The sequence below is a fragment of the Vibrio sp. 10N.222.54.A3 genome (assembly GCF_041474095.1).
Classification (GTDB): Bacteria; Pseudomonadota; Gammaproteobacteria; order Enterobacterales; family Vibrionaceae; genus Vibrio; species Vibrio crassostreae_C.
Genome location: NZ_JBFRTN010000047.1, coordinates 1 through 57,671, shown reverse-complemented (window position 1 = coordinate 57,671; position 57,671 = coordinate 1). Strand labels below are relative to the sequence as shown.

The following is a 57,671-nucleotide window of genomic DNA, read 5'->3' as shown; positions in this document are numbered from 1 at the left end:
TGTCCGTTCTGAGATTCTCTTTGTTTATCTTCGATAACCTTGGCGGTTACACGTGCCATTTCTTGCGGGTCTTTTGCTGGAATAAAGGCTGACATCCCACCCATTGCTAATGCGCCACGAGCGTGACAAGTGCGCACCAACAGTTGGCTATAGGCGTTGAGGAATTCTTGATCCATGCCGATCCCGTGGCGGTCTGGCAAGATGCGGTCTTTATGGTTTTTCAGCGTTTTGATGTAGCTGAAGATGTAATCCCAACGGCCACAGTTCATCGCTACGATATGATCACGCATGGCGTATAAGATCTCTTCCATTTGGAATACGGCTGGCAGAGTTTCAATCAACACGGTCGCACGAATGGTGCCTTTGGGTACGTGGAAATAGTTTTCGGTGAAGCTGAAAATATCGTCCCACCAATGTGCTTCTTCCATGCTCTCAAGCTTGGGAATGTAGTAGTAAACGCCTAAGCCTTGCTGCGCACGTGATTGATAGTTGTGGAAAAAGTACAGCGCAAAGTCCATCAAACAACCAGCGATAGGTTGATTGTTGAATTGAATCGATTGTTCAGGTAGATGGATTCCACGAGGGCGAGCGATTAACAACGCAGGGTCGCTGTTTAGCTGGTAGTTCTTTTTTTTCTTCTCATCGAAATAGCTGATGGTGCCTAAATTGGCATCTCTTAAGTTAATTTGCCCTTCGACCATGTTGGCCCAAGTTGGGGAAGACGCATCCTCAAAGCAGCACATGAAGACTTTCGCACCCGAGTTTAATGCGTTGATTACCATCTTTCTCTCGATAGGACCTGTGATCTCTACGCGACGATCTAGTAGCTCTGGTGGCGGTGTTGCGACTTTCCACTCTTTATTCTGACGAATAGAGATGGTGTCCTTTCTGAAATTGGGTAACTCACCGTTATCGTATTGTGCTTGTTTAATATCGCGATCATTTAGCAGGGCATGACGGCGATCTCCAAACTTGTTAACGATAGCTTCTAAGAATTTCAATGCATCTTTAGACAAGATCTTTTTGTACTCGGGGTTGTCCATATTCCCAAGTACCTGCATACACAGCGTTTCTTCTCTTTCTTTCACGTCATTCATCATTGCCTGTCTCCTTTACACAATACGATGTCATTTTGTATACAAAATGTTCTTTTTAACGATATTTATATTGTAGAAATTGTATACAAGCAAATGGTATTTAACATTTATTTATCATTTGATCTTTTTGTGATTTATTTTTACGTAAAGATATTTTATGTAAAGCAATGAATTGTAAGCTTTTCAGGCTTAATTGCTGTTCAATAGGATAGGTTGATGTAACAAAATTGTTTCAAATTGGACTTGATAAATGCTGAGGATGATTCATAGTACACAAAAGTTAGTTTTATTGTATACAATATGAAATGGAGGTTCGAATGGCAATTATGAAAGCGATTGAAGCAGCGGTAGAGGTGCTTAAATGTGAAGGAGTAGACATCGCATTTGGTGTTCCCGGCGCAGCGATAAATCCAATGTACGCAGCGATGAAAAAGCTCGGAGGAATCGACCACGTCTTAGCTCGACATGTAGAGGGTGCATCGCATATGGCCGAAGGGTACACGCGTACCAATCAAGACAATATCGGTGTGTGTATTGGTACCTCTGGCCCTGCGGGAACGGACATGATCACGGGGCTTTATTCGGCGTCTGCAGATTCAATCCCAATCCTATGTATTACAGGTCAGGCTCCGCGTGCTCGCCTTCACAAAGAAGACTTCCAAGCGGTTGATATTGAATCTATCGCTAAACCAGTCACTAAGTGGGCGACTACGGTTCTTGAACCGGCTCAAGTGCCACGCGCGTTCCAAAAAGCCTTTCATTTAATGCGTTCGAGCCGTCCGGGTCCAATCCTGATTGATCTACCGATTGATGTTCAGCTGGCTGAAATTGAGTTTGATATCGATACCTATGAACCGCTAGAACCTTATAAGCCACAAGCGACACGCGCGCAGGTTGAGAAAGCATTAACCATGATGTCTCAATCTGAAAAACCGCTGATTGTATCTGGTGGTGGCGTGATTAACGCTGGCGCGTCTGAATTGTTGCAGCAGTTTGCCGAGATCACTGGTGTTCCTGTGATTCCAACCTTAATGGGTTGGGGCTCGATTCCGGATGATCATGAGTTAATGGCGGGTATGGTAGGGCTACAAACTTCTCACCGTTATGGCAATGAAACCATGCTTAATTCTGATTTTGTGTTTGGTGTTGGTAACCGCTGGGCTAACCGTCATACCGGTTCTGTGGATGTTTACACCGAAGGCCGAAAGTTCGTACATGTAGACATTGAACCAACCCAAATAGGCCGTGTGTTCTGTCCTGATTTAGGCATTGTCTCTGATGCGAAAGCAGCATTAGAGCTAATGGTTGAAGTGGCGCAAGAGTGGCGTGATGCTGGCAAGCTGCCGAACCGAAATGCTTGGGCAAGTGAGTGTCAGGAACGCAAGTCGACCATGCTGCGTAAAACCAATTTCGATGAAGCGCCAATGAAACCGATGCGTGTTTATGAAGAGATGAACAAGGCATTTGGTCGTGACACTTGTTATGTGAGCACCATTGGTTTGTCGCAAATTGCTGCCGCTCAGTTCCTGCATGTTTATAAGCCGCGTAACTGGATCAACTGTGGTCAAGCTGGCCCATTGGGTTGGACAACACCAGCCGCATTGGGTGTACGAGCAGCCGATCCAAATCGCGATATTGTCGCTATCTCTGGTGACTATGATTTCCAATTCATGATTGAAGAACTGGCCGTCGGCGCGCAATTCAATCTGCCATACATTCATGTGTTGGTGAACAACTCGTATCTAGGTTTGATTCGCCAAGCACAGCGCCAATTTGATATCGACTATTGTGTACAACTGGCGTTCGATAACCAGAATGCACCAGAGCTTGAAGGCTACGGTGTTGACCATGTTGCCGTTGTTGAAGGCCTAGGTTGTAAGGCAATTCGAGTTCGTGAACCAGAGCAAATTGCCGCTGCGTTTGAGCAAGCCAAAGAGCTGATGAACAAGCACAAGGTGCCAGTGGTCGTTGAGCTGATTCTTGAGCGAGTAACCAACATTGCGATGGGCGTAGAGATCAATGCCATCAACGAATTTGAGCCACTTGCCGAAAGCCGCGGCGATGCCCCAACAGCGTTAGCGTACAAGTAATCATTAAGTCATGTGTATACGTAGAGCTGAGGTTTAGCTCTACGGAAAGTCTCCAAGAAATCGGAGCCTTACTAAGCAACCGTAGCTCCATCAAATAACCGTTGCTTCACTAAACAGTCATAGTTTCACCAAATAAAGAATAAGGACAGAGTCATGGCAAAATTTGCAGCAAACTTGTCAATGTTATTCACGGAAGTTGATTTTATGGATCGCTTTGAAGCTGCCGCAGAAGCGGGCTTTCAAGGTGTGGAATACCTTTTCCCTTACGCCTTTGATGCTAAGGAAATCAAAGCAAAGCTCGACGCTAATAACCTAGAGCAAGTGCTATTTAACTTGCCTGCGGGTGATTGGGATTCTGGCGATCGTGGTATCGCGGTAGACCCAGCGCGAGTTGAAGAGTTTCAAGCGGGTGTACCTAAAGCCATCGCTTACGCAAAAGCGCTCGGTTGTACCCAAGTGAATTGCTTGGCTGGGATTGTTCCGCAAGGTGTGACCCAACAAGACGCGCAATCGGCGTTTGTGATTAACCTGCATTACGCGGCGAACGCACTCGCAGCAGAAGGCATCAGCTTAGTGATAGAAGCAATCAATACTCGCGATATTCCGGGCTTCTTCTTGAACACGACTGAGCAAGCCAAAGCGATCCTCAAAGAGGTAGGGAGCGATAACCTTTCTATCCAATACGATATTTATCACATGCAAATTATGGAAGGCGATCTTACGCCGACCATGCAGCAAAACATTGGCCAAATCGCACACGTTCAACTGGCTGACAACCCAGGTCGACACGAACCGGGGACCGGAGAAATCAATTACCCATTCGTGCTCAATTATCTTGATGAGCTTGGTTATCAAGGCTGGGTTGGCTGCGAATACAAGCCGAAAACAACAACGACAGAAGGCCTTGGTTGGCTACACCAGTACCGTTAATTGCGTCTGGTAACCCTCAAACGTTAAGGAGAACAACATGTCTAAAATTGCATTTATCGGAACTGGCATCATGGGGAAACCTATGGCGAGTAACCTTCAAAAAGCAGGTCACGATTTGATTCTGTCGGATCACTTTAATGCAGCACCTGCCGATCTTGTGGCAGCAGGAGCAACGGTTTGCCATTCACCCGCAGAAGCGGCAGAGGCGGCGGATGTCATTATCTTAATGGTGCCGAATACACCACAAGTTGAAGATGTCCTGTTTGGTGACAACGGCGTCGAGCAAGGCCTCACAGCAGGTGGCGCAACGGGTAAGCTAGTTATCGATATGAGTTCAATCTCGCCAATCGCGACCAAAGCCATTGCCGCTCGGATCAACGAAGGCGGTGCTTCATACCTTGATGCTCCGGTATCAGGTGGCGAAGTAGGCGCTATCAATGCAGCGCTGACTATCATGGTTGGTGGTGAGCAAGACGCCTTTGACAAAGCACGTCCGCTATTTGAAATCATGGGTAAGAATATTACGCTGGTGGGCGACAACGGTGCGGGTCAAACCTGTAAGGTCGCAAACCAAATCATTGTGGCGTTGAATATCGAAGCCGTGTCTGAGGCACTGGTGTTTGCATCAAAAGCTGGCGCTGATCCAGCACGCGTACGTCAGGCGCTATTAGGTGGCTTTGCTAACTCTAAGATATTGGAAGTACACGGCGAGCGCATGGTTGAAGGCACATTTGACCCTGGCTTTAGAATCTCGCTTCACCAGAAAGACCTGAACTTAGCGCTAACGGGCGCTCAAGAATTGGGTGTCGCACTGCCGAATACAGCTAACGCTCAAGAGCTGTTTGGCGAGTGCGCCGAAATGGGCGGTGAAGGTTGGGACCACTCTGCGCTTATCCAAGCGATTGAGAAACGTTCTGACCACTCGATTCGCTAATTAATTAAGGCTGCTATCGATTCGTAGCCCAACAGTTTGTTTATAAATCGCGTAGTTTCGTCTCCTTTTATACGCGTTCCTGATACAGGGCAGAGGTTGAAGTTGTTCCTTTCCAACTTGATCTTAGCAGGCACCCTTTGGCCTTGTATCGGGGTTCTTTTTTTCTCCGTCAACTAAGGAGTGGCTGATGGACATTGATGCTAAGCAGTTTCTACAAACCCTTTTCTCAAGTGCTGTAAATCAGGCGCTACCTAAAAATCACATCGAACCTTTTCTTCCTCAAGACATTTTTTATCGCTCTGCTAATCAAGCTGGGCGTACTGTGGTGATAGGAGCAGGAAAAGCGGCCGCATCAATGGCAGCAGAGCTTGAAGCGGTTTGGCAGGTAAAGAAACAACAAGACCTTGCACTGCGTGACCTTGAAGGCTTGGTGGTGACTCGTTATGAGCACACCGCCCCTTGCGAACACATTGAGGTGATTGAAGCAGCGCACCCCGTGCCAGATGCGATGGGCTTAGAAGTGAGCCAACGTATGCTGCAATTGGTGAGTAGCTTGAGCGCAGATGACACGGTTATTTGCCTACTGTCGGGTGGCGGTTCCGCTTTGCTAAGTCTGCCCGGTGGCGACATCAGCCTAGCAGAGAAGCAACAAATCAATAAGGCGCTGCTTAAATCAGGCGCCGCCATTGATGAGATGAACTGTGTGCGCAAGCATTTATCGTCAATCAAAGGTGGGCGACTAGCAAAAGCGGCTTATCCAGCAAGAGTTATATCTTTGGCGATTTCAGATGTGCCGGGCGATGACATCAGTGTGATTGCATCAGGTCCGACTGTACCCGATACCACTACGCGTTTTGATGCGATGGCAATTTTAGAACGTTATCAAATAGAAACACCACGCTCGGCATTTGAATGGCTAAATAATCCAGAGTCAGAGACGGTTAAACCAGATGACGTATGTTGGAAGAACGCGGAGCACCATATTATCGCGACACCAATGTCGGCATTGGAATCCGCTGCTGCAGAAGCTGAAGGCTTGGGTATTCCCGCTTATGTGTTGAGTGATTGCATAGAGGGAGAAGCGCGAGATGTCGCGAAGGTGCATGCTGCGCTAGCCAAACAAGTGGCTAATAACAAGCACCCATTTGAGACGCCTTGCGTGATACTTTCCGGCGGGGAAACCACGGTAACCGTTAAAGGGAATGGTCGCGGTGGGCGTAACTGTGAGTTCTTGTTGAGCTTGTATAACGAGCTTAAAGGCCAAGATAACATATTTGCATTGGCTGCTGATACCGACGGGATTGATGGTGTTGAAGACAATGCGGGAGCATGGATCGCGCCTCAAACATGGCAACTAGGTTCGAGCCTGTCGCTTAAAGCGCAAGACTATCTCGATGCGAACAACAGCTACGACTTTTTCAAGCAAGTCGATGTACTTCTTACCACGGGACCAACGCTGACCAATGTGAATGACTTCCGCGCAATATTGATTCTTTAACTTGAACAGTTCAAAAACACGGTATGGAATGGTCGCTTCTTAACAAATAGAGCGGCCATTTTATTGTTATCAATGCGGTGACCTTGAGTTCTGAGATTATCTTCTGGACTAATGAAGCACGTTGATTACTATGATTTTAGTAACGAGCTGTAAAGGATGCAATATGTCTAGGATCAGACAAAAGAATCAAGATTTAATCATCGAAGTCGCGTGTGAACAATTCGCTACTCATGGTTATGCCGCAACAAAAATGGCAGATATCGCAAAATCGGCCGACATTCCCAAACCCAACGTGTTCTATTACTTCAGTTCTAAAGATAAGCTCTATAATGCCGTTTTAGAAACCGTTACTCAGCCATTACTGGAAGCGTCTCGTCCGATTGAAGAGCTCAGCGATCCTGTTGAAGCCTTGTCCCAATATATTCAAACCAAACTGATCATTTCTCGCGACCACCCACATGCCTCTAAGGTATTTGCCAATGAAGTGATGTCTGGCGCTAAGGTGCTGCCGAAAGAGATTGGCGATGAGCTGTATAAGCAATCCCAGATGATCCTCGATAAGTTCTCAACATGGTCGGCGCAGGGCCTAATGGACGATGTTCCCGCTCATCACCTGATGTTTACCATCTGGGCGGCAACTCAAACCTACGCCGATTTTGGCTGGCAGATTTGCAGCGTGATGCAGAAGGACCAACTCGATGATAAAGACTATGCCGATGCCGCTCAGTTCATCACACAGTTAGTGATTCAAGGCTGTGGTGTGAAAGGGAGCACTTGAAAGCTGGAGAGTCTTGCTTTAAGCTTGCTCTTCAGGAAATTGAAATGCCTTATCGTAGAATAAGGCATTTTTTACGCTTGTATTTTAGCTGTATGAGGCTTAGCCAACTAACAAGAAGAAGAGAGCTGTTGCGACAATACCTATCAATGCGTAGGGGAATTGAGTGGTTGCGTGTTGCATTGAGGTACACCCGGAACCTTGAGCTGACAATACCGTTGAGTCACTAAAGAAACATGAGTGACTGCCCGCTGCTGATGCCGAAAGCAGAGCCGCAATAGTTAAATGTAGAGGTACGCCAAGTTGTTCGCCTAGAGGCAATACGATTGGCATAGCAACTGCAAAAGTTCCCCAAGAAGATGCGGTAGCAAACACCAATGCACCGGTGATCATAAAGATAATTGCTGGGAAGTAAGACGCCGATAGATAAGGGCTTACTGTCTCGATGACATATTGTGTCACTCCTAGAGAATCATTCACAGACTTCAGCATGAATCCACCAATCACCGTTGCCAATGGCAGCAGCATAACTTTGATTCCGTCGTAGACAGCTTCAAACATATCATTCATTGAGATTAGACGTTGAACACCATAGAAGCAGATAGTAAAGATAATTGCGACAAATACGCCTGCTAATAGATCAATACCGAAGTACCAGCTTGCACCAACTAACACCACCATAGGCAATAGGAAGTTGATTAATCCCATCGTTGGGTTGGTGTGCGCTGTAATATCTGCGCCAAAGTCGATGTCTGTTGCACCGTCAGGACGTACTTGACCTTTCTTCGCTCGTTCCTCAGCCTGCTTCATTGAGCCTAAATCCGGCATCTTTTCTAACGCAACGAGAAGGACGATTATCAGCGTAACCCAGCCATAAGCCATGTATGGAATCGCTTCAATATATGCTTTGATACCCTCACCAGCTTCAGCCACTCCATTCGCTTCAAGCAGTGAGCTAAAGAAAATAGCCCATGTTGATATTGGCACCAGAATACAAATCGGCGCAGCGGTGGAATCGACTAGATAAGATAGTTTTTCACGGGAGATGTTGTATCCGTCAGTAATCTTCTTCATCGATGATGAGATAGCGATCGCGTTCAGATAGTCATCAATAAAGATCATGATGCCGAGGAAAAAGGTCATCAGCATAGATTGTTTACGGCTCTTAACCTTTGTGACCAACATATCTGAAAAGCTTAAAATACTGCCGCCTTTTTCGAGAATTGCGATTAATCCCCCCATCAGTCCGCAAACTAGAACGATCCATGCAATGGTTTCGTTCATCATTACATCCATCGATATGCCGACAATTTGCTCAACGGCTTGCGCAGGATTGAGTAGTAGTACACCAGCGATGGTACCACTAAAAAGCGCCTCTACGGTGCGGTGTGTAGTTAGGGCGAATACCAAAACAAGTGCGGTAGGGAGAAGGCTCATCCATCCATAGGCCTCTCCTTCTTGGTGGTTCAATCCAATTGATGTGAAGAAAATGAAAGTCGCGACAACCAATAGAGATACCATGATGTGTTGACTGTTGATCTTCAGCGGCGCGTCCAACGCCTTAGTTTGCGTAGTCATACGTGTAGTTCCTTTGTTTATGCTGAGTGCAACATCCAGTCGATTTCTAATGGAGTGATGGCGCGTTCAAACTCCGCCAGTTCACTTCGTTTACAAGCTAAATATAGATCGACAAACTCTTTAGAGATGTACGGGGTCAGCTCACTGCGTTCTAGCTGATCGAGAGCTTCAGACATACGCAGAGGTAAGTCTATTGCATCATCACTGAGGGAGTTAGGACATTGGTCTTTGGTATAGTTTTCACTCGCTAATACTGCGGATAGTACTACTGCAGCGAGAATGTAAGGGTTAACGTCAGCTCCCGCAATGCGGTGTTCAATTCGGCGATTGTTGCTGTCGCTGATAGGAACACGCAGTGCGACACCACGATGGTTCTCGCCCCAGTCTGCTTTCGTTGGCACGTAAGCTCCTGGAACAAAGCGGCGGTAAGAGTTAACGTTAGGGCAAATCAAGGCCATGGAATCGGATGTTTGAGCAAGCATCGCGGCCATGGTTTGATAAAAGAGATTACTGGGTTCACCATCTTGTTGGCTGAAGTGATTATTGTCGTTGGAATCCACCAAGCTAAGGTGGATGTGCATACCGTTACCAGCTTGCTCACTAAATGGCTTAGCCATGAAGGTAGCATCGAAATCATGTTGATTAGCAATTTGACGAATTAGGCGTTTGACGATGATGATTTCATCACACACTCGTAGTACATCTTTAGAGTGGTTGAAGTTAATCTCGAATTGTCCTGGGGCGGATTCAGATAGTGCCCCCGAAGTATTTAACCCTTGTTCTTGAGCGACTTTGTTAAGATCGGCCAAAAAGTCTGCGTAATCATCCAAACCATCTAAGTCATAGACTTCGGTATCTTTTTCTCGTGATTTTTTGTTTGGGTTGATGGCTGTTTGTAGTGCTCCCATCTCACCCCGCTTCCTGTCTATTAAGTAAAACTCTAGCTCTAAGGCAACACATGGATGTTGATCTTTGGTGTGTAATTTTTCGAGAATTTCACTGACGATATTACGAATAAAGAGCGGGTTTGGGGTGTGGGCTGACTCATCCATCATACTCAACATTATTTGGCCCACTTGCTCTTTAGCGGTAGGCATCAATGTATCCGCAATTGGGAAACACATGTTGTCTGGTTCTCCCAATTCTTCACCTAACCCTGCTGTTTCAACCACATTACCTTTGGTATCTAAAGTAATTGTCGAGAGGGGAAGAGCTACTCCTTTATGCAGCTTGTGTAGTGCACTTACTGGGATGCGCTTGCCTCTTGGTGTGGCATTGATGTCGGTAAAAATCAGATCAACAAACTCGATGTTGGGCCATTTTTGTCGAAAATTTTTAACTTCCTGTAGATACGATTCCATTGTGTTCTCCAACTAGCCTCTATATTTGGTAAATTAAAAGTAATAAAAAAGAAACAAGTCAATTGTACTAATTAGACTAAAGTCTAGTTTTAAAGGTTATTTCCTTTTAATACATAAGCTTGCGTTGATTGCTTTGAAATTTACAATTTTATTGAAAGATGTTTCTGTTAACTATTTTGTAACAGTTGATTGTGTTTTGCTCAATATAATGTCCAAAATTAGTCGTTTTTTTGACCAAAAAGGTGGGTTTGGTCACGCTTTGGTCATAATATCGAACATCGGTGTTGATAATTTTGTACATGATTTGTAGTGTAAGTGTTAAATAAATCGAGCACGGAAGTAACATGTCTAGAACAAGCAAACCCATTATTGGAATTGTTAGTTGCGCTAAAGAATTGGGTGGCTATCAAATACAGGCAGTGAATAATTTTTACCTCACGGCTGTGAAAGACTTTGGTGGATTGCCACTGATATTGGCTCCGGATATGGCAAGTGAAGACGTTGAGCGTCTTCTTAACATCTGCGACGGTTTTTTATTTCCGGGGAGTCACTCAAATGTGGCACCACATCATTACAACGGCACTCATGAAGAGTCTAAGAAAGATGAAGCTCGAGATGAGCTTTCCTTTACTTTGATTCGTCAAGCGATAGACAAAGACATTCCGTGTTTTGGTGTTTGCCGTGGATTTCAAGAGATGAATGTTGCTCTGGGAGGCTCACTGAACCCAGCAGTTCATGATTCAGGTTTCAACGACCATAGAGAGAGTGAGGTCGAAGACTTTGAGGAAAAGTACGCTCCATCACACGCGGTGTTGGTGCAAAAACAAAGTTTGTTTGAGAAATGGCTGACTGAAAATCATTGGGAAAACACTATCTTTTTTGAGGTTAATACTCTTCATAACCAAGGGGTTGACCAATTAGCTCCCCAACTGACTGTGGAAGCTAAAGCACCGGATGGTTTAGTGGAAGCGTTTAGTCTTCCAGGGCAAAAATTCTTTGTTGGCGTGCAGTGGCACCCAGAATGGAAAGCAAAAACGAATCATTTCTCTCAAATTTTGTTTAAAGAATTTATGATGGCGGCCTCTCTATAAGTTAGGAGCCACCTACATGGACAACCAAGAGATTGGTAAAAATATTGTTCGATTAAGAAAAGAACATGGATTGTCACAACGAGAATTAGCCGAACGAGCAGGTATTACACATAGCGCGATCTCTTCGATTGAGAATGCGAAGGTAAGCCCTTCAGTAAGTTCGTTGCAAAAAATAGTGAATGTTTTTTCTTTATCTCTTTCGGAGTTTTTCACACTTGAACAACCCAAAAGCGATGAAGTGAAGGTTGTCGTTGCACCTGAAGAGTTGGTTGAAATGGGCAGTGAGTCGGTTTCAATGAAATTGGTAACCAACGGCAGCAAAGAACAGGTAATTGGATTTTTGATTGAAGAGTATGCCCCCCACGGCACAACGGGTGCGGCGGAAATTAAACATGAAGGCGAAGAGATCGGCACTATTTTAGAGGGCGAAATCACTCTGGAATACAAAGAGCAATCTTTTGTCCTTAAACAAGGTGAATCGTACATTATTGATACGACGCAGCCGCACAAGTTCACAAATCACACAGACAAGGCTTGTCGAATGATAAGCGCGCATACGCCAACCACATTCTAAGTGGGCCTTGCCTTGTTGTGATAACAAGGAGAGCGTATGAAAACCCAAGAACAATGGATTGAACTGAGAAACAATCTAAACATCGAAAATCGTGCCTTTATTAATGGCGAATATAGCGCAGCTATCAGTGGAGAAACTCTAGATGTTGTTAACCCGGCTACCGACGAGACACTGACCCAGATAGCTCGTTGCCAAGAAGAAGATGTTGAGCTTGCGGTAACATGTGCTCGTCAAGCTTTCCTTTCTGGTGAATGGAGCAACAGCGCTCCGTCATATCGCAAAGCGGTACTCAGCCAATTTGCAACGCTGATTGACCAACATCGTGAAGAACTTGCGTTGCTGGAAACCCTAGATACGGGTAAGCCAATCAGCCATAGCTTTTCAACCGATATCCCTGGTGCTGCAAGTGCACTGCGTTGGTATGCAGAAGCCATCGATAAAGTGTATGGGGAAGTCGCGCCAACGGAACAAGATGTACACGCCTTTGTTTCTCATCAAGCTATCGGTGTTGTTGCAGCGGTAGTTCCATGGAACTTTCCATTATGGTTAGCTTGCTGGAAACTTGGCCCTGCATTAGCAGCAGGTAATAGCGTTATTCTTAAACCCTCTGAAAAATCTTCTCTCACTGCTATTTATATTGGTCAACTCGCCAATCAAGCAGGCTTACCACGTGGCGTTTTTCAAGTCGTTACAGGCTTTGGCCATGAAGCCGGTGATGCTTTAGCGAAACACCATGACGTCGACTGTATTGCATTTACGGGTTCCACTCGTATTGCTGGTCAATTAATGGTTCGTTCTGGTGAAACCAATCTTAAGCGTGTGTTTGCTGAGGCTGGTGGTAAGAATGCCAATATCGTATTTGAAGACTGCGAAGACCTCGATCGTGCAGCCGCAGAAACCGCTGGTGGTTGCTTCTATAACCAAGGCGAAGTCTGTGTCGCTGCAACTCGTTTATTAGTGCACGAAAGCATCAAAGATCGCTTTGTTGATAAAGTCATTTCTGCGGCTCAATCCTTTATGCCGAAAGACCCAATGGACACCTCATCTTCGATGGGAGCGCTCATCGATCAAGGTCACAAATCAAAAGTGCTTGAATATATAGAGCTTGGCCAAGCGGAAGGTGCAGTTCTTCGTTGCGGGGGTGATGTTGAAGGCAAAGGTGCATTTGTTGAGCCGACCATTCTTGATAACGTTGACAATAAAATGCGTGTCGCCCAGGAAGAGATCTTTGGTCCTGTACTTTGTGTTATCTCATTTAAAGATGAAGCTGAAGCCGTCGCAATCGCCAATGACTCAAAATACGGTTTAGGTGCGGCGCTTTGGAGCAATAACATTAACCGCGTACACCGTGTAGCTAAACAGCTTCAGGCAGGTTCTGTTTGGGTGAACAACTACAACGAAGGTGATATGACCGTCCCTTTTGGTGGGTTCAAAATGAGTGGTAACGGCCGTGATAAATCACTGCACGCCATCGAAAAATTCACAGAAACCAAAACCACTTGGATTCGCCTTCACCCTTAGCCTGCTGATGATTAATAAAGGAATATCACTATGAATAAGCATACGGATTCGTTTTACGCCCACTCTATCCCGAACATGCCAGAGTTCCCACAACTGCAAGACAACATTGAGTGTGATGTGTGTGTGGTTGGGGCTGGGTTTTCAGGTTTATCTTCGGCTCTTCATTTAGCCGAGAAAGGTTTTAAGGTAGTGGTACTAGAGAGTGCCAAAGTTGGTTTTGGAGCAACTGGTCGTAATGGTGGACAGATCGTCAATAGCTACAGCCGAGATGTTGATGTAATAGAAAGCCGTTACGACCAACCCCAGGCTAAAGCCCTGTGTGACATGATTTTCGAAGGCGGAGATGTCATTCGTGGCCTAATCGAAAAATACGATATTGAGTGTGACCACAAACGCGGTGGCCTATTTACCGCGCTAAACAAAAAGCAGTTAATAGGTTTAGAGCATCATAAGAAAAACTGGGAGCGATATGGTAATGACCAGCTCACCATGTTGGATGCTAGCCAAGTAGAAGAGGCGGTTGGTACTCAAGCTTACACCGGTGGCTTGCTTGATATGCGAGGTGGGCACATTCATCCGCTTAAACTCGCATTGGGGGAAGCCGCAGCATTTGTTTCTCTTGGTGGCCAAATTTTTGAACAATCAGCGGTAACGTCCATTGAAAAAGGTGCGAATCCTGTTGCAAGAACAGCGAGCGGTAGCGTGAAGAGTAAATACTTGGTGTTAGCTGGCAACGCCTACTTAGGTGGGTTGGCTCCGAATATCAGTAACAAAGCCATCCCATGTGGAACTCAAGTCGTGGCGACAGAGCCGCTTACCGATGAGCAACTAAAACAGGTTTTACCAAGTGACTACTGCGTTGAAGACTGTAATTACTTACTGGACTATTTCCGATTGAGTGCCGACAAACGCTTGTTGTTTGGGGGCGGGGTGGTTTATGGCGCTCGTGACCCTCAAGACATTGAGTCTCTGATTCGTCCTAAGTTAGAAGGTATTTTCCCTCAACTTAAAGGTATCAAGATTGATTACACATGGACTGGTAACTTCTTACTTACCTACTCACGTATGCCGCAGTTCGGCGCATTCGACGACAATATTTATTATTTGCAAGGCTACAGTGGTCATGGAGTTACCTGTACTCACTTGGCTGGCAAGTTATTGGCAGAAGCCTTAACAGGGCATGCCGAACGATTTGATGCCTTCGCACAACTCAAGCACTACGCCTTCCCTGGTGGACGTCACTTCCAAATACCATTCACAGCAGTTGGCGCAGCGTATTACAACCTAAGAGATAAACTGGCTATCTAACCGGACGATAAGGAACATCCAATGAGTAGAGTAGTAAAATTCGCGGCCCTGCAACTGACCAAAAGCTGGGATCTGGAAGATAACCTAAATAAAGCTAAGCAAGCGATTCGTGAAGCTGCGAGTAACGGTGCCAATGTGGTTTTGCCGCAGGAATTGTTCGCTGCTCCTTATTTTTGTAAGAAGCAAGAAGCTAAGTATTTTGAGTTGGCTGAGGAAGTAGACAATTGTCTGTTGATAACAGAGATGAGTGCATTGGCAAAAGAACTCGGGGTCGTGATTCCAGTTAGTTATTTTGAAAAAGCGGGCAATACCTTCTTTAACTCATTAGTGATGATTGATGCCGATGGCACTGTGCTAGATAACTACCGCAAATCACACATCCCGGATGGTCCGGGTTATAGCGAAAAATACTATTTTAGTCCTGGAGATACTGGTTTCAAAGTATGGCAAACCCAGTTTGGTAAGTTCGGCGCTGGTATTTGCTGGGATCAATGGTTTCCCGAGCTTGCTCGTAGCTTAGCGTTACATGGTGCAGAAGCCATTTTTTACCCAACCGCTATTGGCAGCGAACCACAAGATCCAACTTTAGATTCTCGTGATCACTGGCAACGCACTATGCAAGGCCATTCCGCTGCAAACTTGGTTCCTGTGATTGCGTCTAATCGCGTAGGCACAGAATGTGATGATGGCATTGAAACCACATTCTACGGTTCTTCTTTTATTACCGATCATACTGGTGGCAAGTTGGCAGAAGCGCCACGTGATGAGGAAGCTATCATTTACGCGGAGATTGATTTAGCCGCAACGGCTCAAGCGCGTCACTCGTGGGGGCTGTTCCGTGACCGCCGCCCAGATCTATATGGCTCTGTGGGCAAACTAGCAGTTTAAAGGGGCAGACTATGCAGTTATCGACAACACCACTGCAAGATGGGTTCTACTTTCCAGCTGAGTTTCATCCTATTGAAGAAGTTTGGTTGGCTTGGCCAGAAAGACGAGACAATTGGCGTGATAACGCCCTTCCTGCCCAGCAAACATTCGCTAGCATTGCGAATGCAATAGCAGAAGTGACTAAGGTTTGTGTCGCCGTGAGTGCGAAGCAATTTGATAAGGCGAGAACATTGCTTAATTCAGATATTCGGCTTGTTGAAATCCCATTCAATGATGCGTGGATGCGTGATATTGGGCCCACAGTGTTGGTGAATCAAGACGGCGAGCGTCGTGGAATCAACTGGCAGTTTAACGCTTGGGGTGGTGACTATAATGGCCTCTATGAAAACTGGCAGCAGGACGACCTAGTGGCTAGCTCAGTATGTGACATTATCGGAATTGATCACTACAACGCCCCATTCGTTTTAGAGGGGGGCTCAATTCATACTGATGGCGAAGGTACGCTCTATACAACAGAAGAGTGTTTGCTTAGTCCGGGACGCAACCCTGAGTTGAATCAACAACAGATAGAAACACATCTCAAAGAATATCTAGGTATTGAAAAGGTCATTTGGCTGCCTAAAGGACTATTCGATGATGAAACTGACGGACATGTTGATAATTTGATGCATGTAATTGCCCCGGGGAAAGTGGTATTGAGTTGGACAGATGATCCATCAGACCCACAATTCGCATTATCTCGTCAGGCGGAACAAGTGTTAAAAGATCAATCTGATGCTAAAGGTCGAGAGATTGAAATCATCCGTTTACCGTTGCCAGGGCCTTTGCACTATAGCGAAGCAGAAGCAAGCGGAATTGATAAAAGTGATGGAATGACACGTGATGCAGGGGAAAGGTTAAGTGCTTCTTATGCCAACTTTCTTATCGCGAATGGTTATGTGTTTTTGCCATTGCTCGATGATAGAACTGACGAGCAGGCAATAAAAATATTGCGGCAAGCGATGCCTGAACATCAAGTCGTTGGTATACCAACGCGTGAGGTTTTGCTGGGTGGAGGTAACATCCACTGCATTACTCAGCAGATCCCTGCTTAGGAAAACCATTATTAAAACAATGAACTATTGGTTTTCTGCTTGGTAGGGTAACTATCAGTAGACGCCAAGGTAAAGCTGTCAAAAGGAATCCCCATGCAACAAATTACAAATCAATCATTGCTGTCGTTTATGGTGCTAAATCAAGACCAAGGTATTGCTGTAAGTAACCCCGCGACGGGTGAAATACTTGGTTATGCACCAGTGTCGTCTGAACATGACATTTTAGATGGGGTCGAGCGTGCAAGCTTCGCGCAAAAAGAGTGGGCTTTGCTGCCAGCCAAAACCCGTTCTGGTTTACTACAAAAATGGTATCAGTTGTTACTTGATAACAAGGAAGATCTCGGTCGCCTGATGACGTTAGAGCAAGGCAAGCCATGGGCAGAAGCACAAGGTGAGGTGTTGTACGGCGCAAGCTTTATCGAGTGGTTTGCTGAAGAAGCGAAGCGTACCTATGGTGAGACAATTCCAGCGCCAAGTAGCGACAAACGCCTTGTAACTATGAAACAACCTATTGGAGTAGCTTGTGCGATTACTCCGTGGAATTTTCCTATTGCAATGATAACTCGTAAGGCAGGTCCAGCACTTGCGGCTGGCTGTAGTTTTATTGTGAAGCCGTCTGAATCCACACCTTTATCTGCTTTTGCTGTAGCTGAGCTAGCATATCAAGCGGGCATTCCTCGTGATGTACTGCAAGTGGTATTGGGCGCGAATTCTCGTCAAGTTGGCGGTATTTTTACCTCACATCCTCTGATTCGTAAGCTCTCTTTCACGGGCTCTACGCAAGTTGGAAGAGTGCTGATGCAGCAAAGTGCAAACGACATCAAGCGAACGTCAATGGAGCTCGGTGGAAATGCACCATTTATCGTATTTGATGATGCAGATATTGATGCGGCTGTGCTTGGTGCAATGGCGTCTAAGTTTCGTAATGCCGGTCAAACTTGCGTCTGCGCTAACCGTTTTTATGTACATAACAAGGTGTACGATGAGTTTGTTGAAAAATTCGATGCAGCAGTGCAGCAGCTTAAAGTAGGCAATGGTCTAGAAGAGGGTGTAAATGTTGGTCCGGTAATCAGCGAATCAGCAAAACAAGGTATTCAGTCCCTCATTGACGGCGCAATCGAACAGGGCGCGAAACCAGTTACTGAGCCGAAAACTCTTGATGGTCTATTCATGCAACCTGTCGTTCTCAAAAACGTTACGCATGATATGGATATTATCTCGCAAGAGATCTTTGGCCCCGTCGCTCCTGTGATCAAATTTGATGATGACCAACAGCTTATCGAAATGGCTAACGACACTATCTATGGCTTAGCGTCTTACTTCTATAGCCAAAATATCCACCGTGTATGGAAGATAGCAGAAGCACTGGAGTACGGCATGGTAGGAATTAACGAAGGCATGATCTCTACCGAGGTAGCCCCTTTCGGTGGAGTTAAGCAGTCCGGTATCGGGCGTGAAGGGGCAAAACAAGGTATCGATGAATACATGAGCATCAAATATCTCTGCTTTGGCGGCAACTAATCAAAGGACATGACAATGACAAATCAACAACTACATCAAAGAAGAAGCGAAGTTATCGCTCAAGGCATGGGCGCACTGTACCCACTTTATGTCGAAAAAGCAGAGAATGCTCACGTGTGGGATGTGGATGGAAATAAATATATCGACTTTGCTGCTGGTATCGCGGTAACGAATACAGGGCATGCAAATAAGCGTATCAACGAAGCGGTAAAGGCTCAACTGGATAACTTTTCACACACTTGTGCTATGGTGACGCCTTATGCCTCCTTTGTTGAACTGGCAGAAAAGCTCACAGAACTCGCCCCCGGTGACAGTGATAAAAAAGCGATTTTCCTGACAACAGGAGCTGAAGCGGTTGAGAATGCTGTGAAAGTAGCGAGAGCTCATACTGGCCGCAGTGGTGTGATTGCTTTTAAAGGTGGCTTCCACGGCCGTACTAATATGACCATGGGGCTAACTGGTAAAGTCGCGCCTTACAAAGCGGGCTTTGGCCCATTTCCAAATGAAATATTTCATGCACCTTACCCAAATGCTTTTCATGGCGTAAGCACAGAACAAAGCCTGCAAGCGCTCGATGATTTGTTTGCGTGTGATATTGAGCCATCACGCGTGGCGGCGATAATCTTTGAGCCTGTGCAAGGTGAAGGCGGTTTCTATCAAGCCCCCGCGGAGTTTGCTCAAGGCCTGCGTGAGTTGTGTGACAAATACGGCATTATGCTTATCGCGGATGAAATTCAAACGGGCTTTGCGCGCACGGGTAAAATGTTTGCCACTGAATATCTGGGCATTGAACCCGACATGATAACAATGGCAAAAGGTATTGCGGGTGGTTTCCCTATCTCAGCAGTAGTGGGAAAAGCCGGTGTTATGGATTCGGCACTACCAGGTGGCTTAGGTGGTACTTACGCTGGCTCTCCGTTGGGGTGTGTGGCTGGTTTAGAAGTCCTAAAAATTATCGAAGAAGAGCAATTGTGTGCTAAAGCAATGGGCATTGGTGAGGTTGTGAATGCCCGTATGAGCAAGCTACAGGAATCGGTTCCAGCTATTGGTGAAATACGTACCACTGGAGCGATGATGGCTATTGAGTTTACTGATCCAGAGTCAGGCAAGCCATTGCAGGACTTAACTAAAGCTGTGATAGCGAAAGCACAAGAAAATGGTCTTATTCTGCTTTCGTGTGGTGTAAAAGCGAATGTAATTCGTCTGCTTCCACCATTAACTATTGAATCTGAAGTACTCAGCGAAGGCTTAGATAAGCTTGAGAAAATTATTCTGGAAGTTGTTTAGGATTTGAGTTAAGACATTGTATTTTAATATAAAGGTCATTGTAGATATTCTTTTCGTGCTTATAATGTCCCTTCCTGAAATGTATTTACACATTGAGGACGGGGCTGTGAATGAATAAGTAAGGCCGACATCACGTCGGCCTTTTTTCGCTTTTCTAGTTAGAGAGTATTTAATTATTCATCGCCAGTTTACCTAGCTTCATTGCGGCAGCGTGGTGGCGGTGCATCAGTCGCTCCATGTCTACTCCAATTACTGCTCCATCGTTAACTCGCCATTTTCCGGCTACCATCACTTTATCCGCTTGTTGAGCTCCACAAAGTAGTAGTGCAGCCAGTGGATCGTGGCTGCCAGAGAAACGAATATCATCGAGTTTGAACATCGCGATGTCGGCTTGTTTTCCGACTTCTAGTGTACCGATATCCGTTCTACCCATTGCGCGTGCAGAGCCTGATGTTGCCCAGCGCAGTGCGTCGAAGTGTGAAACGTTGGCAGAGCCATACTGCAGGCGCTGTAGATACATCGCCATGCGCACTTCGGCAATCATGTTCGAACCGTCATTCGAGGCGGAACCATCAACACCTAGCCCGACTTTTACGCCAGCGGCTTCAAGATCGTTGTTCTTACAAATACCGGAAGCCAACATCATGTTGGACGTCGGGCAATGACTGATGCCAATGCCTGCTTTACCCAAGCGCTTGATCTCTTCTGGATTGAAGTGAATACCATGAGCAAGCCAAGTTCGTTCGTTTAGCCAACCCACATCTTCTAAGTAATCGACAGGGCGTAGGCCGAACTTCTCGATACAGAAGTCCTCTTCATCGAGCGTTTCGCATAGGTGAGTGTGCATCATCACGTTCTCACGCTCACTGATCTTGGCGGTCTCTTTCATTAGATCCGTGGTGACTGAGAACGGCGAACAAGGCGCGAGTGCGATTTGAATCATCGCCCCTTCATCGCGCTGGTGGTAATCGCGAATCAAGCGTTGGCTGTCATCAATGATGGTCTGTTCGGTTTGAATGGTGTGTCGTGGAGGTAGCCCACCTTCATCTTCCCCAAGGCTCATGGAACCGCGCGTGAATATCGCCCTTACACCCAGTTTCTCTGCGGCCTCGACTTGTAAATCGATGGCGTGCTCTAGCCCGTTTGGCAGCAAGTAATGATGGTCTGACGCTGTGGTACAGCCCGACATCATCAACTCAACCAGAGCTAACTCTGTGGCAAGGCTCATCATCTCCGAATCGAGGTTGGCCCAAACTGGATAGAGGCTTTGTAGCCAATGGAAGAGTTCTTTATTCAGTGCGCCGGGGTAGGTACGCGTTAGGGTTTGATAGAAGTGGTGGTGCGTATTGATAAGCCCAGGAGTCACAACATGACGAGAGGCGTCGACGCTGTAATCTACGGGTAAGGTTGGTTCTTTGTGTTTACCAACCAATTCAATGATCTTATTACCTTTAATGACAATACCGCCTTCTGCATCAGCCAGTGAGCCAGTGTAGATTGCGAGAGGATTCTTAATCCAGATGGTTTCCATTCATAGTAGTCCTTAGCCATCTCAGCCTTTTCAGGGAAGAGGGTCTTTATTGGTATTTGCTGTTGAAAGATAAATTCGAATCAGGGCGTTAAAACGTTCAATGCTCTAATCAGCCCTGATTCTGTGAAAATCGGCTTACGTTAGTCAGTGAACCAGTTAGTTCGTTTTTGGCTCAGGGTTTTCTGATGCCGCTTGAACATCTGCTTCTGTGCTTGCTTGCTGAATCTCTAATTGGTCGTTTGACTGTAACTCTTCTTCAGCTTGTTCTTTCATTTCTAGCTCAACTTGCGCTTGGCTTTCGGCCAGCGCTTCTTGCTTTTCTGCTCGTGAAGATTTCGGCAACACAAGGTTTAGAAGAACCGTCATGATGGTGCCTGTTGTAATGCCAGAGTGAAGAAAGTTCGCAAGGTCATGGGGCAAGTGTTGCAGCAACCTTGGTTCGAAAGTGACGGCTAAGCCAGACGCTAAACCAACACAGATTACCAAGGCATTTCGCTTGGTGTCTGCGGCCTTGATCAACATGCGGATACCCGCGTAGGCAATCATTCCGAACATCACAAAACCCACACCACCTAGAACAGGTTTCGGAATCGTGACGGCAATAGCGGCTAATTTCGGGAATAAACCACCTAAAATTAGTAAACCACCGGTTGCAGCCACTACATAGCGACTTGCTACCCCTGTGATGCCTACAATACCAACGTTCTGACTGAATGACGCCAATGGCATTGCCGTTAAAATTGAAGATAAGGTACTGCCAAGGCCATCGCCTAGCAGTCCACGTTTTAGATCTTTACCGCTGACTTGGGTTTGGCAGTTATTACCCAGAGCCATGAAGTCACCTGTTGCTTCGGCGATAACCACGATGTACACCAAGCTCATGCTGATGATGGCACTCGCAGAAAAGGTAAAGCCATATTTGAAGGGCTCAGGTCCGCCAACCCAAGCGGCAGAGCTGATTTGCTCAAGGTCGACCATGCCGAGTGATAGCGCCACAATGTAACCGCCCGCTAAACCAATCACGATGGCCGAAGCGGCAAACGCGCCTTTACAGTAAACCGATACGCCAACCACAATCCCCAAAGAGATCAGTGCTAGAAACAGCTTTGGCAGCGTGGCGAATTGTTCTGTGTTGGCAGGAGAGTCTCCGACCCAGTTCATGGCAACCGGTAAAATGGTTAAGCCGATTAAGGTAACCACTACACCACTTACCACGGTTGGGAACAGTTTCCGAACCTTGTCCATATAGAAGCTGGCACCAATCACCACGAACGAGCCGATAAGCGCTGAGCCCATGATCGCGGCGACACCGCCTTCATTGCCGATTGAAATGGCGACGCCCAAAAAGGCAAAGCTCGAACCCATCACAACGGGCAGCCGAATACCAACAGGGCCAAAACCGAGACATTGAGCGACGGTCACAATACCTGACGCCAGCAGCGCAGCATTGATCAGCGAAACGATCTCGGTGTTAGGCAAGCCAATTGACGCGCCGACAATAAGGTGAACAGCGACGATGCCACCAATCGAGGCGAGCATGTGCTGTAATGCGAGTAGGAAGGTTAAGCCGTGAGGCGGTCTTTCATTTAGGGTGTACAGAAGTTTCATTTGATATTCCTCTGCCTGTGTTTCCGTTTACAGGCGATTGGCGGTCAAATAATGACTTCTACAAACTGCGTAGGGTCATAAAAAAGGTGCACTAACCGAGCGGATATTTGTGTGTTCCGCTGATTAGCACAATTAGCTTTTTCTTAAAAATGTTGTTCTAGCATGTGACTTGATAGCTCGGCCTGCGAACAAGCCAAGCGATAGTTACGTTGGGTGATTAACCGATGAACACGAGCTTCGCGACAAAAATAGCCGCTAAGAAGTACATCGAAATCGAGACGTCTTTTGTTTTGCCTGTCGCCAGTTTCAGCACTGTGTAGGTAATGAAACCCAGTGCGATACCATTCGCGATAGAGAAGGTCAGAGGCATCATTAACGCTGTAATGGCTGCGGGAGCACCGTTGGTGAAGTCTTTCCAATCAACGTGCTGCATGCTGCTCATCATCACGAACGCTACGTAAATTAACGCGCCAGAGGTTGCGTAAGCGGGGATCATGCCAGCAAGTGGAGATAGGAAAATTGCCGCTAAGAACAACACACCAACCACAATCGCAGATAGGCCTGTTCGTGCGCCTGCTGCAACGCCCGCTGCACTTTCTACGTAACTGGTTACTGGCGGACAACCCACACACGCACCTGCCACACTTGAGATACTGTCGGCTTTAAGCGCTTTGCTTAGGCCTTCAATTTTTCCTGTTTCAGGGTTAGTTAGGTTTGCACGCTCAGCCACGCCCATCAAAGTACCCGCGGTATCGAACATGTTTACAAAAAGGAAAGCCAAGATAACGCTGATCATTGAAACATCGAGAGCGCCCATAATGTCCATTTTTAGGAACGTAGGCGCTAAGCTTGGTGGCGCCGCGAAGAAGCCGTTGTAATGCACTAAGCCAAGCATCATACCGACGAGCGTTACACTCAAAATACCGATTAACACCGCACCAAATACTTTACGCTCACTAAGAACAGCGATGATAAGGAAAGCGATAGCGGCCAGTAGCGCTTCAGGTTTAGTGAAGTCACCTAGTGACACCAGTGTTGCTGGGTTTTCGACGACGATGCCTGCTGTTTTAAGACCAATTAGACCTAAGAACAAACCAACGCCCGCAGTCATGGAGTAACGTAAACTCACAGGGATACTTTCAATGATCCATTGGCGGACTTTGTAGAAGCTCATCCCGACAAACAAGATACCTGAGATAAACACCGCACCCAGTGCCACTTCCCAGCTGTAGCCCATTTCGCTTACTACCGTGAATGAGAAAAAGGCATTCAAGCCCATGCCCGGCGCAAGGCCGACAGGCCAGTTCGCAAATAACCCCATTAACAAACAACCGATAGCTGCACCAATACAGGTTGCGACGAATACCGCACCTGAATCCATGCCAGAAGCGGCCATTATTTGTGGGTTAACGAAGATAATGTAAGCCATGGTAGCGAAGGTAGTGACACCACCGACCAACTCATTTTTTACGCTGCTTCCGTGGGCCTTAATTTTAAAGAGTTTCTCTAAAAATCCGTTATTCGCATCTTGGTTGAGTATTTCTGTTTTACTCTCACTCATGTCAGCAAGTCCTTTTATGTTGTGATCCATTTATTGAATACAGCGAGATTTCAATATTAAGTTTTAAGGTTTTTTCCTAGCCGCTATTTCTTTAGTTATCTGTTGTTTAGTCATCAACTTCTAACTAATAACGTTGTTAGTATTTTTATATGAGCGTGTTTAGTGAGTGCACACCTTTTGGGGTGTACACGTGAATTTGTTTATGATTTGGTGATTGAGCCTAGTTCGAAGTTCTAGGTCACGAGACTAACTGCCCCGATAGGTTGAGAAACTGTAAGGCGAGACAAGAAGAGGAACGTGATAATGCGCTTCTGGATCATCTAAGCCGAAACGAATAACCACATCGTCTAGGAAAGGCACACCATCCAATTCCACACCTTTGCTTTTGTAGTAATCCGCAACGTAGAACACCAATTGATATTTCCCCGGTCGGAAATCATTCCCTGCCAGAATCGGCGCATCGGTTCGGCCATCGGAGTTCGTGATTACCGTCGCCAGCTTTTCTGTTGAGTCTTCATTGACCTTATAAAGCTCTACCTTGATCTCTGCACCCGGTAAGCCGTGAGTCGTGTCTAATACGTGTGTTGTTAGTCTTCCCATAGTCCTTTAATAGCGCTTTTGGCGCTCCTCTGTTCCGTGGTTTATCTGTCTGCTTCGACCTTGCAAAGAATGCAACTGGTCACTTTGTTATCACTAACTATGTACGAACTGTACACAATTAGTAAAGCTAATTGTTGGGAAAATGTTAACCATTGTGTCGTTTTTTCTGAATTTATAGATCTTGACTATCGTTTTTTGGTGAGCTTGCTTTTTTGTTAACTTATTGTTTTTAAATGAATGATGTGCGTAAATTTAACTTGAGTAACAAAATCTTTACATTGAGATAAATAATTGTATACAATAAATGTACAGGGGTAAGGTTGCTTTGTTTATCGAGAATCCATTTGGTGACTCAGTTAAAGAGCGGCTAAGCCAACCACTTATGTTAGGAGTACTTGGATGAATAAGGATTATTCAAGAAATTTGATCGGTTACGGAGCTAATCCTCCAAACCCTCAATGGCCAGGTAATGCGCGCGTCGCGGTTTCTTTTGTATTGAACTATGAAGAGGGCGGTGAGCGTTGTTTGTTACATGGAGACGACGAGTCTGAAGCCTTTCTCTCAGAGATCCCGTCAGCACAACCGATCAAAGGCGAACGTCACATCAGCATGGAATCCATCTATGAATATGGTAGCCGAGCGGGTGTGTGGCGTGTTCTTCGCTTGTTCGATGAATATGAAATTCCACTGACTGTATTTGCGGTCGCGATGGCCATTGAGCGTCATCCAGACGTAGCTAAAGCCATGGTAGAAGCAGGTCACGAAATCTGTAGCCACGGTTATCGCTGGATAGACTATCAATACATTGATGAGTCAGAAGAGCGTGATCATATGACCAAGGCGATTGAGATTATCCAACAAGTGACGGGTCAACGACCACAAGGTTGGTATACCGGTCGAACGGGGCCAAATACGCGTCGCTTGGTAGCAGAAGAGGGCGGTTTTCTTTACGACTCCGATGCCTATGATGATGACCTACCTTATTGGCACACCGAAACCGGTCATCCACAATTGGTGATCCCTTACACACTCGATGTAAACGATATGCGCTTTTCAACAGCGCAAGGCTTCAACTCTGGTGAGCAGTTCTTCCAGTATTTAAAAGACACTTTTGACACCCTTTATATGGAAGGCGAAACCGCACCGAAAATGATGTCGGTAGGACTGCATTGTCGTCTTATTGGTCGTCCCGGTCGTATTGCTGCATTAAGACGTTTCTTAGATTACGTAAAACAGCATGACAGCGTGTGGCTATGTCGTCGAATCGATATCGCCAACCACTGGCACCAACATCACCCATACAACGAACAACAAAATTAGAACGAACAGCAAGGAGGCTTAACGTGACTGAATTTCGATCTTGCCAACCAACAACCATGAACCGCGATACCTTTGTCGCGCACTTTGCTGATGTGTACGAACACAGCCCATGGGTTGCTGAAGCGGTTTATGACCAAGGTTTGAATGCCGAAGATGATCATATCGAGAATCTTCATCTAAAAATGGCATCAACCTTGTTAAATGCCGACCAAGGCAAACAGTTGGCTTTGATCAATGCTCACCCAGATTTAGCGGGCAGAGCAGCAGTAAACGGCGAACTCACCGAGTCGTCGACCAAAGAACAAGCGGGGGCGGGCATCGACCAGTGCAGCGCCGAAGAATTTGAAAAATTCACTTCTTACAACAACAGCTACAAAAGTCGCTTCAATTTCCCTTTTATCATGGCGGTGAAGGGAGCCAATCGTTACCAAATTCTTGAGTCGTTCGAGATGCGATTAGGAAATGATAGTGAAACTGAGTTTGCTACGGCGATTCAAGAGATCAACAAGATCGCGATGTTTCGTCTCTGGGATATGTAAGTTAACGGAGTTAACAGCTATCTCAGCCCAGTCTTAGTGCGTTAAAGGTTTGATTTGTAAAAACCTAAGCCACTAAGTTCTCATTTTATTATTACTTGATTAATTTCATAGGATTACACGGACATGACCCATAAATTTGAACAGTACATAAACCTTGCAGACGAAAAACTCGGCGCAGAAGCTATCTTCGCAACCGACGATTTTTTCGCAGATAAAAGCCGTCTACTCAGCCACGCAGCGCCAGAGTGGAAAGACGACTTATATGACGACAACGGCAAGTGGATGGACGGCTGGGAAAGCAGACGCAAACGCGGCGAAGGTTACGACTACTGTGTCGTTCGCCTTGGCCTAGCTGGCACCATTGCTGGCGTTGATATTGATACCTCATTCTTCACAGGTAACTTCCCACCTTCGGCATCAATCGACGCGTGTTATTCACCACAAGGTGAGCCAACAGATTCAACAGAGTGGCAAGAAATTCTGCCTTCAATGGCACTACAGGGTGATCATCATCATCTTGAAGACATCGAAAGTGACCAAGTATTTACGCACCTACGTTTGAACATCTACCCAGACGGCGGTGTCGCACGTCTACGTGTTTATGGCCGACCAAGCGTGGATTGGGACGCAATAGATTCTCAGCAACAAGTTGACCTAGCAGCCGTTGAACACGGTGGCCGAGCACTCGCATGTAGCGATGAGCACTACGGTAACAAAGCCAACATCTTAGGCCCAGGCCGTGGTGAAAACATGGGTGATGGCTGGGAAACAGCACGTCGTCGCACACCGGGTAACGATTGGGTAATCGTGGCATTAGGCCACCCAGGTAATATCGAACGTATCGTTGTGGATACGGCACACTTCAAAGGTAACTACCCAGACAGCTGCTCAATCCAAGCGGCTTACGTGAAAGGTGGCACCGACGACCAAGTGGAAACACAAAGCCTATTTTGGCGTGAACTCTTGCCAGCACAAAAGCTGCAAGCGCATGAGATTCACGAATTCATTTCTGAGGTAAACGACCTTGGTGCGATTACCCACGTACGTGCAAACATATTCCCAGATGGTGGTATCAGCCGTTTGCGTCTGTTTGGTACGAAAGCGAAATAGGTAAGGAAATGAGTATGAGTAATGGAATACGTCGTTTATCTATCGAACCGTTAACCAAGCAGGCTTTTGCAGAGTTTGGCGATGTTATCGAGTCCGATAATAGTGATTTCTTCATGATCAATAGTGGATCAACACGTCGCTACCACAAGCTAGCGACAACGGATGTGCAAGACCAAGATGGAGAAGCCATCATCAGCATCTTCCAAGCCACACCGTTGAGCTACCCACTGACCATCAAAATGTTAGAGCGTCATCCACTTGGCTCTCAGGCATTCATTCCATTACTTGGTCAACCCTATTTAATTGTTGTTGCGCCAAAAGGCGACGATCCAACATTAGCCAATAGCCGAGCTTTCTTGAGCAACGGTCGTCAAGGAGTGAACTATCACAAAGGGGTGTGGCATCACCCAGTGATCGCCCTCACCGATCAAGACCAGTTCTTGATCGTCGATAGAGGCGGAGAAGGACATAACTGTGATGAAGTTTATTTTGAGAACGACCTAGTGGCATTGCATTTGGAAGATATGCCAACGGAAGACAACAAGGAAGAGCAACGCTTAGCTAAAGCGTTGTGATACAGGAGTTTATTATGGATCCGCATATTACAGAATGGTTGAACTTAGCAATACGCTGGGCTCACATGATTGTTGGTGTTGCATGGATAGGCGCATCATTTTACTTTGTTTGGTTAGAGAACAACCTTAACCGAGTAAACCCAAAAACTGGCCTTTCAGGCGACTTATGGGCAATTCACGGCGGTGGTATTTATCACCTAGAGAAGTACAAACTTGCGCCACCAGAGATGCCAGAGCACCTGCACTGGTTCAAATGGGAAGCCTACTTCACGTGGATCACCGGTGTGTGTCTACTGGGTGTGGTTTACTACCTTAACGCTGAAATCTACCTGATTGCACCGGGCTCTGGCCTTGATTCAACAACGGCAATCGCGATTGGTATTGGTTCATTCGTTGCTGGTTGGTTTATCTACGACTTACTGTGTGACTCGCCTTTAGGTAAAACCCCCGTGTTGCTTGGCGTTGTGCTGTTTTTGCTGCTCGTCGCTGCGACGTACGGCCTAACTCAAGTGTTCAGTGGCCGTGGTGCTTACATTCATGTGGGTGCAATCATTGGTACCATCATGGTGGGTAACGTATTCCGCGTTATCATGCCTGCACAGCGTAACTTGGTGAAAGCGATTGAAGAGAAGCGCGAACCGGATCCTGCACTGCCAGCGAAAGGTCTACTGCGTTCTCGTCACAACAACTACATGACACTGCCAGTGCTGTTCATCATGATCAGTAACCACTTCCCAAGCACTTATGGCTCGGAATACAACTGGCTGATCCTTGCTGGCTTAGCGATCTTCAGTATCTTGGTGCGTCACTACTTCAACACGCGTCATGGTAGCCAGAAGTTTGCATGGACTGTACCTGTAGCGGCATTGGGTATGATCACGCTCGCGTTTGTGACCTCACCTTATGCGAAAAAGCAGATGACTCCGGTTGTGCAAGCACCTGTGGTTCAAGAAGTGCAAGTAAGCGCGACGGAATCGGCGACAGAAGAGGCTGTTTCGAACAGCACAGCTTCAACTTCGGCAGATGCCCCAGTTGTACCTGCAGACCACGCAATGCAAACGGCTAGCGCAGGTGTAAGCTTTGAAACCATCAACAAAGTCATTCAAGAGCGCTGTTCTGTGTGTCACTCATCAACCCCGAGCCACGCCGCTTTTGCTGCTGCGCCAGCCGGTGTGATGTTTGATACCCCAGAAGAGATTAAAGCCAACGTACCAAGGATTGTTGCTCAAACCGTAACAACCAAGGTGATGCCGCTCGGCAACATGACTCAAATGACCGACGAAGAACGCGCACTCATCGGCACTTGGGTAGAGCAAGGCGCTACGCTTCAATAATGATGTAAATCCTTTACCTAAGAGCATGAGTCTTAGGTGAGGCTTGGGGAGAGTTTGGTTTACGGGCACGCGCCAAACTCATCCCACCCTGTTTCCCCGGTTCCTATAACTGGGGGCTTTTTGTTTTTGGGACAAAGGGAATGCAGATTTATCATTCAGTTGGTGACTCTAGGTGCATATGTGGATTAAAGTGAGCCGAATTAACTTCTGTTAGCGCTCTGGAGAAGAGATGAAATATATCGTTGTTGTTTGGGCCCTATTGTCATTTACAGTACAAGCTAGTTGCTTTGTTGTAGGTGATCTCAAAGGTTTTTCTACTCGTCAATTTGAAAGCTTTGAAATTGATAAAGATGGTATTTCATCTCAAAAGTTCATCGTTGAGTTTAAAGGTGAGGAAAGTAGCGTATCTCCAAATAATATGAATTGCTTTCAGGTTGGTTCATCCACTCTAATTTGCGCAGATGTTGGTACTGACGGCAAATCAACTGTTGAGACTTGGGCTGTTTACCCTGAGAAAGAAAAAGTGGTTTACACTAAATCGATAAATGGTTTTGGTGGCTTTAACGGCGCAAACATGTTTGTTGGTAATATCAAAGGGCGTTGCGACTAACTATTTGAAAAATAGTCGTAAGTGTAGTGATTTAGGAAAGGATAAATATGGATATTGCTGTACTAACATTTGACGGATTTAACGAACTGGACTCTTTCATCGCCTCGGGTATTTTGAACCGTATGAAAGAGTTTGGCTGGAATGTGCAGATTACTAGCCCTACAGAATCAGTGACTTCAATGAATGGAGTCACAATTCAATCTCAGCAACCTTTGGAGTTTGCCAATACTGCTGATGCGGTGTTGTTTGGTAGTGGCATGTTGACCCGCGATGTCGCCCAAGATGATAAATTACTCTCAAGGTTAAACCTTAATCCACAAACACAATTGATTGGTGGTCAATGCTCAGGGACTTTATTGATGTCGGTATTGGGGTTACTGAATCAAGTTCCAGCCTGTACTGATTTAATAACGAAGCCATGGGTAATTGAATCCGGTGTGACCATATTGGACCAGCCGTTTTATGCGGAAGGAAACATTGCTACAGCAGGCGGCTGCTTGTCATCCAAATATCTAGCAGCATGGGTTATCAGTAAACTCGCAGACCAAGCACATGCCGAAGCTGCAATTCACTATGTTGCGCCTGTTGGTGAGAAAGAAGACTCTGTGAATCATTGCATGTCGATAGTAAGTACTTACGTTTAAACTGATTCATTGCGTGCGCAGTCCTGTATAAGGTCCTTGATATGAATCTCTACCCATGGCATTTTTAGTCCAAATTGACTTTAGTTAGGACAAAAAATGGAAGACTTGATAGTCGCGTATTTTAGGGCATTGAGCTCATTCTTTAGGTATCTGTTTCAGTCGATATTGATTGAGTTCATTGGTTACGGATCTGGCTGGATAGTCTGTAAAGCATTCACACTAGGGCGCTTCCCCCCATTGATTCCAACTGAAAAAGAGCGAACCAGAATCTCTTATATCGGAGCTATTAGCATCGTGTTGCTTCTGTTAGCAATTGGTGTGTTCAATAGTTTGTGATTCGGAGTGAGGATATATGAAATTTTACCCCGCGGAACAATACCAAGCGGCTTGCAACGAGCTGTTTATCCGATACGAACGTGACATCAAAAAGCTAATCCCTAACGCGAGAGTTGAGCACGTAGGCGCATCTTCTATTCCTTTTGCCGTGTCTAAGGGCGATCTAGATATTTTCGTAGGTATTGAACTTGGTATGTTGTAATCCACATCTGCTGATGATGTGGCCTTGCAAGTGGTCAGTGTTATTGACTATGAGTGGAACTTAAATGTTGATAGCCTAGTGAAGTTAGACTATCAACATTTATTGATTATGATTCTGCAGATTCTGCTTTATCAAGAACTGAATCGTTATAAGCTTTGGTGCCCTTGTAACCTAGGAAAAGCGAAACTATCCATAAAATAAATGATACTGGAGAAGCAATAACGGTGATCGCGCAAACTACGATGAGAATTAAGTTAACAACTCCCCACATGACGCTCCCTGCATACATCTGAGCGCCTCCTGGTATTACAAAACCTAACAGTAGCGCTATCATAGGATTTTTCATTTTGTTTTGTATGCGAGCTTGTTGAATTGCGTCATTCATAATTATGCTTCCTTATGCATTTAGTTGTTATTCTCGCACTCTATATCTATCTTATTTTTAGTTAAGAATTTAGTTAAATATTTGATTTGATTGATTGTTTTGTGATCTGATATTTGCTGGGTTAATGAGTCTTCCGGTTTTATTGTGTTTGGTTTATGGTTTGATCTGAGATATATAGGGAGGAATATCGCTCTATTGTTTATTACACTACTTTTTGTGCTGTTTTTACTTTCCCCTTACACTCTTTTCAAGTATCGAACCTAGTATCAAATTTCTCTTTGTTATACAGGCAAGTCTCTCATTATGAAGAACTTCTTTGATAGCGAACTCATGCTCTCTAGCTCCTTGAATTTCGTTTTGCTATCGCTTGGGCTAACGCTCCTTTTTCATCTTCCGATTTAGTGTGGGTTCAACTTGAGCCGACGAAAGTGGAAGCTCATGGATTATTTATGGCCGTTTCTAGCGGGTATCGGGATGCTGGGTGCAGTGTCTGAGATTCGTGCGAAAGTAGCGGGCGATTGGGTTGAAACAGAACAAACTAGAGCGGTGGCGATTTTAGAATCGGTTCAGCAGTTTTCTTTGGATAAATTAAGAAGTGATACCTGCACTGGTCAGCCATCTTTAGATAATCACGCTCAGCACCACGAAGCGTGTTTGTGGTATTTGAATACGGCGATCACGTTCAAAGATGTCGATTTTACCTTGTTACCCAACGCATCGGATTTTACGGTTCCTGCGCCTAGCGTGTCGCTGGTTGAAAGTGATGCAGTGTGGGTGGATGGTATGTTGAGTCAGTATGAGAAGCAGAAAAACCAATACATAAAAACCAGAGAAGCGCAGGTGAAGCAGCCATTAGAAAGCCTCTTCTGGTATGTGAGTCCTTACTTAGTCTGTTTCGCAATAGCTCTGCGCCTTACTAAAGTGACGGCAGAGCTTAAACTGGATAAGTGCGTAGACAATTAACTCGACATAGACAGCGCGAACGACAGCAAGATAGGCAAGGTAACCACACTTAGGAAGTTGCCGAACAACACCATAGACGCGACTTTAGGCGGCTCGACATTGAACCGTTCAGCGAACAGGTAGTTCATCACGGCAGGTGGCAGCATGGTGAACAGCACCATCATTTGTAGGTGCAGCGTTGGCAGCGGGATAAAGAAGTAGATGATGGCGAAGGCGATGGCACCAGTAAACAGCGATTGAGCCGTACACAGCAAGCCAACTTTGAGTCCGCTTAGCTTCAAGTTCACCATTTGCGAACCCAACGACAACAGCATAATTGGGACAGCAGCTTGTCCAAGCAGTGAAGTGGCTTCGTAGATTGGATTCCATACTGCAATGCCAGATAGGTTGAGCGTCATTGCTAATGCAGCGGCCAAAAATATCGGCATCTTGAGGATCTGTTTGATCGGGTTACCTTCGCTTAGGAGCGCTAAACCAACACTGATATGGACACACGCCGATACCACAAACAGCAGTACTGCAGGGGCTAATGCACTCTCACCAAAGGTATACGTGAATAGGGGAATCGCGAGGTTGCCACTGTTGCGGAACATGTGTGGCGGAGCCCAAGCTTTGAAGTTGAGTTTAAAGATCTTACAGATTGGAATCATCAATAAAGCTGGCACTAACACCGCGACCAAAGAGGCGGTGATGAGTGGCAGTTGTTCGGTGTCGAGGGGCATGGTGGTCAGCGATGCAAAAACCAAAGCAGGAATACAAACATCCATGTTGATGCGATTGATCGGTTTGAAATCGGGCTTGAGCCAACGACCGACCGCAAAGCCAGCACTGGCTAAAGCAAAAACGGGAAACAGAATGCTGACGACCTGTTCGAACATAGAATTCCTTTCTAGATTGAGTGCTTCCATTTAGCTGAGAAACGAATGTTTTAGAGAGACGCTAAAGTGAAGTATGAAGTCGATATGTATAAACATTAACCTATCAATATAATGACTTGGCGTCACCGAAGATCGTTGTTTGTGAACGGTTAATTTATATTTCTTTGAATGAAGTACAAAAAAGACCAGTGGCATCAGCAACTGGTCTTTCAAGGCTAGATAAATCTGGACGGATTTTTAATTAACGACGGCTGTCGCTGTCTAGCGATTGTTACTCGGTTTTCAGTCTAGCTAACGAGCTTTTGATAATCTTTGAAATTCACATCGTAGGCTTTCTCGCCGTAGATGTAAGTCTCGCTAACGGTTCTGTCGTCACCCAGGCTCATCAATACAAATAGCTTCTCTTCAAGCTTGGTCGCTTGTTCCATTCTAAAGCGCATCAATTGTGTGGCGTGTAAGTCCAACACCACGAAATCGGCTTCTTTTCCTACTTCCAAGTTGCCAATCTTGTCTTCTAAATGCAGTGAACGTGCACCACCTAATGTGGCTAAGAATAGTGACTTAGCTGGGTGCAATTTCTTATGTTGAAGCTGCATGATCTTATAGGCTTCACTCATGGTTTGTAGGATTGAGAAGCTAGTGCCTGCGCCGACATCAGTCCCCATACCAACACGAATGCCGTGCTCTTCCATTTCTGGTAATCGGAATAAACCTGAGCCTAAGAACAGGTTAGAGGTCGGGCAGAAAGCAATGGCAGATTCCGTGTCGGCTAGGCGCTTACATTCGCAATCAGACAAGTGAATGCCATGGGCGAAAACCGAACGTTTGTGCAGTAGGCCATAGTGGTCATACACATCCAAATAGCTGTCGCGCTCTGGGAACAGTTCTTTTACCCATTCAATCTCTTTCTCGTTTTCAGAAAGGTGCGTGTGCATATACACATCTGGGTACTCTTCTAGCAATTTACCAACGGTAGCCAATTGTTCTGGTGTACTGGTTGGCGCGAAACGAGGTGTCACGGCATAAAGCAAACGGCTGCGGTTGTGCCATTTCTCAATCAGTTCTTTGGAGTCGGCGTAGCCAGATTCTGGCGTGTCGGTGAGGTAATCAGGCGCATTGCGATCCATCAAAACCTTACCCGCAATCATACGTAGGTTGCGCTTCTCAGCTTCTTCAAAGAAAACGTTAACCGACTCTTTGTGTACCGTGCCGAACACGAGTGCCGTGGTTGTGCCGTTGCTTGCTAGTTCGTCTAGGAATAGCTTCGCCACTTTGTGTGCGTAGACTGGGTTTTTGAAGCGCTTTTCTTCTGGGAAGGTGTAGTTCTCTAACCAATCAAGAAGTTGCTCACCGTAAGACGCGATCATCCCTGTTTGAGGGTAGTGGATGTGCGTATCAATAAAGCCAGAGGTGATCAGCTTGTCTTTGTATTCTTTGACTTCGAGTGTTTTAGGTTGGCGAGCCAATACCTCGTCGACATGGCCCAAGTCGACGACATGGCCGTTCTCAACCACTAAAACACCGTCTTCAAAATAGTCGTAAGACTCATCGATACCGACGTCTTTTGGGTCGGCGACGCTGTGTAAAATACTGGCGCGATAAGCTTTGCGTTGCGTTGTCATGTTTACTTCCTTTTAATGACTTCAGCGACGTTATGGCCACTGAAGCTTTGCGACTTGTGTTAGGCGATCTTCTCTTCCAATGGTGGTTCGCCTACGTCGCTTGGTTGACTGTGTTGATCGGTCAAATCCTGATTTCGATATTGTTTGGTTGGGCGCTTTTGTTCAAGTGCTTGGCCTTGATAGTGTGCGATCAGTTCACCGGCAACCGATACTGCGATTTCCGCAGGATGTTTGCCATTCACCGCACTAATACCAATCGGGCAAAGCATGGTTTCAATTTGTTCTTGGCTATAGCCGCGTTGCTCTAAGCGGAAATCGAACTTCTTGCGCTTAGTGAGTGATCCAATCATTCCGAAGTAACGGCTGTCTTCACGGTCGATAATCGCTTTGGTTAAATCGAAATCGAGCTGGTGGTTGTGCGTCATCACTAGGTAATAGCTGTTCGGTGGCATGTGTTTCACTTCGCCAACCGGATCGTCTGAGACAAGCTTCTTCACACCGTGTGGTAGCGTTTCAGGGAACACTTCTTCACGTTCATCAATCCAGGTCACACGGAAGGGCAGAGTCGCGACAATGTGCAGCAGCGCTTTGGCAACATGGCCTGCGCCGAACAGCACAAGGTGGTTCTGTTGAGTGCCAATCGGTTCAAAGCTTAGTGTTGCCATTCCGCCACAACACTGGCCTAAGCGAGCGCCTAGGTTGAAGCGTTCCACTTTGAGCGATTTTTCGTTGGCAATCAGCATCTCGCGAGCCATTTTGGTGGCCACATGTTCAAGGTGACCACCACCAATCGTAGCGATGATTCGGTCACGAGTGACAAGCATTTTTGTGCCCGCATCGCGTGGAACGGAGCCTCTGTCTTCAAGAACCGTCACCATCACACACGGTTCGTAGTTCTCTTCCAGTTTTGCCAGTTCGTGAATCCAATTATCCTTAAACATATGTCCTCCTAAATCCCTTTTTATGCTTCTCAAGCTAAACGATCGATATGAGCCCTAAGCCGTTTCTGATTGAGCATCGACCGAAGTCGGAGCCGTTTCAGTGACTTCCTGAATCGCCATCAGAATACGTTCTGGCGTTGCAGGTGTGTTGAGCTTAGGAATCGCGCCATCGACGGCGACATAGCTAATGGCGTCTTTCAGTGCGCTCCATACCGACATACCCAACATGAAAGGCGGTTCACCCACGGCTTTCGAGTTGAAGACGGTGTCTTCTGGGTTGTTACGGTTTTCCAAAAGGTGCGTTCTGAAATCAATTGGCATATCAGCAATCGCAGGGATTTTGTAGCTTGCAGGGCCGTTGGTCATTAAGCGGCCTTGCTGGTTCCACACCAACTCTTCCGTTGTTAACCAACCGACACCTTGTACAAAGCCACCTTCGACTTGGCCGATATCAATCGCCGGGTTCAATGAAGCGCCTACGTCATGCAGAATATCGACACGCAGAATCTTGTTCTCGCCAGTCAGGGTATCGATGATGACTTCTGAACAAGAAGCACCATAGGCGTAGTAGTAGAACGGACGACCACGCGCCTTCTCGTGATCGTAATAGATCTTCGGAGTGCGATAGAAGCCAGTGCTTGATAGCGAGATTTGGTTGAACCAAGCCAGTTCAACAAATGAGTTGAAGGTCATGATCTCATCGCGGATCTGCACCATGCCGTTTTTAAACACCACTTCTTCAGGCCACACTTTGAAGTGCGAAGAAGCGAAGTCGATCAGGCGCTGCTTAATGGTTATTGCGGCGTTTTGCGCGGCCTTACCGTTGAGGTCGGCGCCCGATGAGGCTGCGGTTGGTGATGTGTTCGGAACTTTGTCTGTGTTTGTAGCGGTGATCTGGATACGTTCGACATCGACTTGGAACTCCTGTGCAACGATTTGTGCCACTTTGATGTTCAAGCCTTGCCCCATTTCCGTACCACCGTGATTCAAATGAATACTGCCATCGGTGTAGATATGGATGAGCGCACCTGCTTGGTTCAAGAAAGTCGCAGTAAACGAGATGCCGAATTTCACTGGTGTGATAGCAAGGCCTTTCTTCAAGATAGGGCTCTGCCTGTTGAACTCAGCGATTTCTTTACGACGTGCGTGATAGTCACTGCTGCGTTCAAGCTGTTCGGTTATCTCAGGTAAAAAGTTGTCTTCAACGGTTTGGTAGTAATGGGTCACATTACGGCCTTCTTCGCCGTAGTAGTTCGCTTTACGTACTTCCAAAGGATCTTTTTTCAGGTAACGCGCAATCTCGTCCATGATGTGTTCAATCGTCATCATGCCTTGCGGGCCACCAAAGCCACGGTAAGCGGTGTTCGATGCGGTATTGGTTTTGCATCGATGACCGACCACAGTTGCATCGCCTAGATAATAAGCGTTGTCTGAGTGGAACATCGCGCGGTCGACAATAGAACTTGATAAGTCTGGTGAGTAACCACAGTTACCTGTAACGGTAATGTCGGCACCTTGAATCACACCGTTGTCGTCAAAACCGACTGTATATTGATTGTAGAACGGGTGGCGTTTACCGGTTTGCTGCATGTCTTCATTACGCAGCAGACGCATTTTGGTCGGTCGGCCTGTAAGGTGGGCAATCACCGCAGCCATACAGGCTGGAGAGGCTGCTTGAGTCTCTTTACCACCGAAACCACCACCCATACGACGCATATCAATCACGACTTTGTGCATCGGCACGCCAATCACTTCCGCAACCAGCTTTTGAACTTCGGTCGGGTTCTGTGTAGAGGTGTAGACGATCATGCCGCCGTCTTCGGTTGGCATTACACTACTGATTTGCGTTTCTAGGTAGAAGTGTTCTTGGCCACCGATCTCTAGGTCACCAGAGATCACGTGTTTCGCTTTTTTCAGTGCTGCTTTTGAGTCACCACGCTGTTGAGTGTGGCTTTCTGTTACGAAGTGCTCTTTTGCCAGCGCTTCTTTCACATCAAGAATGGCTGGTAGCTCTTCGTATTCAATAACGGCTGCGTGCGCGGCTTTGCGTGCGGTTTCTAGATCGTTAGCTGCCACAGCAATCACAGGTTGGCCGTAGTATTCTACTTTGCCATCGGCAAGCAGTGGGTCGCCCGGTAGGATTGCACCAATGTCCAATTCACCTGGTACGTCTTTGGCTTGAATGGCAATCGCCACGCCTTCAAATTCGTAACACGGTGATAAATCTATATTGGTAATGTTCGCGTGTGCTTGAGTGCTCAGGCGTGCGTAGACGTGCAGCTGATTTGGGAACTCTAGGCGGTCGTCAATGTATACCGCTTCGCCCGTGACTTGCTTGGCTGCACTGTCGTGTTTTACGCTTTTACCTACGCCAGTTTTTAGGTCTTGTTTTGCAATGGTAACCATCTCTTCGTGGGTCATCGCATTGCTCTTGTGAACAGAGGAATTTGATTTAGACATAAGACGTTACCCTTGTTTCGATTTGGTTGTTTTTGTTCTGCTGTTCAATGAAGTAACGACGCAACATATTGGCTGCCGACAATGAACGGTATTCTTGGCTGGCACGGAAATCAGATAGCGGCTCAAAGTCGTTATACAGTTCCTGCATCGCTAACTTAATATTAGCGTCTGTCCATGGTTTGCCTAATAACGTATTTTCACAACGCGCCGCGCGCTTAGGTGTTGCAGCCATACCGCCGAAAGCGATACGAGCGTAAGAAACCTTGCCGTCTTCGATTTGAATATCAAACGCACCACACACCGCAGAGATGTCGTCGTCTAAACGTTTAGACAGTTTGTAAGCTCGGAAGCTGTCGTTAGTTGGCTTAGGAATGATGATCTGTTCAATGAACTCACTCTCTTTTTGCGCCGTCACTTTGTAGCTGATGAAGTAATCTTCAATCGGCATGGTGCGTGACTCGTCACCGCAACGAAGTTTGATCTTTGCGTTAAGGGCAATCAGCAGAGGAGGGGTGTCACCGATAGGCGAAGCATTCGCTACATTACCGCCGATGGTGCCTTGGTTACGCACTTGCAGTGAAGCAAAGCGATGCAGCAGTTCACCAAAATCTGGGTAGTGTTTTTTCAATAGTGAGTAAGAATCACTGATAGGCAGGTTGGCACCAATGATTAGATCGGTGTCGGTCTCTTCACATACCTTCATGTCTTCAACAAGGTTCACGCTGATCAGTGTTTCAATCTCACGATGGAATTGCGTCACTTCCAGCGCTAAATCCGTACCGCCAGCAACCAGCTTAGCGTTCGGGTGGGCTTGAAAAAGCTTGGCCAACTCATCGGTGCTTTTTGGGGAAAAAGCGGTGAGGTGACCAAGGCGTAAGTTGGCCTCAGTGTCTTGAATGCTTTCTAGCTTCTTGATGGTGTTGCGTTCAAGTTCAGCAAATTGGTCGATCAAAGGTTGGTCTGTTGAAAGTGACATCGCAGCATCAACAATTGGTCGGTAGCCTGTACAACGACATAGGTTACCCGCCAGTGATTCCATGACGTCTTCTTTGCTCGCATCGGGTTTGTTTTTGCCTAGCGCAAACATCGACATGATGAAGCCCGGCGTGCAGTAACCACACTGTGAACCGTGAAAATCAACCACCGCTTTTTGCACTGGGTGCAATGAGCGATCTCGATTTTGCAGATCTTCTACTGTGATCAGTTGCTTGCCATGCAGCGCTGAAACGAACGTAAGGCAAGAGTTCACCGAGCGGTATTGCAGTTGTCCATCAACCACTTCACCCAGAACTACCGTACATGCACCACAGTCACCCGACCCGCAACCTTCTTTTGTACCCGTTTTATTAACTTTGGTACGAAGGTAGTTGAGCACTGTCATATTTGGCGACAGATTATCTTCACGTCTTATTTCCTGATTGAGCAAAAAAGTAATCAAGAGACCTCCTTGTAAATCGACATATTTCCATGTGTATTCTTTTTGACTTCTAGGTCAATAATTATCCATCCTGACCTAAGGGTCAACTATTTGTTTACAAAAACGCAACAATATGGCGCTTTGGTGGATTGTGTACAATTTAGTTTCTATTGTAGTGACTTGTTTTATATGGACTTGACTGGTTATTTAGAAGTTTTTTGGTGAAGGTTGAATTTTGACTATGTATACAAATTAAGAGGAGTTTTTGTGATGTGAAGTATCGTTACTATTCAACTTTTCTGAAGTGTTGAGGTAATAGAGAGCAAAATTTCCGGGCAAAGCTGCGTTGATTTTATAAGGTAAAAAGAGGGATTCAGGTATAAAGAAGAGAAGTGAACACAATTGGTTCACTTCTGTCGATTTATAAAAATTGTTGTTTAAAGGACTATGATTTCTTCTTAAGCAGATCGGAGAATACCACATGTAGATCACTAGAAGCTGTGCTGCTGTCTAGGTTGAGTTTAGAACGAATATGGCTTAGATGTTCTTGCATCAACTCGACGGCTTGTTGTTCGTTGCCTGACTCTATTGCATCCAGTAAGCCGGAGTGTTCGTCTAAAGAACAGTTTGAGTGGTTGCCCGTTTCGTATTGAGCGATCAGCAGTGAGGTTTGCGATACTAAACTGCGTTGGAAAGCCAGCAGTGGAGCGTTTTCGGCCATTTCAGCCAGTTTGATGTGGAACTCTCCAGACAAACGTAAGCCAGAGCCGTAATCACCTTGGTCGAAAGCACTGTTCTCTTTCGCGACCAATTTTCTGCACTCTTCGATTTGAGCTTTGGTCGCGTTTTTAACGGCTAGCTCGGTGATAGCAATTTCCATTACTTCACGTGCTTTAAATATCTGTTTGGCTTCGTCTACTGTTGGAGCCGCAATCACAGCTCCTCGGTTAGGGCGGATCACCACAACTTGCTCCAAAGAGAGTCGTAGTAAGGCACGACGGATAATAGTACGGCTAACGCCAAAGATTTCTGCGAGGGCTTCTTCGCTTAATTTGGTGGCTGGTGGCAGCCTTTGTTCTAGTATCGCGTCGAAGATATGGCAGTAAACAACATCGTCTTGAGTCTGGCCTGATACTTTTGTATTTATACCTTTGGAGACAGAGTTTTTGAGAGCTGTCATAGAGATAAGGGCCCTTGTTTAGTCGAGTTGGGTAAGTCGAGAATAATTCATGAGAGTTACTCTATATTGTATACATTTATCTATACAATGCCACCGGATGAAAGTGCGATGCACGCTTATTTGTTAATGACTTATAACATTTAGTTTGCAGTGAACTGTGTGCAATCTAAAGCTTTAAGTCATTCTTCTCAAAACTAGACGCGATTATCACCGCAGCTGTACGCAACAATCTGGCTGATTTCGCTCAGGCTACGACCTGACTGTTGCTGCCATTCGTTGAAGGCTTTACTCGCTGCCAGTTGTGCTCGCTTGGTGTTACGACCGCTATCAACCACGTCTGTGCTGCGTAGGTGTGCTTCAACATCTGATGACAAGATGAAGGTATCTTTACCCATTTGGCGCAGAGTGTAGGCTCCAGTATTACCACCTAATCGCTTGCCGTGTTTTTTCAGGTAATCCCACAGCTCGGTGATACGTTCTGATGGCCAGTCGGCAACCATTTGCGAGAAGGAATCCGCTTCACGCTTGGCATTGTGGATCATCATGGCGTTGGCAGGGATGGTCATTACCTTGGTGAGGTGGCGAATAATGCGCGGGTCTTGCGCTTTCTGTTCCCACATCTCATTCGGCAGCATCAGCATCTTTTCAATATCGAACTCAAAGAATACTTCTTCAAATTGTGGCCACTTCTTTCTCACCACATTCCACGAAATACCACACTGGAAGACCTTTTCGGTAAAAGCGGCCAGCCAACGGTCATCAGTGATTTGTGATAACTCGGCTTGTGAAAGGGGCGCACGGACAATCTTTTCGAGTTCTGCTGCGCCACCTTTACGGTGAGCCGCACGTTGATAAATGGTGTCGAATTTTTCTTGGGTCATTGAAGGTTCCAAACTAAAGCGATTCTTTATGATATGGGGACTAATTTCTATATGAAAAGGAGCTTAAGCTTCTGTCGCCAATTGAGCGAGAAAACCACGCATGTAGTCGGTGCGCTTGTTGGCTTCTAATTTGGCAGATTCTGTATTCATTGTTTCAGCCAGCTTGAATAGCTTCACGTAAAAGTGGTCGACACTGTAATGTTTGTCATCCAAGTCACGTTGCTTCGCAAACGGGTCTTGGTGGTTATAGAGTTCTGCGTTAAAGCTCTGGCCCACATACAGGCAGCGAGCAATACCAATCGCACCGAGAGAATCTAGTCGATCCGCATCTTGGACGACTTGAGCTTCCAAGGTTTCTGGTGTGATGTTGGCACTGTAACTGTGAGTGACAATGGCGTGATGAATCTCATCAAGGTAGGGCGCAGGATACTCGATAGATTTGAGGAAAGAGATCGCCTTATCTGCTGCCATTGTTGAGCTTTGGGCCCTGTCTGGGTGGTTCTTAGGAAAGGTGAAGCAATCATGAAGATAAGCAGCAGGTAACACGACTTCAAGCTTAGCTTGTTCTTGATCGCACAAAGCTTTTGCGGTTTTGACGACACGCTTAATATGGCTGATGTCGTGTGCTGCATCTTGTGTCATTTCTTGCTGTGCAAACTCAAGCAGTTGGTCTTCAAACTTTTCCTTCACGCGTCTCTGTCTCCGTTAATGATGTTGCTTATTATCTAGCATTTATTCACATCGACTGTAACAGTTTCAAGCGCGAGTTTTTATCTTTTATAAAAAGTATACCAACAAAAAAACCGACTCTGTGAGTCGGCTTAATATTGGTCTTTATTTGTTGTATTGGCTTTTAAGCTGCGGCTTGTTGCAGCTGCGCCAATACATGATGCAGCGATGGGCTGATCGTGTGGCCAAGCGCTTTTACTTCTTCGCAAGGCTCAACCAAATCTGGAATTTGGAAGCTGATCATGTTCGCTGCCATTGATGCACGAATACCGTTGTTTGAGTCTTCAAACGCTAGGCAGGTTTCAGGTGCAACACCTAAGCGTTCTGCCGCTAGCAAGTAGATTTCTGGGTGAGGTTTGCCGTGAGTCACTTCGCAGCCTGTGCTTAATGAGGCGAAGTACGAATCTAGGCCAGCTAGCTCAAGCTTCTTCTTTGCGATATCAAGCTGAGTGGAGGTCGCTACCGCGATTGGAATGTCATTCGATTTTAGCCATTCAAGCAGCTCAATCACGCCATCTTTTACCGGGATTGCTTGGTTTTTAACAATTGCACTGTAGCGGGTGCGCCATTCATTATTCAGCGCTGGGTAATCTAACCCTTCACCGTAACCATTTCGAAAAATCTGTTCGATGGTTTTTGCGTTACAACCAATGATGCCTAGGTAGACATCTTGCAAAAACGGAACACCTTGCGCGTGACATGCTTCTTCAAAAACTTGCATACAAAGTCGCTCGGTGTCGAGCAGCAGCCCATCCATATCAAAAATAGCAGCTTGAAAATTCATATCCGTGGTTCTTTATGTGTTGTCATCGTGAGGGCGGGTATTTTGACATAGTGTCTAGTGATAGGCGAGTCAACGTTCAGTAAGAATATATCCAATCGGCTCGGCAATATGCTTCTGCATGACTTTAAATGTGATTGATTGTGGTTGAAATAATATCGTTCAGTTATGAGCCTTGTGTTTTATAGGCCATCCAGATCTAACAGAAACAATTATGATTATTCCACATAACAAATCTAGCTTGTGCGTCTGGCTTATTATTACATTTCATAAACTTACAGGTCGGTTTACGTGACCATAATCTTATAAAAAACAATTACCGGGAGCCTGCAATCATAGTGTGACCAAGCAATAAGTAAATGGCTGAGCTTAGGGAGAAAATAACATTAGTCCACATTTTTAGCAGGGTTGCTTATGTTGTATTTTGAGTTTCTATTTTTATTAGTCGTCCTTTATATCGGATCTCGGTATGGCGGTATTGGCTTAGGTGTTGTTTCGGGTATTGGTTTGGTTATCGAGGTGTTTGTCTTCAAGATGCCACCAACGTCTCCACCTGTCACCGTGATGCTGATCATCCTCGCCGTTGTTACTTGTGCTTCGATTCTCGAAGCGGCAGGTGGTTTGAAATACATGCTGCAAGTGGCGGAAAGGGTGCTTAGAAAGAACCCGAAACGCGTTACCCTGATAGCTCCGTTCGTGACTTACTCGATGACTTTCTTATTGGGTACTGGCCACGCGGTTTACTCCATCATGCCGATCATTGGCGATGTTGCACTGAAGAACGGTATTCGTCCTGAGCGTCCAATGGCAGCTGCGTCTGTCGCGTCTCAACTAGCTATTACCGCATCTCCAATTTCAGCCGCTGTGGTGTACTACCTCGCGCAGCTTTCTGATATTCAACATTCTATTACTCTGCTTTCCATTTTGATGGTGACGGTACCTGCAACCTTATTTGGTACGTTTTTGCTTTCTTTGTACAGCTTGAAACGCGGCAAAGAACTGAATGACGATCCTGAATATCAAGCGCGCCTAAAAGATCCTGAGTGGAAAAAGCGTATCGAAAGCACCACGGCGACGTCTTTGGATGAAGTGCTTCCAACTTCGGCTCGTAATGCGGTATTGATTTTCCTACTTTCAATTGTCGTGATTGTTATCGTGGCGATGGTGCCTGAAATCAGAACCATCGTTGACGGAGACAAGCCAATCAAGATGTCGGTGATCATCCAAATGATGATGCTCTGCTTCGGCGGTATCATCTTGCTGGCGACCAAAACTGACCCACGTGATGTGCCAAACGGCGTGGTATTCAAATCGGGTATGGTGGCGGCGATTGCTATCTTCGGTATCGCTTGGATGTCGGATACCTACTTCCAATACGCAATGCCTCAGTTCAAGTCTGGCATCGTGGAAATGGTGACTAACTACCCATGGACGTTCGCACTAGCGCTATTCATCGTATCGGTTGTGGTGAACTCACAAGCAGCAACAGCACGTATGATGCTACCGGTTGGCCTTGGCTTAGGGTTAGACCCAGCACTGCTTATCGGCTTGATGCCTGCGGTTTACGGCTACTTCTTCATCCCGAACTACCCATCAGATATCGCAACGGTGAACTTCGATGTCTCTGGCACCACCAAGATTGGTAAGTGGTACTTCAACCATTCATTCATGTCGGTGGGTTTAATCGGTGTAGTAGGCGCATGTTGCTTAGGCTACGCACTGGCACAGATTTTTATCGCTTAATGTATTAGCTTTCTTTGAGATAGCTAAGACAACAAACAAAAACAGCGCCTGAATTGGCGCTGTTTTTGTTTAATCTGTCTTGGGGATTCGCTTTGATACGAGCTCTTAAGCAGTATTAGCGAGCCTCAAAAGCCAAAGACTGAATCGCTTCTTCGATAGTTAGGAAGTGGATCTTCATTAGGCACACTTCGGCTTTCTGGAACTCGTGATTTCGAATCAGTTTGGTCACGCTCTCAACCGAATACTGGTCTGCTAGTTTAGCTAGAGACAGTTGATTTGAGCTTGATTGCAGCGAGTAGCTGTCGCCTTCAGAATCGATGAGGTAATCATCTTCGCCCAAGATCATATCTGAGCATTCCACCTGGAAATCTTGTTCTGACGCGACGTAAATAAGCTCATCATCACCGTCGAGTTTTACCAAAGATGGCCAACTGATCATTACTGCCCTTTCTATGTGCTGCTTACTGCTTTTAATAGTGGTGACGACAAGCAATTATATAAAAGTTATCGTCATCTGCTTTATACACTAATCGATTCTTGTCATCGATTCGTCTTGACCAAAAGCTAGACAGGTTGCCGACTAGTGGCTCCGGCTTTCCAATCCCTTCAAAGGGCGTTCTTTTGGCGGCTTCAATCAACTTATTTAGTTTCTTGAGCGTTTTCTTGTCTTGGGTTTGCCAGTATAGGTAATCTTCCCAAGCATTATCTGTAAATACAATCTTTCGATCATTCGTCATTATTCAATTCTCGAACGGTTGTATTTCCGGCTTCGAGTTGAGCAATAGATTCAGCCAATCTTTCAGCGTTTTTAGGCGAGCTCATTAGGTACAAGGTTTCTTGCATTGAATTAAAATGATCAAGAGACATTACCACGGCATCTTCTGAATCTCGTCTGGTTATTACCGTAACATCAGAATCGTCTACCACTCTATCGAGCACAGACTTAAGGCTATTTCTGGCCTCAGTAAAAGAAACAATATTCATCACTTATTTACCCTGTTGTTTTTGGATATGTTTAATCTTTCTATATACACAGAATAGTTAATCATTCATGAATTAACTATTCTACATGTTCCGCTTGTTGTACATGTTATATCAGAGGTTACACATGATCAACTTATGGTACATGTCATTCATTGTAAATATGCAGAGAGTTACTGACTCAAAATGCTATTTACTCAAAGATCGGCCTAATGGTGCGAAGTAACCTTGCAGGGCTTGGTATATCTGTTCTCGGTGCGCCATATCAGGATACACGGGGTACATATCAGGCTTGGTTGTGCCATCCACTAGATAAGCGTTCTTGATATCGGAACACGATTCAATCACGGATTCAAAAGCGCGCGCCATCATCTCTGTGGGTAGTGAGAAGTAACGGGCAGACATCGCTTTGTCGGCAATCACACTGCGAGCCACATAATCGTGTTTGTCCAAGTTATTGTCGCTAAGCAGTGTGGCATCAAACAGAGACATCAAACTTTCGTTTAATGGATGAGGTCGCACCGTTCTATCGTGCAACCAACAGTCGCTGGCGAACAGGATCTGCTTGCGAGGGCCAGAGGTATCGCCGATTTCAAACGCTTTCTCAGCGATATAGTGGTCAAATGCATGCCAAAACTCGTGAGCGAGCGCGCCAGCTCCGGCATTCTTCGCGAGGGCTAATTCTCGTTGGTTCGGGGCATAGTGTGCTTGTACGCCTTTTCTGCCGCCACTGCCGAACGCTAAGCCTAATGTGCCGCGAAGGCCAATCGCTTCTGGTGGCAAAGCCAAGATGTAAGCCAAGTCGGCTAGCGAATCGAATATCAGATTTGCGGCCAACTCTTTTTCTTCTTTCGTCACCCAAGCACCCACACGAATGCTGCCCATACCGAAGGTTTGTTTGATGTCCATGAATGACACCTGATCGCCATGTCGGTAGTCTGGGCCTTCGCGCGTTTTGTATTTAAAGTGAGTTAACTTCAAAAGGGTCCTTGGAAACAGACGTAAGAATCAATAGTGTGCTCAGTGAGATGCGCCTCTGTGAGATGCATCTCTTGGAATTAAAGGACGTTAGCACTTTTGATAGCAAATTGCCGAACAAAATTAGTTTAGATTGAGTTCGAAAGCTTCCCATGAAGTTGGGTTACCTTCACGAGTGAGTGGAAAGAGTGGCTGTTGTGGTTTTGCATAGCTTAATCGGTGCAGTCTTTGAGTTACGTGGTAGCTATCAAGCCCTGATACCGTGACCAAATCCAACGCTTCTAAATCAAGGTAGCCATCCGGCATCACGGCGCGTTTGGGTGCGTGAATCGTTATAACTTCACCGATCAACATTTGCGTTTGATTGCTTTCGATTGTTATCTGTTCTTTGAACGCTAACCCTATCTTTAAACTGCTCTCCAAGACGAAGGGAGCGGGGAATGTGTCGTCATAATAGGCCGTTAAGCCGACCGCGTTGAATTCTGAGACTGGTTTAGGGTAGCGAGCCGAGGTTTGATGGGCCTTTTTAACAAAGTCAGCACCAATGCTGTTAACGGTGAAGTACTTAGTTTCTAGGATGTTTTCTAGCGTATGACGTCGGCTTTTATCTGGGCGAACAATAAAACCAAGCAGCGCGGGATCAGACCCTAGGTGAATGACAGAGCTCACTATCGCAAGGTTTTCAAGCCCCTGTTTATCACAAGTACCAATTAGGTTGGCGCTTTTAAATCCAGATAGGGAGTTAACCAAACGAATGCGGTGGCGCGGGTCCATTGTTTGGATATCTTGTTTAGAAAGGGTCATGTCCTTCATATCTTCTCTTCTTCTCATTTATTGTTATCTTCGAGCATGCTCACTAACGGACTTATATGTACGAAGAATCCGCTTTTATCGATCAAAGAGCGCTTATTGGCCGTGGGCAGTTTGTCTCTTTTATCTCTGTTACAGCACAATGAACGAGATCCTTTGCATAGATTTACGTACGTTGACGTCCCTTTACATCACAGGAGCTAAAGTAATGATGTCGTCTTTATGAGTGTTAACAAATGAAAACAGTCCGCAATATCATTTGGGCAATGATTGCCACAATGTCAGCCTTTTGGTTTGCGATGGAACCGCAATTATTCGCTTCAAGCGATGTCTTTGAATGGCGCTCAGCCATGATTCAGTACTCAGGTATTTTGTCTCTGGTGTTAATGTCCATCACAATGATCTTGGCGATGCGTTTGCCTATGGTTGAGAATTGGCTGAAAGGTATGGATAAAGCATATCGAGTCCATAAATGGCTCGGTATCGGTGGTGTTGCACTGGGTGTGACACACTGGTTGTGGTACCAAATACCTAAGTCATTGGTGGTGTCTGGTGTGTTAGATAAGCCTGTTCGACACGATGGTTCAGGGCCGCAAGCTGTTTTGACTGGATGGGAGTTATGGGTCAATGAATTACGCGGTATTGCTCAGAGTATTGGCGAGTGGGGCTTCTACTTGTTGCTCATTTTACTGGTGGCGTCACTATGGGCGGCAGTGAAGTACAAACCGTTTAAATTGTCGCACCGTCTGATGTCGGTTGCGTACCTGTTTATCGCTTTCCACTCAGTAATCCTGCTTAAACGAGCGTATTGGGGAGAACCTATTTATTATCTAACTGTGGCATTTGCTTTGGCTGGGTCTATCGCAGCGATTTACAGTTTGTTGGGCTTGGTTGGGCGTCGTAATCGTCACTCAGCGACGATTATCTCGACTCGCTATTTTCCACAAGCTGAAGTGATGGAGCTGGTGTTAAAACCGGAGGCATCTTGGCAAGGTCACAAAGCTGGGCAGTTTGCGTACTTGCGTTTCGGTAATGAAGACCCGCATCCGTTTACTATTGTTTCTGGCAGTGATGATCCAGAGCTGCGCTTTTTGATCAAAGAGCTGGGTGATTTTACTAATGGCCTATATGAACGAGTGAAAGCGGGCGATGCGGTTACGGTTGAAGGACCCTATGGTCGACTTTATTTTGACCTAAGCAAGCCACAAATTTGGATTGCTGGTGGTGTCGGGATAGCGTCGTTTTTTGCAACACTTGAAGCGCTCAAAACAGAACGAGATCATCCTCGTATTCAACTGTTTTATTGTACTCGCGGTGTTGATAAGCAATTAATCGATGAGTTGTGGCACCTAGCACACGCGGTTGGTGTGAAGTTGACCGTGATAGATACCTTGCACTCACCGCGGCTAAACGCCGGAAGAATTGTCAATCAATGTGGCGACCTCAACGAGTACGAGATGTATTTCTGCGGGCCGGAGTTGTTCTCTACATCACTGAAAAAAGAATTAGACACCTATCAATTTGATATTGAAAAGCACTACCACGAAGAGCTGTTTGTGATGCGTTAAAGCCAACTATTGGAGCTGTGATTGTTAAATTAGTCAATCGGCACAGTGTAAAAAGGCGTAAAGTCACTCAATTTGTTATTGCAGCGGTTTGCTATTGAGCGATACCATATAGGGCTGTTTCTTTGGTAAAGATGTAATTATGTCAGATGAAAAACTCGCACTCGAATGGATGCGCCAACAAGCTCATAAAGTTGACCCATACGTTATCGATCCATCGTTTGATGAATGCGTTGAGTTGCTTGATCCTGCCTTCAAGAAAGGCAAGAGTGTTGCTCAACTCAAGTATCTGTTATCAGAAGCAGATCGCCGAGCGGGCGCGGCAGAACGTAAGCATGCGGCTTTAAAATACGCCAAAGAGAAAAGCCCAAATGCTGGTCAAATCTTGCGACTGCAAAGCAAGCTTCAACAAGTTCAGTTGGCGTTGAAATTGGCGACTGGCGACAACAACATGACCATCTCTCAGTTCTGTTCAGAGTATGACGTGACTAAGCGTGACGGCAATACGGCATGGAACGAAAAGCTGGTGGAGCAGGGTAAGAGAAAGTAGTCTTTTAAACGCTTTATTCTTCTATAAACTGTCACGTTAGTTAATGTCATACACTTTTCAAAAAACGACCTATTGTTATCAATGAACGCCTTTCTAAAGCCTGAAAAATCGCTTCTCAGGCTTTAATTTTTATAGCCAACCTGTTGCATTTTTTAGCGCCTTTCCTAATTCTCGTACTGGATTTTCTCTCTATTTTTCTGAGATATCTAATGTGCGCGATACACTATTTTTCGCCCATTAATCAATTTCACTTGTGACAAAGTTATCAGAATTATGCATTTTCGGTAACGTTCCCGAAATTATCGATCTATCATCCACTCAGATACAAAAGTGAAGTAATCAACACGACTGATTTCTATTTCTTCTTCGATATAGAGCTTATACATCAAAAGTATAAGCCGAAATGTGCTTACGAATTGTTTTGGGAACGTTTGCAAATAATCCAAAACAATTAACGTGAGAACATCAGAATGAAACGACACATTTTAGCGGTTGCTGTAACAATGGGGCTAGTGACTACATCGGTATTAGCAAGTGAAGACGTTGCAGCATTAGAGCAACGTATTAATGAATTAGAACAAAGGGTTGCACAAACAGAGCAGGTCTCTACCGAGGCCAATGAAAAGGCTTCTTCGTTTGAGTTTCACGGCTATGCTCGCTCTGGGTTATTGATCAACGACGACCTAAACGGCGCGACAGGTACTGGTCCTTACATGACAGCGGCGGGTGCCATTGGAGCTCCAATTGGACGTCTTGGTGTTGAAGATGATCATTACGTTGAAGCGAACTTGATTCATAAGCGATTTGCAGACGATGGCTCTAGTGCTTTGTTTCGCATCATGTTGGCCGACAGTACTGAGACAAATAACGAGTGGACTGCCAGCGAAAGCCAGTTGAATGTGCGACAAGTGTATTCAGAACTGAACCGTCTGAGCATGTTCTCTGAATCTGAAGCGTTTTCTGAAGCAACGTTTTGGGCGGGTAAACGATTTGATCGCGACAACTTTGATATTCACTTTTTCGATTCGGATATTGTCTTCTTATCAGGTACTGGTGCGGGCGTTTATGACGTTCAGATGAGCGACAACTGGAAAGCGAATTTCTCTATTTATGGCCGAGATTTTGGTGAGATTGATAGCTCGTCAACAGATGTAGAAAACTACATTGCAACCATGAATAACCGTATTGGCCAATGGCAAGTGATGTTGAGCGGTATGACCTCAGCAGACAACGATAGCCGCCTAAATGGCGCAGCTGAAAGCGGTGTACACGCAATGTTTGCGTACCATGGAGACAACTTCTTTGGTCTGAGCGAAGGCTTCTCTAAAACGGGTATGTTAGTGGGTAGTGGCCTAGGTGCAGAGCTAAAAGGCATCGGTTCAAATGGTGATCTACTGGATGACGCGAAAGCCGTTCGCCTGTTTAGCTACGGTGTCACTCGCATTGGCGACAACTGGCGCTTAGCACCTGCATTAATGGCAGAGCATAGCCAAGACCGTTTGAAGAAGAATGACGAGTTCACATGGGCTTCTTTAAACGTTCGATTAGCTCAAGAGTTCACAGAGAACTTTGAGATGGTTTACGAAGGTTCATTGCAATACATGGATTTAGACAACTCGACAGAGCAAGCGAGCGGCGGTTTCTACAAAGCGACAGTTGCACCAACACTCAAGCTTTCAACTAGCACTGGTTTCTTTGACCGACCAGAACTGCGTTTCGCTGTGAGCTATGTGGATTGGAGTGAAGACCTAAATGGTTACTCGATCAGCACTGAAGCAGATGCTGCAACGATGGGAGAGGGCGGCGAGGTTCTGTTTGCACTGCAGATGGAAACTTGGTTCTAATTGCTTGATATATCGTTTAGATAGAGAGTGTTACTCATGATGTGATAGTCGCATCACCAAATGCCAACCTTATCGTTTCAACTCGAAGGTTGGCATTTTTTATCTTGGGATAACCTGATCTCTGAAATAAATCGCTAGCAAGACTCTCGGTCAATAGTGGTGAAGGTCAACACCATCTTGCTCATTTCAAAGCCTTTTTTCTCAATACGGTCGAGTAGCAGCTTGGCTCCATTTTCTCCCGCTTTATCAAACGCATAGTTAAACGTAGACAGCGTTGGTGTGCATACTGAAGCGAGCTCATCGTCACCTACACCGAGCACCAATATATCCTTTCCTGGAACGAGCCCCGCTTCCTGAATGGCTCTGATCGCACCGATTGCGATACGGTCAGTGGCGCAGAATAGGCCGTCGAGCTTGGTGTGCTCCTTGAGATACTGCTTCGCCAGTTGGTAACCTGATTCTATCGTGAAGTCGCCACGGGCGTGAAATTGCAGTGTGAGGTCGTTAAATTGAAGCGATTGAGCGAAGCCTTCCGATCTCATCTTATCAACCGCAATATCGTCACCTTGCACACCGATGAATCCCATATGCTTACAAGCTTTCGCTATGAGGCGATTACCCGCTTCAAACCCTACGCGAGTGTCGTCGTGCACAATGCTTGGGATGTTAAACATTGACCCGTCTTGACCAACCAATACCACGGGTACGGCAGAGCTTTGAATCGCTTTGACTAATTGGTTGTCGAGGTGGGTCGCGTACAGGATGATACCTTCAACACGCCTCTGGTTAAATATCTGAATATATTCAAGTTCTTTATGGTGTGTTTGGTGTGTGCTCGCTAATAATACATGCTTGCCCGCTTGCTCTAAGACGGCGGTTAAACCATCGACACCCTGAGAGGTGGCATGGGAAGAAACCCTAGGAACAATCACGCCAACCAGGTTGGTTTTTTGGGACTTTAAGTCTTTAGCGACTTGGTTTGGGAGATAGCCACACTCTTCAACTGCTTTACGCACCTTCACCTTGGTCGCGTCTTTTACGCCATACTCATCATTGATTACTCTTGAAACCGTCGACTTGGAAACTCCAGCGAGACGAGCGACATCATGAAGACTAGCCATTATTCATTATCCAATTGTAATTTTAGTTTTGGGATTGTTTGCAAACAGAGCATCAAATTTACCTGTTATTAGGGGATTTTAACCCTGTCTTCTTATCCTAGGGAGATAATTTGAAGATCACTCTCACACTATTGAGCAGTTATCTTTGATCATTTGTTATTTCTAGGCAAAAATTTGTTTTGCAAACGTTCCCGAAAATTCAAAAGCTCAAATGATAATCCAATGGGGTATGTAATGAATTATCCAAAAATAGCAAAAGAGCTGCTTTCTCTATTAGGTGGTAAAAGTAATATCACCGCACTCGCACACTGCGCGACTCGTCTGCGTCTTGCGGTTGCAGACCAAGATAAAATTGATGAACAGGCGATTGATAACCTAGAAGGGGTTAAGGGCCAGTTTAAAGTGGCAGGTCAATATCAGATCATCTTTGGCTCAGGCATCGTAAACCAAGTTTATGCTGAGTTGGCTAAGCTGACTGAAATGACGGAAATGTCGACCAACGATGTGGCGTCTGCAGGTGCTGACAACCAAAATATCCTGCAACGCGCGGTGAAAGGCCTGTCTGATATTTTTGTACCAATCATTCCGGCGATTGTTGCTGGTGGTTTGTTGATGGGTATCTACAACCTATTGACGGCTCAAGGCTTATTCATTGATGGCAAATCTTTAATCGACGCTAATCCGGGTTTGACCGACTTAGCAAACATGATCAATACATTTGCTAATGCTCCTTTTGTGTTCTTACCTATTTTATTAGCATTTTCAGCGAGTAAGAAGTTTGGTGGTAACCCATACCTTGGCGCGGCTTTAGGTATGTTGATGGTTCACCCAGACTTGCTTAACGGCTGGGGCTTCGGTGGCGCATCAGTGTCGGGCAGCATTCCGGTTTGGAACATTTTAGGTTTCGAAATCGAGAAAGTAGGCTATCAAGGTTCAGTACTACCCGTTCTTGTTTCTGCGTTTATTCTAGCGAAAGTTGAGCTTGGGCTGCGTAAAGTTATTCCTTCGGTTCTGGATAACTTGCTAACGCCGCTATTGGCGATTTTCATAACTGGTTTGTTAACATTCACGATTGTTGGTCCATTTACTCGTGATATCGGCTTCCTGCTTGGTGACGGCCTAAATTGGTTATACAACAGTGCTGGCTTCATTGGCGGTGCGGTGTTTGGTTTGATTTATGCGCCGTTTGTTATTACTGGTATGCACCATAGCTTTATTGCTATTGAAACTCAGCTGCTTGCGGATATCGCAACGACTGGCGGTACGTTCATCTTCCCTATCGCGGCGATGTCTAACGTGTCACAAGGTGCAGCGGCACTGGCGGTTGGTTTCATGAGTAAAGATAAGAAAATGAAAGGTATCGCGATTCCTTCTGGTGTGACTGGCTTGCTTGGTATTACTGAACCTGCAATGTTCGGTGTGAACTTGAAGCTTCGCTATCCATTCATTGCTGCGGTTTGTGCCGCTGCGATTTCAAGCGCGTTTATCACGATGTTCAATGTGAAAGCACAAGCACTGGGTGCGGCGGGTATTCCTGGCATCATCTCAATATCACCAGAAAAGATTGGCTACTACGTGGTAGGTATGATTATCGCGTTCGTGACTGCCTTTGCTCTGACCGTTGTTTTAGGTCTGCGCGAGCGCAGCAAGCAAAACATTAAAGCAACAGCTTAACGTTTCTCCCTAGAAGTGAAGCCCCCCTTTTCACTTCATTTCCTAAGCTTTGGGGTGCTAGCTAGGTGATTTGGCTTAGCTAGCCTTTTTATATTTTTACATGACAGCGTGAAGTGTCACCTTGCTTTTGGTTGCTACTGCTTTCGATTGCCATCGCTTTCGGTTGTCATGATTTTCAGTTTTAAGGTAAGAAAGATGAATCAAGTTTGGGTAACTGGAGACGCCGTCGTCGACCTCATTCCGGAGACTGACGCGACATTATTGAAATGTCCGGGCGGTGCGCCTGCTAATGTCGCGGTAGCGATTTCTCGCCTTTTAGGCAAAAGCGCATTTTTTGGCCGAGTGGGTAACGATCCGTTTGGCACTTTTATGGAAGTGACTCTGCAAAAGGAAGGTGTGAATACCGAGCGTTTGGTGAAGGACCCTGAACAACGCACGTCAACCGTGGTGGTCGATCTTGATGACCAAGGCGAGCGTAGCTTTACGTTTATGGTTAAGCCAAGTGCCGACCAGTTTATGTCTGTTGAAGACATTCCCGAATTTAAGAAAAACGAGTGGCTACACGTCTGCTCGATCTCTTTGGCTAATGAACCAAGCCGAAGCAGTACCTTCGAAGCGATCCGACGTATGAAAGCCGCGGGCGGTTACATCAGCTTCGATCCAAACCTTCGTGATGAAGTGTGGCAAAACCCATCTGAAATTAAGTCTGTGGTCATGAAAGCGGTTGAATTGGCTGATGTGGTTAAATTCTCAGAAGAAGAACTGGATTTCTTAACCGATTCAACTTCGATGGAACAAGGTTTGGCTAACATTGCAGATCTTAACAACACGCTTGTTCTGGTTACGCAGGGCGCGAAAGGCGTTTGGCGAGTATTTGAAAACCAAGGTGTGTTGATTTCAGGTCGCTCAGTGACGCCAGTGGATACCACGGGTGCAGGCGATGCTTTTGTTGGCGGTTTGCTTGCAAAGCTTTCTCAAGATGATGAGTGGAACAATCAACAAGTCGTCGATTCTGCAATTCAGTGGGCGAATGTGTGTGGTGCACTGGCGACCACGCAAAAAGGCGCAATGACCGCACTTCCAACGCAAGAAGCTCTTACTCAGTTTATTCAAAAAGACTCTTCAAATACGAATGCCGTAGAGGAGAGTGTATGAGTTTGAACTCGAACTGGACAGTAGAGCAAAGATATCGCCGTATAGAAGATATTTCTCTAGAGAGTATTGATGCGATGGTAGAGCTTCGCAAACAAGACTCTGGCTATCCAAGCTACCATATTGCGCCTAAGTTTGGTCTGCTTAATGATCCGAATGGTCTGTGTTTCTTTAATGGTGAACACCACCTATTTTACCAATGGACGCCAGTTGGCCCCGTCCATGGTATGAAGTACTGGTACCACCTTTCTACCAAAGACTTCGTTCATTTCGAAGACCACGGCATTGGCTTGCACCCAGACCAAGATTACGACTCTCACGGTGTTTACTCTGGTGGTGCATTGGTTGAAAACGACAATGCATTGTTGTTTTTTACAGGTAACAAGCGCGATGGAAATTGGTTGCGAGTGCCAACTCAATGTTTTGCCAAGATGTCTGCTGACGGCAAAATAGAAAAGCACGGCGTGGTTATCGAAAACGATCACTACACCGAACATTTCCGAGACCCAAAAGTGTGGAAACAGGGCGGCGATTATCTGATGGTTGTGGGTGCTCAAACGCCTCAAAATACTGGCTCTATGGCGCTATATTGCAGCCGAGACCTGATGAATTGGCAGCACAAAGGTCCAATTCAAACTCGTTACAACAACCTTGGCTATATGTGGGAATGCCCAGATTTCTTTGAAATAGAGAATCAGTCGGTGATGCTGTTTTCTCCACAAGGTGTGTCTAGCGAAAATCCATACGATTTCAAAAATATCTACTCGGTGGCTTATATCGTCGGTGACCGCCTAAATCTCGATTCGGTAGAACTGGAAAACCACCAAGATATTGCGCAACCAGATTATGGCTTCGATTTCTATGCACCACAGACTTATCTAGATGATACAGGCCGCCGTATTCTGATTGCTTGGATTGGTCTGCCTGAGATTAATACACCATCTAATGAGTATCAGTGGGCGGGCATGTTGTCGTTACCACGCGAACTTCAAATCCAAGATGGCTATCTTGTTCAGTCTGCTTTACCTGAATTGAAAGCGCTACAGGGTGAAGCTGTGGTGGTTGAAAATGCTCTTGAATTGGATACAACCAGCTTCATGGTTGAGCTCGAAACTGATACTGACGAGTTTGAGTTTACACTTGCTAACGTTGCGGGTGATAACATCGTGTTCAGTGCTACAGAAAAGGAGTTCATGCTTGATCGCAGTAAGATGTCTCAGCTCTACGCGGAAGAGTTTGGCTCAGTGAGAAAAGCACCGAGGTTGAGCACCAAGCAAACCATCGAGGTTTATGTTGATAAGTCAGTGATCGAAATCTTTATCAATGGCGGTAAGCACACAATGACCAGCCGTTTCTTCATTGATGACTTGAGTTCATTGTCGATGACTGGTGACGTGAACACCGTTTATCACTCGATGAACCCAATTAAAGGGTTGGACAACTAACCTCCGCTTATCACCATCAAGAAAGCCGCTGATCATGAACTGACCCCCAATAGT

General features: G+C 45.9%; 52 protein-coding genes and 1 pseudogene (1 of these 53 running past the window's edge). 30 read left to right on the top strand and 23 right to left on the bottom strand.

Annotation, left to right across the window (positions count from 1 at the left end; genetic code table 11):
- Window positions 1–1,100: the 5' portion of a malate synthase A gene (gene aceB, locus AB4507_RS11400; RefSeq protein ID WP_372182699.1), read on the bottom strand. 526 nt of this gene lie to the left of the window's left edge; only the first 1,100 of its 1,626 coding nucleotides appear in the window; it begins with the start codon at window positions 1,098–1,100; its stop codon lies beyond the left edge, outside the window.
- A gap of 314 nt (window positions 1,101–1,414) precedes the next feature.
- On the opposite strand from aceB, the gene gcl reads away from it, so the two are divergent.
- From gcl to AB4507_RS11375, 5 genes are all read left to right on the top strand, one after another.
- Window positions 1,415–3,187 carry a glyoxylate carboligase gene (gene gcl / locus AB4507_RS11395; RefSeq protein WP_372182697.1) on the top strand — a complete coding sequence of 591 codons (1,773 nt, stop codon included), beginning with the start codon at window positions 1,415–1,417 and terminating at the stop codon, window positions 3,185–3,187.
- Between the two features lie 153 nt (window positions 3,188–3,340).
- Window positions 3,341–4,117 (top strand): hydroxypyruvate isomerase, encoded by a 777-nt coding sequence (gene hyi / locus AB4507_RS11390; protein ID WP_151408119.1) that lies wholly within the window; start codon window positions 3,341–3,343, stop codon window positions 4,115–4,117.
- 37 nt (window positions 4,118–4,154) lie between these two features.
- A complete protein-coding gene (locus AB4507_RS11385) occupies window positions 4,155–5,051 on the top strand; it encodes a 2-hydroxy-3-oxopropionate reductase (protein WP_372112630.1) in 897 nt (298 codons plus the stop codon).
- A gap of 187 nt (window positions 5,052–5,238) precedes the next feature.
- The gene (locus AB4507_RS11380; RefSeq protein ID WP_372182696.1) at window positions 5,239–6,549 is read left to right on the top strand and encodes a glycerate kinase; all 1,311 of its coding nucleotides are present in this window, start codon (window positions 5,239–5,241) and stop codon (window positions 6,547–6,549) included.
- Window positions 6,550–6,712: 163 nt separating this feature from the next.
- The gene (locus AB4507_RS11375) at window positions 6,713–7,327 is read left to right on the top strand and encodes a TetR/AcrR family transcriptional regulator (RefSeq protein WP_372182694.1); all 615 of its coding nucleotides are present in this window, start codon (window positions 6,713–6,715) and stop codon (window positions 7,325–7,327) included.
- A 99-nt stretch (window positions 7,328–7,426) separates the two neighbouring features.
- Here AB4507_RS11375 and AB4507_RS11370 read toward each other — a convergent pair whose 3' ends face one another.
- Together AB4507_RS11370 and AB4507_RS11365 are read right to left on the bottom strand one after the other, a co-directional pair.
- On the bottom strand, window positions 7,427–8,902 hold the full coding sequence (locus tag AB4507_RS11370) for a Na+/H+ antiporter NhaC family protein (RefSeq protein ID WP_372073901.1): 1,476 nt from the start codon (window positions 8,900–8,902) through the stop codon (window positions 7,427–7,429).
- Window positions 8,903–8,919: 17 nt separating this feature from the next.
- Entirely contained in the window at window positions 8,920–10,263 is a 1,344-nt protein-coding gene (locus AB4507_RS11365) for a glutamine synthetase family protein (protein ID WP_017065013.1), read from the bottom strand.
- A gap of 344 nt (window positions 10,264–10,607) precedes the next feature.
- Between AB4507_RS11365 and AB4507_RS11360 the strand changes: the two genes are divergently transcribed.
- The 8 genes from AB4507_RS11360 (at window position 10,608) to gabT (ending at window position 19,547) form a co-directional block, all read left to right on the top strand.
- On the top strand, window positions 10,608–11,354 hold the full coding sequence (locus tag AB4507_RS11360; protein ID WP_017065012.1) for a gamma-glutamyl-gamma-aminobutyrate hydrolase family protein: 747 nt from the start codon (window positions 10,608–10,610) through the stop codon (window positions 11,352–11,354).
- 16 nt (window positions 11,355–11,370) lie between these two features.
- Window positions 11,371–11,928 carry an HTH-type transcriptional regulator PuuR gene (puuR, locus tag AB4507_RS11355; RefSeq protein WP_017065011.1) on the top strand — a complete coding sequence of 186 codons (558 nt, stop codon included), beginning with the start codon at window positions 11,371–11,373 and terminating at the stop codon, window positions 11,926–11,928.
- Window positions 11,929–11,964: 36 nt separating this feature from the next.
- Window positions 11,965–13,449, top strand: a complete 1,485-nt coding sequence (locus tag AB4507_RS11350; protein WP_017065010.1) for an aldehyde dehydrogenase — start codon at window positions 11,965–11,967, stop codon at window positions 13,447–13,449.
- 30 nt (window positions 13,450–13,479) lie between these two features.
- Window positions 13,480–14,757 carry an FAD-binding oxidoreductase gene (locus AB4507_RS11345; protein WP_017065009.1) on the top strand — a complete coding sequence of 426 codons (1,278 nt, stop codon included), beginning with the start codon at window positions 13,480–13,482 and terminating at the stop codon, window positions 14,755–14,757.
- A 21-nt stretch (window positions 14,758–14,778) separates the two neighbouring features.
- The gene (gene aguB, locus AB4507_RS11340) at window positions 14,779–15,645 is read left to right on the top strand and encodes an N-carbamoylputrescine amidase (RefSeq protein WP_017067340.1); all 867 of its coding nucleotides are present in this window, start codon (window positions 14,779–14,781) and stop codon (window positions 15,643–15,645) included.
- Window positions 15,646–15,656: 11 nt separating this feature from the next.
- The gene (gene aguA, locus AB4507_RS11335) at window positions 15,657–16,739 is read left to right on the top strand and encodes an agmatine deiminase (RefSeq protein WP_372182691.1); all 1,083 of its coding nucleotides are present in this window, start codon (window positions 15,657–15,659) and stop codon (window positions 16,737–16,739) included.
- A 93-nt stretch (window positions 16,740–16,832) separates the two neighbouring features.
- Complete coding sequence (locus AB4507_RS11330; RefSeq protein ID WP_017065006.1) at window positions 16,833–18,260, top strand: NAD-dependent succinate-semialdehyde dehydrogenase; 1,428 nt, start codon at window positions 16,833–16,835, stop codon at window positions 18,258–18,260.
- Between the two features lie 15 nt (window positions 18,261–18,275).
- Window positions 18,276–19,547 (top strand): 4-aminobutyrate--2-oxoglutarate transaminase, encoded by a 1,272-nt coding sequence (gabT, locus tag AB4507_RS11325; protein WP_017065005.1) that lies wholly within the window; start codon window positions 18,276–18,278, stop codon window positions 19,545–19,547.
- A 169-nt stretch (window positions 19,548–19,716) separates the two neighbouring features.
- Here gabT and AB4507_RS11320 read toward each other — a convergent pair whose 3' ends face one another.
- From AB4507_RS11320 to uraH, 4 genes are all read right to left on the bottom strand, one after another.
- On the bottom strand, window positions 19,717–21,078 hold the full coding sequence (locus AB4507_RS11320; protein ID WP_372182689.1) for an 8-oxoguanine deaminase: 1,362 nt from the start codon (window positions 21,076–21,078) through the stop codon (window positions 19,717–19,719).
- Window positions 21,079–21,234: 156 nt separating this feature from the next.
- On the bottom strand, window positions 21,235–22,686 hold the full coding sequence (locus AB4507_RS11315) for a nucleobase:cation symporter-2 family protein (RefSeq protein WP_372182687.1): 1,452 nt from the start codon (window positions 22,684–22,686) through the stop codon (window positions 21,235–21,237).
- 217 nt (window positions 22,687–22,903) lie between these two features.
- A complete protein-coding gene (locus tag AB4507_RS11310; protein WP_372094609.1) occupies window positions 22,904–24,247 on the bottom strand; it encodes an NCS2 family permease in 1,344 nt (447 codons plus the stop codon).
- Window positions 24,248–24,493: 246 nt separating this feature from the next.
- Entirely contained in the window at window positions 24,494–24,847 is a 354-nt protein-coding gene (gene uraH, locus AB4507_RS11305) for a hydroxyisourate hydrolase (protein ID WP_004732855.1), read from the bottom strand.
- Window positions 24,848–25,246: 399 nt separating this feature from the next.
- Between uraH and puuE the strand changes: the two genes are divergently transcribed.
- From puuE to AB4507_RS11260, 9 genes and pseudogenes are all read left to right on the top strand, one after another.
- Complete coding sequence (puuE, locus tag AB4507_RS11300) at window positions 25,247–26,167, top strand: allantoinase PuuE (protein WP_008220988.1); 921 nt, start codon at window positions 25,247–25,249, stop codon at window positions 26,165–26,167.
- A 23-nt stretch (window positions 26,168–26,190) separates the two neighbouring features.
- Window positions 26,191–26,706, top strand: coding sequence for a 2-oxo-4-hydroxy-4-carboxy-5-ureidoimidazoline decarboxylase (gene uraD, locus AB4507_RS11295; RefSeq protein ID WP_017061596.1), 516 nt, complete (start codon window positions 26,191–26,193; stop codon window positions 26,704–26,706).
- Window positions 26,707–26,829: 123 nt separating this feature from the next.
- Complete coding sequence (gene alc / locus AB4507_RS11290; RefSeq protein ID WP_017069066.1) at window positions 26,830–27,816, top strand: allantoicase; 987 nt, start codon at window positions 26,830–26,832, stop codon at window positions 27,814–27,816.
- A 14-nt stretch (window positions 27,817–27,830) separates the two neighbouring features.
- Window positions 27,831–28,391 (top strand): ureidoglycolate lyase, encoded by a 561-nt coding sequence (locus tag AB4507_RS11285; RefSeq protein ID WP_372182684.1) that lies wholly within the window; start codon window positions 27,831–27,833, stop codon window positions 28,389–28,391.
- A gap of 14 nt (window positions 28,392–28,405) precedes the next feature.
- Entirely contained in the window at window positions 28,406–29,725 is a 1,320-nt protein-coding gene (locus tag AB4507_RS11280; protein WP_372182683.1) for a urate hydroxylase PuuD, read from the top strand.
- Between the two features lie 229 nt (window positions 29,726–29,954).
- The gene (locus AB4507_RS11275) at window positions 29,955–30,335 is read left to right on the top strand and encodes a hypothetical protein (protein ID WP_102431652.1); all 381 of its coding nucleotides are present in this window, start codon (window positions 29,955–29,957) and stop codon (window positions 30,333–30,335) included.
- 47 nt (window positions 30,336–30,382) lie between these two features.
- Window positions 30,383–30,979 carry a DJ-1/PfpI family protein gene (locus AB4507_RS11270; protein ID WP_372128091.1) on the top strand — a complete coding sequence of 199 codons (597 nt, stop codon included), beginning with the start codon at window positions 30,383–30,385 and terminating at the stop codon, window positions 30,977–30,979.
- Window positions 30,980–31,075: 96 nt separating this feature from the next.
- The gene (locus AB4507_RS11265; protein ID WP_102541776.1) at window positions 31,076–31,315 is read left to right on the top strand and encodes a hypothetical protein; all 240 of its coding nucleotides are present in this window, start codon (window positions 31,076–31,078) and stop codon (window positions 31,313–31,315) included.
- 16 nt (window positions 31,316–31,331) lie between these two features.
- Window positions 31,332–31,514, top strand: a pseudogene (locus tag AB4507_RS11260) (GrpB family protein); the annotation flags it as partial.
- 109 nt (window positions 31,515–31,623) lie between these two features.
- Here the strand turns inward: AB4507_RS11260 and AB4507_RS11255 are convergent.
- The gene (locus AB4507_RS11255; RefSeq protein WP_102351827.1) at window positions 31,624–31,902 is read right to left on the bottom strand and encodes a hypothetical protein; all 279 of its coding nucleotides are present in this window, start codon (window positions 31,900–31,902) and stop codon (window positions 31,624–31,626) included.
- 438 nt (window positions 31,903–32,340) lie between these two features.
- Here AB4507_RS11255 and AB4507_RS11250 point away from each other — a divergent pair, with 438 nt between their 5' ends.
- Window positions 32,341–32,865: a hypothetical protein gene (locus AB4507_RS11250; protein ID WP_017071668.1), complete on the top strand. Its 525-nt coding sequence runs from the start codon at window positions 32,341–32,343 to the stop codon at window positions 32,863–32,865.
- Here the strand turns inward: AB4507_RS11250 and AB4507_RS11245 are convergent.
- The 9 genes from AB4507_RS11245 to AB4507_RS11205 form a co-directional block, all read right to left on the bottom strand.
- A complete protein-coding gene (locus tag AB4507_RS11245; protein WP_004732869.1) occupies window positions 32,862–33,743 on the bottom strand; it encodes an AEC family transporter in 882 nt (293 codons plus the stop codon). The two genes, AB4507_RS11250 and AB4507_RS11245, sit on opposite strands and share 4 nt — an antisense overlap.
- Before the next feature lie 287 nt (window positions 33,744–34,030).
- A complete protein-coding gene (gene guaD / locus AB4507_RS11240; RefSeq protein ID WP_108180033.1) occupies window positions 34,031–35,365 on the bottom strand; it encodes a guanine deaminase in 1,335 nt (444 codons plus the stop codon).
- Between the two features lie 59 nt (window positions 35,366–35,424).
- Window positions 35,425–36,306: a xanthine dehydrogenase accessory protein XdhC gene (xdhC, locus tag AB4507_RS11235; RefSeq protein WP_372182682.1), complete on the bottom strand. Its 882-nt coding sequence runs from the start codon at window positions 36,304–36,306 to the stop codon at window positions 35,425–35,427.
- Window positions 36,307–36,360: 54 nt separating this feature from the next.
- Window positions 36,361–38,766 carry a xanthine dehydrogenase molybdopterin binding subunit gene (xdhB, locus tag AB4507_RS11230; protein WP_372182681.1) on the bottom strand — a complete coding sequence of 802 codons (2,406 nt, stop codon included), beginning with the start codon at window positions 38,764–38,766 and terminating at the stop codon, window positions 36,361–36,363.
- Window positions 38,759–40,204, bottom strand: coding sequence for a xanthine dehydrogenase small subunit (gene xdhA / locus AB4507_RS11225; RefSeq protein ID WP_050632513.1), 1,446 nt, complete (start codon window positions 40,202–40,204; stop codon window positions 38,759–38,761). The genes xdhB and xdhA overlap by 8 nt, the downstream gene beginning before the upstream one ends.
- A 424-nt stretch (window positions 40,205–40,628) precedes the next feature.
- The gene (locus AB4507_RS11220) at window positions 40,629–41,363 is read right to left on the bottom strand and encodes a GntR family transcriptional regulator (protein WP_065106896.1); all 735 of its coding nucleotides are present in this window, start codon (window positions 41,361–41,363) and stop codon (window positions 40,629–40,631) included.
- A 194-nt stretch (window positions 41,364–41,557) separates the two neighbouring features.
- A complete protein-coding gene (locus tag AB4507_RS11215) occupies window positions 41,558–42,244 on the bottom strand; it encodes a DNA-3-methyladenine glycosylase I (protein ID WP_016766965.1) in 687 nt (228 codons plus the stop codon).
- 63 nt (window positions 42,245–42,307) lie between these two features.
- Window positions 42,308–42,934, bottom strand: a complete 627-nt coding sequence (locus tag AB4507_RS11210) for an HD domain-containing protein (RefSeq protein WP_372182680.1) — start codon at window positions 42,932–42,934, stop codon at window positions 42,308–42,310.
- Window positions 42,935–43,097: 163 nt separating this feature from the next.
- Complete coding sequence (locus AB4507_RS11205; protein WP_017071658.1) at window positions 43,098–43,757, bottom strand: HAD family phosphatase; 660 nt, start codon at window positions 43,755–43,757, stop codon at window positions 43,098–43,100.
- Between the two features lie 411 nt (window positions 43,758–44,168).
- Between AB4507_RS11205 and AB4507_RS11200 the strand changes: the two genes are divergently transcribed.
- Window positions 44,169–45,497 carry an anaerobic C4-dicarboxylate transporter gene (locus AB4507_RS11200; RefSeq protein ID WP_010432780.1) on the top strand — a complete coding sequence of 443 codons (1,329 nt, stop codon included), beginning with the start codon at window positions 44,169–44,171 and terminating at the stop codon, window positions 45,495–45,497.
- Window positions 45,498–45,612: 115 nt separating this feature from the next.
- On the opposite strand, the gene AB4507_RS11195 is transcribed toward AB4507_RS11200, so the two are convergent.
- From AB4507_RS11195 to AB4507_RS11175, 5 genes are all read right to left on the bottom strand, one after another.
- Window positions 45,613–45,936 (bottom strand): DUF4144 domain-containing protein, encoded by a 324-nt coding sequence (locus tag AB4507_RS11195; protein ID WP_372182678.1) that lies wholly within the window; start codon window positions 45,934–45,936, stop codon window positions 45,613–45,615.
- 31 nt (window positions 45,937–45,967) lie between these two features.
- Complete coding sequence (locus tag AB4507_RS11190; protein WP_017061615.1) at window positions 45,968–46,234, bottom strand: Txe/YoeB family addiction module toxin; 267 nt, start codon at window positions 46,232–46,234, stop codon at window positions 45,968–45,970.
- Window positions 46,224–46,481, bottom strand: coding sequence for a type II toxin-antitoxin system Phd/YefM family antitoxin (locus AB4507_RS11185; RefSeq protein WP_017061616.1), 258 nt, complete (start codon window positions 46,479–46,481; stop codon window positions 46,224–46,226). The genes AB4507_RS11190 and AB4507_RS11185 overlap by 11 nt, the downstream gene beginning before the upstream one ends.
- Before the next feature lie 186 nt (window positions 46,482–46,667).
- On the bottom strand, window positions 46,668–47,459 hold the full coding sequence (locus AB4507_RS11180) for a CLCA_X family protein (RefSeq protein ID WP_017061617.1): 792 nt from the start codon (window positions 47,457–47,459) through the stop codon (window positions 46,668–46,670).
- A gap of 120 nt (window positions 47,460–47,579) precedes the next feature.
- Complete coding sequence (locus AB4507_RS11175; RefSeq protein WP_017061618.1) at window positions 47,580–48,269, bottom strand: flavin reductase family protein; 690 nt, start codon at window positions 48,267–48,269, stop codon at window positions 47,580–47,582.
- A gap of 233 nt (window positions 48,270–48,502) precedes the next feature.
- Here AB4507_RS11175 and AB4507_RS11170 point away from each other — a divergent pair, with 233 nt between their 5' ends.
- The 3 genes from AB4507_RS11170 (at window position 48,503) to AB4507_RS11160 (ending at window position 52,225) form a co-directional block, all read left to right on the top strand.
- Window positions 48,503–49,834 (top strand): ferric reductase-like transmembrane domain-containing protein, encoded by a 1,332-nt coding sequence (locus tag AB4507_RS11170; protein WP_017064979.1) that lies wholly within the window; start codon window positions 48,503–48,505, stop codon window positions 49,832–49,834.
- Window positions 49,835–49,973: 139 nt separating this feature from the next.
- Entirely contained in the window at window positions 49,974–50,381 is a 408-nt protein-coding gene (locus AB4507_RS11165; RefSeq protein ID WP_017061620.1) for a hypothetical protein, read from the top strand.
- 470 nt (window positions 50,382–50,851) lie between these two features.
- Window positions 50,852–52,225, top strand: coding sequence for a carbohydrate porin (locus AB4507_RS11160; protein WP_372182677.1), 1,374 nt, complete (start codon window positions 50,852–50,854; stop codon window positions 52,223–52,225).
- Between the two features lie 134 nt (window positions 52,226–52,359).
- Here AB4507_RS11160 and AB4507_RS11155 read toward each other — a convergent pair whose 3' ends face one another.
- Entirely contained in the window at window positions 52,360–53,346 is a 987-nt protein-coding gene (locus tag AB4507_RS11155) for a LacI family DNA-binding transcriptional regulator (protein WP_017061622.1), read from the bottom strand.
- A 234-nt stretch (window positions 53,347–53,580) separates the two neighbouring features.
- Between AB4507_RS11155 and AB4507_RS11150 the strand changes: the two genes are divergently transcribed.
- The 3 genes from AB4507_RS11150 (at window position 53,581) to AB4507_RS11140 (ending at window position 57,617) form a co-directional block, all read left to right on the top strand.
- Complete coding sequence (locus AB4507_RS11150; RefSeq protein WP_017061623.1) at window positions 53,581–55,020, top strand: sucrose-specific PTS transporter subunit IIBC; 1,440 nt, start codon at window positions 53,581–53,583, stop codon at window positions 55,018–55,020.
- A gap of 195 nt (window positions 55,021–55,215) precedes the next feature.
- Window positions 55,216–56,175: an aminoimidazole riboside kinase gene (locus tag AB4507_RS11145; protein WP_372138554.1), complete on the top strand. Its 960-nt coding sequence runs from the start codon at window positions 55,216–55,218 to the stop codon at window positions 56,173–56,175.
- Window positions 56,172–57,617: a sucrose-6-phosphate hydrolase gene (locus AB4507_RS11140; protein WP_017069759.1), complete on the top strand. Its 1,446-nt coding sequence runs from the start codon at window positions 56,172–56,174 to the stop codon at window positions 57,615–57,617. The genes AB4507_RS11145 and AB4507_RS11140 overlap by 4 nt, the downstream gene beginning before the upstream one ends.
- Window positions 57,618–57,671 lie beyond the last annotated feature (54 nt).

Bases quoted from the DNA above. Each gene is read 5' to 3' on its own strand.
- gcl (WP_372182697.1), top strand. From the start codon at position 1,415: ATGGCAATTATGAAAGCGATTGAAGCAGCGGTAGAGGTGCTTAAATGT.
- hyi (WP_151408119.1), top strand. From the start codon at position 3,341: ATGGCAAAATTTGCAGCAAACTTGTCAATGTTATTCACGGAAGTTGAT.
- AB4507_RS11385 (WP_372112630.1), top strand. From the start codon at position 4,155: ATGTCTAAAATTGCATTTATCGGAACTGGCATCATGGGGAAACCTATG.
- AB4507_RS11380 (WP_372182696.1), top strand. From the start codon at position 5,239: ATGGACATTGATGCTAAGCAGTTTCTACAAACCCTTTTCTCAAGTGCT.
- AB4507_RS11375 (WP_372182694.1), top strand. From the start codon at position 6,713: ATGTCTAGGATCAGACAAAAGAATCAAGATTTAATCATCGAAGTCGCG.
- AB4507_RS11370 (WP_372073901.1), bottom strand. From the start codon at position 8,902: ATGACTACGCAAACTAAGGCGTTGGACGCGCCGCTGAAGATCAACAGT.
- AB4507_RS11365 (WP_017065013.1), bottom strand. From the start codon at position 10,263: ATGGAATCGTATCTACAGGAAGTTAAAAATTTTCGACAAAAATGGCCC.
- AB4507_RS11360 (WP_017065012.1), top strand. From the start codon at position 10,608: ATGTCTAGAACAAGCAAACCCATTATTGGAATTGTTAGTTGCGCTAAA.
- puuR (WP_017065011.1), top strand. From the start codon at position 11,371: ATGGACAACCAAGAGATTGGTAAAAATATTGTTCGATTAAGAAAAGAA.
- AB4507_RS11350 (WP_017065010.1), top strand. From the start codon at position 11,965: ATGAAAACCCAAGAACAATGGATTGAACTGAGAAACAATCTAAACATC.
- AB4507_RS11345 (WP_017065009.1), top strand. From the start codon at position 13,480: ATGAATAAGCATACGGATTCGTTTTACGCCCACTCTATCCCGAACATG.
- aguB (WP_017067340.1), top strand. From the start codon at position 14,779: ATGAGTAGAGTAGTAAAATTCGCGGCCCTGCAACTGACCAAAAGCTGG.
- aguA (WP_372182691.1), top strand. From the start codon at position 15,657: ATGCAGTTATCGACAACACCACTGCAAGATGGGTTCTACTTTCCAGCT.
- AB4507_RS11330 (WP_017065006.1), top strand. From the start codon at position 16,833: ATGCAACAAATTACAAATCAATCATTGCTGTCGTTTATGGTGCTAAAT.
- gabT (WP_017065005.1), top strand. From the start codon at position 18,276: ATGACAAATCAACAACTACATCAAAGAAGAAGCGAAGTTATCGCTCAA.
- AB4507_RS11320 (WP_372182689.1), bottom strand. From the start codon at position 21,078: ATGGAAACCATCTGGATTAAGAATCCTCTCGCAATCTACACTGGCTCA.
- AB4507_RS11315 (WP_372182687.1), bottom strand. From the start codon at position 22,686: ATGAAACTTCTGTACACCCTAAATGAAAGACCGCCTCACGGCTTAACC.
- AB4507_RS11310 (WP_372094609.1), bottom strand. From the start codon at position 24,247: ATGAGTGAGAGTAAAACAGAAATACTCAACCAAGATGCGAATAACGGA.
- uraH (WP_004732855.1), bottom strand. From the start codon at position 24,847: ATGGGAAGACTAACAACACACGTATTAGACACGACTCACGGCTTACCG.
- puuE (WP_008220988.1), top strand. From the start codon at position 25,247: ATGAATAAGGATTATTCAAGAAATTTGATCGGTTACGGAGCTAATCCT.
- alc (WP_017069066.1), top strand. From the start codon at position 26,830: ATGACCCATAAATTTGAACAGTACATAAACCTTGCAGACGAAAAACTC.
- AB4507_RS11285 (WP_372182684.1), top strand. From the start codon at position 27,831: ATGAGTAATGGAATACGTCGTTTATCTATCGAACCGTTAACCAAGCAG.
- AB4507_RS11280 (WP_372182683.1), top strand. From the start codon at position 28,406: ATGGATCCGCATATTACAGAATGGTTGAACTTAGCAATACGCTGGGCT.
- AB4507_RS11275 (WP_102431652.1), top strand. From the start codon at position 29,955: ATGAAATATATCGTTGTTGTTTGGGCCCTATTGTCATTTACAGTACAA.
- AB4507_RS11270 (WP_372128091.1), top strand. From the start codon at position 30,383: ATGGATATTGCTGTACTAACATTTGACGGATTTAACGAACTGGACTCT.
- AB4507_RS11265 (WP_102541776.1), top strand. From the start codon at position 31,076: ATGGAAGACTTGATAGTCGCGTATTTTAGGGCATTGAGCTCATTCTTT.
- AB4507_RS11255 (WP_102351827.1), bottom strand. From the start codon at position 31,902: ATGAATGACGCAATTCAACAAGCTCGCATACAAAACAAAATGAAAAAT.
- AB4507_RS11250 (WP_017071668.1), top strand. From the start codon at position 32,341: ATGGATTATTTATGGCCGTTTCTAGCGGGTATCGGGATGCTGGGTGCA.
- AB4507_RS11245 (WP_004732869.1), bottom strand. From the start codon at position 33,743: ATGTTCGAACAGGTCGTCAGCATTCTGTTTCCCGTTTTTGCTTTAGCC.
- guaD (WP_108180033.1), bottom strand. From the start codon at position 35,365: ATGACAACGCAACGCAAAGCTTATCGCGCCAGTATTTTACACAGCGTC.
- xdhC (WP_372182682.1), bottom strand. From the start codon at position 36,306: ATGTTTAAGGATAATTGGATTCACGAACTGGCAAAACTGGAAGAGAAC.
- xdhB (WP_372182681.1), bottom strand. From the start codon at position 38,766: ATGTCTAAATCAAATTCCTCTGTTCACAAGAGCAATGCGATGACCCAC.
- AB4507_RS11220 (WP_065106896.1), bottom strand. From the start codon at position 41,363: ATGACAGCTCTCAAAAACTCTGTCTCCAAAGGTATAAATACAAAAGTA.
- AB4507_RS11215 (WP_016766965.1), bottom strand. From the start codon at position 42,244: ATGACCCAAGAAAAATTCGACACCATTTATCAACGTGCGGCTCACCGT.
- AB4507_RS11205 (WP_017071658.1), bottom strand. From the start codon at position 43,757: ATGAATTTTCAAGCTGCTATTTTTGATATGGATGGGCTGCTGCTCGAC.
- AB4507_RS11200 (WP_010432780.1), top strand. From the start codon at position 44,169: ATGTTGTATTTTGAGTTTCTATTTTTATTAGTCGTCCTTTATATCGGA.
- AB4507_RS11195 (WP_372182678.1), bottom strand. From the start codon at position 45,936: ATGATCAGTTGGCCATCTTTGGTAAAACTCGACGGTGATGATGAGCTT.
- AB4507_RS11190 (WP_017061615.1), bottom strand. From the start codon at position 46,234: ATGACGAATGATCGAAAGATTGTATTTACAGATAATGCTTGGGAAGAT.
- AB4507_RS11185 (WP_017061616.1), bottom strand. From the start codon at position 46,481: ATGAATATTGTTTCTTTTACTGAGGCCAGAAATAGCCTTAAGTCTGTG.
- AB4507_RS11175 (WP_017061618.1), bottom strand. From the start codon at position 48,269: ATGAAGGACATGACCCTTTCTAAACAAGATATCCAAACAATGGACCCG.
- AB4507_RS11170 (WP_017064979.1), top strand. From the start codon at position 48,503: ATGAAAACAGTCCGCAATATCATTTGGGCAATGATTGCCACAATGTCA.
- AB4507_RS11165 (WP_017061620.1), top strand. From the start codon at position 49,974: ATGTCAGATGAAAAACTCGCACTCGAATGGATGCGCCAACAAGCTCAT.
- AB4507_RS11160 (WP_372182677.1), top strand. From the start codon at position 50,852: ATGAAACGACACATTTTAGCGGTTGCTGTAACAATGGGGCTAGTGACT.
- AB4507_RS11155 (WP_017061622.1), bottom strand. From the start codon at position 53,346: ATGGCTAGTCTTCATGATGTCGCTCGTCTCGCTGGAGTTTCCAAGTCG.
- AB4507_RS11150 (WP_017061623.1), top strand. From the start codon at position 53,581: ATGAATTATCCAAAAATAGCAAAAGAGCTGCTTTCTCTATTAGGTGGT.
- AB4507_RS11145 (WP_372138554.1), top strand. From the start codon at position 55,216: ATGAATCAAGTTTGGGTAACTGGAGACGCCGTCGTCGACCTCATTCCG.
- AB4507_RS11140 (WP_017069759.1), top strand. From the start codon at position 56,172: ATGAGTTTGAACTCGAACTGGACAGTAGAGCAAAGATATCGCCGTATA.